Raw genomic sequence first — 42,776 nt, forward strand, 5'->3', positions numbered from 1 at the left:
CGAGCCACCGAGATACCATTGGTTCTCGGGATAATAATTGAGCCCGACCATATCGAGACAGTCCGGTGCTCCACCCAGCTCGGGCTCCTTCGCCCCGCAGAGGATGTCGAGCGCTTCGAACTGGGACTGCTGATAGACCTGCGCGCTTCTGGCGTGCTCGTCGTCTCCGAGGCCCGCTTCCACATTGATCAGCGGTTCCGCCGTGATGAAGCGCGCCCTCGGATCGACGGCGCGGATCGCCCCGATGGCGGCGATCGTCGCGCGCACGAGCTGGCGTTTGAGCTCGGCACCCCGGCCATGACCGCACGGGTTGAAGCGTCCGACCTCGCCCCCCGCCCACGCCCAGTAGGAAATTTCGTTGACGGGACAGTAGACCGGCACCTGCCGGCACTCCTCCTTGACCAGCCGGGCTGCCGCGGACGCGAAGCGCGCGAAGCGGTCGATGAAGGCCGGCGACCAGATGTCCAGATCATCGGGATAGCCGTAATGGCACAGATCCCAGATGATGCGCGTCCCGGTGCCTTCCGCGGCCCGCAGCATCGGCAGGAAGCTGCTCCAGTCGTCGCGGCCGGGCGCCGTTTCGATGAGGTGCCACCGCAATCCATCGCGCGCCGCATGAATGCCGTGCTCGGAGAGAAGTTCGTAATCCTGGGCCGCGAGCCGGTCATGATCAGTGCTGGCGAGAAGATCGAGTCGTCGACCGTCCCAGCGCCGGTGGCTTGAACACTCGAAACCGCCGAGAAAGAAGCTTCCAAATGGGGAAGCGTTATCAGGTGAGATCATACGGACGAACGCTCCAACCCTGCACAAGGAGGGGTTAGCCTGATCGGCTCGGACATTGAAAGAAGCTCGCCGGCTGAAGACAGCCGGACTGTTCCTGCTCACGCAAACAAGTTGACTGAGCTGCAACCCGGCTACCAACAATGGGCCTGGCAACTTGTTCCAGTTCCCGTGAGAGAAGAAACCCGGATGCTTCGAACAACTTCGGCAGACGGCGTGTTCCTTGCCGCATGCCGCAATCCGGAAAAGTGCTCGCGCGAAAAGCCAAGCTTCTCATACGTTAATGCGGCCCGTCCGGGGAGTTTCCATCCTGGCGAATGCCGGGCAGCCCGATCATCGAACGAGATGTGCGATCATGGCGGGAGACGACCGTGGTCGGGGCGAACCTCTTGATCGAGTCGATCGCCCTGCGGGACGCGCTACACTCGAAGCAGGAGGCTCGTTTGGGTGAGATGGTCTTGTCGAGCACGATCCTGGGCGTTGTCGGCGCGACCGCACGGATCCGCTATCGTCCTCGATCCGATGGCCCGACGAGCGCGCTCACGCAGCCGATCATCGAACGCCGTTCAAGGCGAGATAGGTGCGGATGACCTGACTGTCGTCCTCATGGCCGTCCCCGCGCCCGGACGCCGCCAGGAACATCTGATGGGCCGCTGCGGCCAGGGGCAGAGCCGCCCTGGTGTCCCGGCCGGCATCGAGCACGATGCCGAGATCCTTGACGAAGATGTCGACCGCGCTGGTGACCTCGGGCTGCTCTTGGAGCATGCGCGGCCCCCGGTCCTTGAGCATCCAGCTCGAGGCCGCGGACCCGCTCATGATCTGCAGCAGGATGTCGAGATCGACGCCGACCTTGGACGCAAGAGCGAACGCCTCGGCGACGACCGCGATGTGAACGCCGCACAGAAGCTGGTTGACGGTCTTGACCATGGCGCCCTGTCCCGGGCGCTCGCCCACATGGAAGACCTTGTCGCCCATGGCGTCGAAGACGGGCTTTGCGAGATCGAACGTGTCGCGGGGTCCGGCCGCCATGATGGTCAGCGTCGCTCCCTTGGCGCCAGCCACCCCGCCCGACACGGGAGCGTCGACCAGGCGCCTTCCGGCGCGCTGGACTCGTGCTTCGATGGCTTCCACGGCCGAAGGAGGGCAGGTCGCCATGAGGGCGACCACGCCGCCGTCGCGGAGCGACTCCAGGGCGCCGCCCTCGAACAGCACGGCCTCGGCCTGGGCGGCGTTCACCACCATCAGGATCAAGACATCCGCGTCATGGGCCGCGTCACGCGCGCTGCCCGCGCGCCGGCCTCCGGCCCCTTCGAGCGTCGCGAGGGCGTTGGCGTTCAGGTCGAACCCGGTGACGTCGAATCCCTTTCGCACGAGGTTCGAGGCCATCGGCAGTCCCATGGCGCCAAGGCCGACAAAAGCAATCCGAGTCATGTTCCTGATCCCTCGCTTCGTGCCTATCGGTACTGTGCCGGCCGGAGAGCTGACAAGGGGAGAGCGTCCCGCTCGTTCTAAAGTAGGACGCTCCGATGCTTCTTCTCTCATGAGAGCATCGTTGATTGCGCAAAACCGTGTCCAGTTTTCGCGCGATGCTCTGGCTTCAGTAGATCGTCAGGGCGGGAATGTAGCTGACGGCGAGAAGCACCAGCATGGCCACGCCGAAGAACGGCCACAGCTCTCGGGTCGTGTCCGCCAGGGACGATCGCGCGATCGACGAGGAGATGAACAGCGTCGTGCCGATCGGGGGCGTGTAGAGTCCAATGCCGAGATTGAGCACCATGATGATGCCGAGCTGCACCGGATCGAGTCCGATCGTCGCCGCCAGGGGCACGAAGATCGGCCCGAGGAGCAGGATCGCCGGCGGCAGGTCCAGCGGCATGCCGACGACCAGCAGCAGGATGTTCATGGCCAGGATCACCAGCAGGGGATTGCTGATCGTGGCCGTGACCCACTCGGCGAAGCGGATCGGAACCTCGTCGAAGGTCAGGATCCAGCCCACGATGGCGCTGCCCATGATCACCAGCATGACGACCCCGGTCGCGACGCCGGACTCGATCAGGCTGTGGTAGAAGCGCTTCCAGGTGAGGTCGCGGTAGAAGAGGGCGCTGAGGGCCAGCGCATAGACGACGGCCAGGACGGAGATCTCGGTCGGCGTGGCGATGCCGAAACGCAGACCGAGCAAGATGAGGATCGGCATCAGGAGGGCGGGACCGCTCAGCACCGCCAGCTTGAGAAGCTCCATCCGGCTGACGGCCGGGTCCTCCGAGTGGATGCCGCGCCGCCGCGCGATCCAGCTGCAGGTCAGGACGAAGCCGCCGGCCATCAGGATGCCCGGCAGAATGCCCGCCGTGAACAGATCCGCGATGCTGACGCCGCTGACGAGGGAGTAGAGGATCAGCGGGATCGACGGAGGAATGAGGATGTCGATCACCGCCGAGGTGGCATTGTTGGCCGCGCACAGCCCGGCCGGGTAGCCCTGCTTCTTCTGCCAGGGAATCAGCACCGAGCCCAGCGCGCTGGCATTGGCGACCGCGCTTCCGGAGACGCCGCCGAACACCACGGAGGCGACGACGGTTGTCGAGAGCGGACCGCCGCGCCAGCGCTGCATCGACTTGGTGGCGAAGGACAGAAGCTCGTGCCCCAGCTTGCCGCCGAGCATCAGGCTGCCGGCCATCATGAAGAAGGGCAGGGCCAGCATCGGGAAGGACTGCGTCTGCTGGTACATCTGCTGCGCGACGATCATCAGGGGCAGCTCGCCCTGCCAGGCAAGCGTCGCTCCGGCGGCGATCACCAGGGCGTGGCCCACGGGGATCGCCAGCAGCATGAGGATCGTGAAGACGATGATGAGAACGATGCTCATATGCCGGTCTCCTCCGGATCGGGGGTCGGCATGGCCTCGGGGCCGATTACGGCGACCCGCAGGGCAAGCGCGAAGGTGGTCAGGATGACGGCGATGCAGCCCAGCGCCAGAGCGTAATAGCTGTAGCTGCTCGACAGGCCGAGCACGGGGCTCGTCTCGATGGACACGATGTCGGCGACGCCGAGCGCTTCCCAGGCCAGGACGGCATAGGACGCCATGATGATGGCATGGCCGACAAGGAGCATGATGCGGGCACCGTTCCGGCTCAGGCGGGACAGGACGGACTCGACCGCCATGTGGCCGCCCTTCTGAACAGCGAGCGCCACGCCGGCCATGATGAACCACGGAAAGAGGCGCTCGGGCAGTTCCTGGGCGAAGCGGAAGCCGCCGCTCTCCAGGACGTAGCGGGCGACGACATTCGCCGTGAGGATCGCCAGCAGGGCGATTCCGGTGAGCAGGATCACCGCCTGGCAGGCGAAGGCCACCGCGCGGTCGATGATCCTGGCCAGGGCGAGCGCGCCGCTCCCCGTGGCCAGCTCACGCTCGTGGTGGGGGAGAGGGGCGACGCGCGTCATGGCGTCAGCTCCGGGCGGTTTTCGCGAGCCGGTCGACGAACTCGCCGAAGGGCTTCGCGCGCCAGGTGTCGACCACCTTGGCGGAGGCCTCGCGGAAGGCCGGCTTGTCGACCTCGTTGACGGCGAGCTTCGGATTGGCCCGGAACTCGCTGTTGAACTTGGCCTCGTTCTCGGCGAACAGCTTGCGCTGCAGGTCGCCCGCCTCCTTGGCGGCCGCCTTGATGATCTCCCGGTCGGCGGCGGGCAGCCGCGTCCAGGTGATCTGCGACATGAGGAACGGCGAGCTCTCCCATTTGTGGCCCGAGAGGCTGATGAACTTGTTCACCTCGAACAGCTTGGAGCTGGCGATATTCGTCAGCGGGTTCTCCTGCCCGTCCACGACGCCCTGCTGCAGGGCGACATAGAGCTCGCCGAAGCTGATCTGTTCGGTGCCGGCCCCGAGCGCCTGGAAGATGTCGATGGTCATCGGGTCGGGCGGCGTGCGGATCTTCAGGCCCTTCAGGTCGGCCGGCTTGGCGACGGGCCGCTTGCTGTTGGTGATGTGGCGGATGCCGTTGTCCCACCAGCCGAGGGGAACCATCTGGACCTTGGAGAAGCGCTGGGCGAGCTCCTCGCCGATCGGGCCTTCCAGCACCTTGAAGGCCGCGGCGCTGTCCTCGAACAGGAACGGCAGGCCGAGCGCGGCGAGCTCCGGCACGAGCGCCGAGGTGGAGCCCTGGCTGTTGACGGTCATGTCGACCGCGCCGGTGCGCAGGCTCGTGAGCAGGGACTGCTCGTTGCCGAGCTGCTCGGATCCGGCGACGCGCACGCTGATGCGTCCGCCGGTGCGCTCCTTGACCAGTTCGCCGAAGCGCTCGGTGGCGATGCTTCGCGGATTGCCGGGCGCCGCGTTGTGGCCGAGGGTCAGGTTGGTGGCCGCCTGGGCGCCGCGGGGCAGGGTCAGGACGGCCGGTGCCGCGAAGGCTCCGGCGATCAGCGTCCGGCGTGAAATCGTGCTCTTCATGTGCGTTCTCCTCTGAATGTCCCGCCCGTTGGCCGGGCTTGTCGACGATTGTGATGACGGCGGCGCGCGGAGAGGCGGCCGCACCCCGGAGCGGATCGTCCGCTCCGGGGACGATCGTCCTAGAGCCAGCCCTTGATGCTGCGCGTCATGGCGGCGACCGACAGGCCGTAGCGGTCGTGCAGGGTCGGCAGGGCACCGGCGTCCAGGAATTCATCCGGCAGGGCGATCTGGCGGAAGGCCGTCGGGAACACGCCCGAGCGCATCAGAAGGCCGGCCACCGCCTCGCCGAGGCCGCCGACGATCGTGTGGTTCTCCGCCACCACCACCATGCGGCCGGTGCGCGAGGCCTCCTTCAGGATCGTCGCCTCGTCCAGGGGCTTGATGGTCGGCACGTGCAGCACAGCGACGTCGACATTGTCGTTCGCGAGCGCCTCGGCGGCTTCGAGAGCCCGCATGGTCATCAGGCCGGACGAGACGATCAGCACGTCGTTGCCGTCGCGCAGGGTCTTGGCCTTGCCGAACTCGAACGTGTAGCCGTACTCGTCGAGGACGAGCGGGACGTTGCCGCGCAGGAGCCGCATGTAGACCGGGCCGTCATGGGCCGCCATGGCGGGCACGGCCTGCTCGATCTCGTGGGCGTCGCACGGATCGATGATGGCGATGTTCGGCATGCCGCGGAAGATCGCGATGTCCTCGGTGGCCTGATGGCTCGGCCCGTAGCCGGTGGTCAGGCCGGGGAGGGCGCAGACGATCTTCACGTTGAGGTTTTCCTCGGCGATCGCCATGCAGATGAAGTCGTAGGCCCGGCGCGCGGCGAACACCGCGTAGGTGGTGGCGAACGGCATGAAGCCTTCCCGGGCCATGCCGGCGGCCGCGCTGATCAGGAGCTGCTCGGCCATGCCCATCTGGTAGAAGCGCTCCGGATGCGCCTTGGCGAAGACGTGCAGGTCCGTGTACTTGGCGAGGTCCGCCGTCAGGCCGACGATCTCCGGCCGGGTCTCGGCGAGCGCCGCGAGGGCATGGCCGAACGGGGCGGGCTTGGTGCGCTGGTCGGGCCCGGCGAGCGACGCGATCATCGCCGAGGTGGTGAGCCGCGGGCTGTCCGCCGTGCCCTGTCCGCCTTCCGCCTGTTCGCCCAGCCAGGCGGGACGGGTGTATTTCGAGCGCCTCATGATGTCCTCCCGGCGTCCAAGAGTTCGATGGCCTGACGCCACTCGTTCGGCTCCACCCGCAGGAAGTGGTTGCGCTCGCGCTCCTCGAGGAACGGCACGCCCTTGGCCATCTTGGTGTCGCAGATGATGATGCGCGGCTTCTGCTCGGCCAGGTTCCTGGCCTCGTCGAAGGCCGCCACGAGGGCGTCGATGTCGTTGCCGTCGACGCGCTGCACATGCCAGCCGAAGGATGCGAAGCGCTCGGCCAGCGGCTCGAAGCCCGTGACCTGGGAGGCCGGGCCGTCCGCCTGCTGGTTGTTCACGTCGACGAGGCCGATCAGGTTGTCGAGCTTCCAGTGGCTCGCCGACCAGGCGCCCTCCCAGATCGATCCCTCGCCGAGCTCGCCGTCGGAGAACAGGCAATAGACGAAGGACTTCGACTGCTTGCGCTTCAGGCCCAGGCAGAAGCCCACCGCGAGGCCGAGGCCGTGCCCGAGCGACCCGCCGGTGATCTCCATTCCGGGCGTGTAGGCGGCCATGCCGGACATGGGCAGGCGGCTGTCGTCGGTGCCGTAGCTCTCGAGCTCGTCCTCCGGGATAATCCCGGCCTCGATCAGGGCCGCGTAGAGGGCGATCGCGTAGTGGCCGATGGAGAGCAGGAAGCGGTCGCGCTCCTCCCATTCCGGATCCTCGGGCCGGTAGCGCATGGCGTGGAAATACGACACCGCCAGCACGTCCGCGATGCCGAGCGCCTGGGCGATGTAGCCCTGGCCCTGGACCTCGCCCATGCGAAGCGCGTTGCGGCGGATGCGGTAGGCGCGGTCCGCCAGGGACACGTTGGACAGGGACGGCTGCGGAGCCCGTGGCGCCGCGTGGCTCGTGGTCATGAATCTCTCCCGTTGGCGGATCAGTGGATCAGCATGCCGCCGTTCACGTCGATGACGGCGCCGGTGACGTAGGCGGACAGGTCGGACGCGAGGAACAGGTAGGCTCCGGCCACGTCCTCGGCGTCGCCGAGGCGGTTGAGGGGAATGCCCTTCAGGATGTCCCGGCGCATCTCGTCGGTGAGCTTGCCGCCCGTGATGTCGGTCTGAATCAGCCCGGGCGTGACGCAGTTGACCCGGATGCCGTCCGGCCCCAGCTCCCGCGCCATCGCCTTCGCGAGGCCGAGCACGCCGGCCTTGGCGGCCGAGTAGTGCGGCCCGCCGAAGATTCCGCCGCCGCGCTGTGCCGAGACCGACGACATGCAGGCGATCGACCCGCGGCCGCGGGAGCGCATGTGCGGAATGAACGCCTGGCTCAGGTAGAGGACGCCGGTGAGGTTCACGTCGACGATGCGGCGCCAGCTCGCCCCGTCGATCTCCATGGTCTTCACCGGCTGGGTGACGCCGGCATTGTTGAGCAGGATGTCGACCTGCCCGAAGGCCGTGATGGCCTCGTCGGCGGCGCGCCGGCAATCGTCGAGGTCCGTGACGTTGCAGCCGAGCCCGACGTGCTGCGGCCCGAGGGCGGCAGCCGCCTCCCTGGCGCCCGACTGGTCGATGTCGAGAATCGCCACCCTGGCGCCGTGGCGCGCGAAGAGGCGGGCGGTGGCGAGGCCGATCCCGCGCGGGCTCGCCGCGCCGGAAATGACCGCGGTCTTTCCTTCGAGTAGCATCGTTTCCTCCAGGGGAAGGGTCGTTCTTGTTCGTGTTGGAGGAATTATTTTCCGCATTGCGCGGCAGGACAAACGCGCCGTTTACACCCTCTGGTGAATCTGATTCACTCATCCGATGCTTCAGCAGGTTCCGCTCTCCTTCCTCCGGATCTTCGAGGCGGCTGGCCGGACCGGGTCGTTCCGGGCGGCCTCCGCGGAGCTCAACCTGACCCCGAGCGCGGTCAGCCACGCGATCCGCAAGCTCGAGCAGGCGCTCGGCATCCCGCTGTTCGACCGCGAGACGCGCAACGTGCGGCTGAGCTACGAGGGCGAGGCGCTGATGCGCCATGTCGGCCGGGCCTTCGAGGAACTGCGGCGCGGCATGGAGGTCGTGTCCACCCGCGGTCCCATGCTGCTGCGCCTGCACTCGGCGCCGAGCTTCGCCGCGCAGTGGCTGACCCCGCGCCTGGCGGCGTTCCTGAAACAGCATCCGGGCGTGGACGTGCGGCTTGCCGCCGGAACCGACTACACGCGCTTCACGTCGGACGAGTTCGACGCCGACATCGTCTACGGGGCGCCGCGCACGGAAGGGCTGATCGTCGTGCCTCTCGGGGAGGAAACGATCACGCCGCTCTGCGCGCCGGAACTCGCCGCGACGATCGGCACGCCGGAGGACCTGTACCACCATGTCCTGATCCAGACCGACAGCAAGCAGATCCAATGGGCCGACTGGTTTTCCGCGAACGGGCTCTCCGGACCCTCGCCGAACGGGAGCCGGTTCGACCGCAGCTTCCTGGCCATCGCGGCGGCCGCGGAGGGGCTCGGCGTCGCGCTCGAATCCACCCGCCTGGCCGAGCGGGAACTCGCCTCGGGACGGCTGGTCATGCCCCTGGAGGGCCGGTCGAACGCGGTCCGGTATGTCGGCCACAACCTGGTGTTCCCGCGCTATGTCCGGCAGCGCCGCCCCTTAAGGGCCTTCACCGAATGGCTGGTGGCCGAGCTCGAGATCAAGTCCCCGATCCCGCTCGTCGGGACCTGAGCGGTGCTCGTGATACCGATGTTCGCGACAGCGCGAGCCGGTGACGGCGCCGACAAGGGTCAGGTTCATTGACCTATACGCATTGATGATCCATCGGCTGTGAAAGCCCGCGACTTCACTGCTTGATATGGAGGAGTTCTTCCTAGAATATTCATTCCAAGAACATTGCAAGCCCGCACCAGACGGGCATGACGAATGAACGGGGCCTGGAGGAAGCGCATGCTTGAAGGCGAGCGCGCGACGCGGACGTATCATCGGTCGGTGGCCGATCCGGATGGATCCATCCGGACGAACCATCCTGCCGACTCGCCGCCGTTCGGCCGGCTCATCGCGGATGTCCTATGAGACCTTGTCCCGCGAGTTCGTGCCCATGATCTCTCGCCCACGCCTTCCTGGAAGATCCGGCCCGGCGCCCTGGCAATGACGCGGACCGGTGCATGAATCCTCATCCCATTCGAAACGGCGCACGTCCATGCCGAGAGGAGGGCGGCGCCGGGGATCGATCAACCTCAAATGCGCGGCCCAACCGGGGCGGCTGCGCATGCCACCAGAGATCCCGGACTACGGAGGATACGAACGATGACCCTGTCTAGACGTGATCTGCTTCTTGGGACCGCCGGCCTTGCGGGCGCGGCGGGAACCGGGCTTCTGAATGCCGGGCCGGCCTTCGCGCAGGCGGCCGCCCCGCAATATAAGCCGGAGCAGGGCGCGACCCTGCGCGTGCTGCGCTGGACACCCTTCGTGAAGGGCGACGAGGATTCCTGGCTCGCCAACACGAAGAAGTTCACCGAGGCGACCGGCGTCGAGGTGCGCGTCGACAAGGAGAGCTGGGAGGACATCCGGCCGAAGGCGGCGGTCGCGGCGAATGTCGGCTCGGGGCCGGACGTGATGCTCGTCTGGTTCGACGATCCGTTCCAGTATCCGGACAAGCTCCTCGACGTCACGGACATCGGCAACAGCTTCGCCAGCAAGTACGGCGGCTATTATCCGGGTCCCGAGGGCTATGCCAAGCAGGGCGACAAGTTCATCGCGCTTCCGCTTGCGGCGATCGGCAACGGCATTCTCTACCGCGAGAGCATGGTCAAGCAGGCGGGCTTCTCGAAATTCCCCGAGAAGTCGGACGAGTTCCTTGAACTGTGCAAGGCGCTCAAGGCCAAGAGCAAGCCGGCCGGGTTCGCGCTCGGCAAGGCGGTCGGCGACGGCAACAACTTCGCCCATTGGATCGTCTGGAGCCACGGCGGCAAGATGGTCGACGAGAGCGGCAAGGTGGTCATCAACTCGCCCGAGACGATCAAGGCGCTGCAATATGCCCGCGAGCTCTACCAGACCTTCATTCCGGGCACGGAGAGCTGGCTCGACATCAACAACAACCGCGTCTTCCTGGCCGGCGACGTGTCCGTGACGGCGAACGGCGTCTCGCTCTACTACTCGGCCAAGAACGACCCGAAGATGGCCGAGATGGCGCAGGACATCCGCTCGACGACCCTGCCGGTCGGCCCGGTCGGCCAGCCCGTTGAGCTGCACCAGACCACCTCGGCGGTGATCTTCAAGTACACGAAGTTCCCGAACGCGGCGCGCGCCTATCTGCAGTTCATGCTCGACAAGCCGCAGATGGACGCGTGGATCACCGGTTCGAGCGCCTATTGCTGCCCGCCTCTGAAGGGCCTGATCGACAACCCGGTCTGGACCTCGGATCCGGTCCACGAGCCCTACAAGCGGGCGTCGTCGACCCTGCGGCCCAACGGCTACGCCGGTCCGCTCGGCTATGCCTCGGCGGCCACGATGGCGGATTACGTCATGGTGGACATGGTGGCCGAGGCCGCCACCGGGCAGCGTACGCCCGAGGAAGCGGCCAAGCGCGCCGAGCAGCGGGCGAACCGCTACTACCGCGTCTGACGAACCTGAAGGGACGGCGTGCGAGCGCCGTCCCTTTTTCCTGTTGATGATGTTGGAGGCGCACCATGGTCGATGCCGCCCTTACCCGCGCCGGCGCGACGACTGCGTCCGCCCGCACGCCGCTCATGCAGAACAAGGCTTTTCTCGGCCTGCTCTTCATGCTCCCGGCGGCGCTTTTTCTTGTCGTCTTCCTGTCGTACCCGCTGGGGCTCGGCGTCTGGCTCGGCTTCACCGACACGCGCATCGGTCGCTCGGGCGTCTTCGTCGGGCTGGAGAACTACCAGCTCCTCTGGGAAGACAGCATCTTCTGGCTCTCGGTGTTCAACACGATCCTGTACACCGTGGTGGCGTCGATCCTGAAGTTCATGCTGGGCCTCTGGCTTGCGCTTCTCCTCAACGAGCATCTGCCGTTCAAGGCCTTCATCCGCGCCATCGTGCTCCTGCCCTGGGTTGTGCCGACCGTGCTGTCGGCCATCGCCTTCTGGTGGATCTACGACGCCCAGTTCTCGATCATTTCCTGGGCCCTCATGAAGATCGGGTTGATCGATTCGCCGATCAACTTCCTCGGTTCTCCGAACAACGCCCGCGCAACGGTGATCTTCACCAATGTCTGGCGCGGCATCCCGTTCGTGGCGATCACGCTGCTGGCGGGCCTTCAGACGATCTCGCCCTCGCTCCATGAGGCGGCGACGCTGGACGGCGCCACCTCCTGGCAGCGGTTCCGATTCATCACCCTGCCCATGCTCTCGCCGCTGATCGCCGTGGTGATGACCTTCTCGGTGCTGTTCACCTTCACGGATTTCCAGCTCATCTACGTGCTGACCCGCGGTGGGCCGCTCAACGCGACGCATCTCATGGCGACCCTGAGCTTCCAGCGGGCCATTCCCGGCGGCCAGCTCGGCGAGGGCGCGGCCATCGCCGTGGCCATGGTGCCGTTCCTTCTCTCTGCCATTCTGTTCAGTTATTTCGGGCTGCAGCGCCGCCGCTGGCAGCAGGGAGGAACCGACGCATGACCTCGAGCGCCAGATCCGCCAACCCTGCCGCCGCCGACGATACCGTCGGCATGAGCTATCTGAATCGCACGCCACAAAGGCTGCTCACGGTTTACCTGCCCCTGGGCATCTTCGTGATCGTCCTCCTGTTCCCGTTCTACTGGATGACGATCACGGCCCTGAAGCCCAACGAGGAGCTGAACAACTTCCGCGACTACAATCCGTTCTGGCCGGCCAGCCCGACCCTGCAGAACATCAAGTATCTCCTGTTCGAGACCTCCTATCCGGGCTGGCTCGTCAACACGATGGTGGTGGCCATCGGGTCGACCATCCTGTCGCTCGCCGCGTCGGTGTTCGCCGCCTATGCGATCGAGCGCGTGCGCTTTCCCGGCTCGCGCTGGACCGGCCTTGCGATCTTCCTGGCCTATCTGGTGCCGCCCTCGATCCTGTTCATTCCGCTCGCCGTGATGATCTTCAAGTTCGGGATCTACGATTCGAAGCTCGCCCTGATCTTCACCTATCCGACCTTCCTGATCCCGTTCTGCACCTGGCTGCTGATGGGCTATTTCCGGTCGATTCCCTACGAGCTGGAGGAATGCGCGCTGGTCGACGGGGCCTCGCGCTGGCAGATCCTGACCCGGATCATGCTGCCGCTCGCGGTGCCGGGCCTCATCTCGGCCGGCATCTTCGCCTTCACGCTCTCCTGGAACGAGTTCATCTACGCACTCACCTTCATCCAGTCGTCGGAGAACAAGACCGTGCCGGTGGGCGTGCTGACCGAGCTCGTGCGCGGCGACGTCTACGAATGGGGAGCCCTCATGGCGGGGGCGCTTCTGGGCTCGCTCCCGGTCGTGCTGCTCTACTCGTTCTTCGTCGATTACTACGTGTCGTCGATGACGGGCGCCGTGAAGGAATAGGCGAGGGCGGCGCCTCTTGCGTCGGGATCACCCGTCAGGCATCGACTCTGCCACGTCATGGCCGGCCCTGTGCCGGCCATCTCGATTGGAAAGGCTCTGCACCTCAAACAATCGAGATCACCGGGACAAGCCCGGTGATGACGTAGGAGAGTGAGCAACCGGTTCGCGTGAACCTCTCCCGTCATGGCCGGCCTTGTGCCGGCCATCCCGATGCGTTGGGGCGGGACGTTTCAGACGATCGAGATTACCGGGACAAGCCCGGGGATGACGTGGAGGGTGAACGCCCTTTCCGGATGAGGCTCTACCCCGGCGGCAGGGGACGCGGGCGCGATCCGCTGTCGATCGCGACGAACGTGAAGATGGCCTCGGTGACCTTGATCTGCTCGTCGCCGTCGCGCGAGCGCCGCCAGGCCTCGACCTGGAACTTCATGGAGGTCCGCCCGGTGGAGATCAGGTCCGCATAGACCGAGACCTCGTCGCCCACATGGACGGGCGAATGGAACGCCATGCCGTCGACCGCCACGGTGACGCAGCGCCCCCGCGCCCGTCTGGCGGCCGCGTTGCCGGCGGCCAGATCCATCTGGGACATCAGCCAGCCGCCGAAGATGTCGCCGGCCGGGTTGGTGTCGGACGGCATGGCGATGGTGCGGATGACCGGCAGGCGTGCGTGCAACTCTTCCGGCGTCATGCTGCGTTCCCGTCGATGGGCCCTGCGGCGAGGAAAAGGGCCCCTTGCAGAAAAGGCTCCATGACGGTTCTCGCCATGGAGCCTTGCAGGATGCCGGAACCAGTGTGAACAGGCAATGCGGGCGGCCGCGCGGTCGCGGCCGCCGCTCAGGGTCTCGATCAGTTCATGGCGATGGACGACTTGCCGATGATCTCGGCCCAGCGGGCGGATTCGGCCTTCATCATGGCGGCGAACTCCTCCGGGCTGTTGCCGATCGGCTCCGCGCCTTCGTTCTCGAGCCGCTCGCGCACCACGCCGTTCTTGATCGTCTCGACGGTTGCGGTCCGGATCTTGTCGGCGATGTCCTTGGGCGTTCCCTTCGGCACCGCGAAGCCGTACCAGGCGGTGGCCTCGTAGGCCGGCCAGCCGCTCTCGGCCACGGAGGGCACGTCCGGGAACTTCTTGGCCCGGGTCTTCGACGTCACGGCGAGGACGCGGGCGTCCTGGCTCTCGATCAGGCCGAGGACGGACGGGACCGTGGTGACCATGAAGTCCATGCGGCCGCCGAGGAAGTCGTTCAGCGCCGGGCCGGCCCCCTTGTAGGGCACGTGGACCGCGTCGAACTTGGCCTCCTGGGCCAGGAGCACCGTGGCGAGGTGGCTCGCCGAACCGTTGCCGGCGGACCCGTAGGTCAGCTTGCCCGGGTTCTTCTGGCCGTACTCGATCAGCTCCTTGACCGTCTTGTATGGGGAGTTCTTCGGCACGACCACGACGAGCGGGGCGGCGGTGATCAGGGTCAGGGGGTCGAAGGCGGTGAGCGGATCGATCTTGACGCTCTTGAACAGGTGCGGGTTGACCACCATCGGGCCCTGGTTGGCCATCAGGACCGTGTAGCCGTCCGGGGCGGCGCTGGCGGCCTGCTGCGTGGCGATGTTGCCGCCGGCGGATCCGTTGTTCTCGACGGTCAGGTTCTGCCCCAGCTTCTCGCTCACTCCCTGGGCGACGAGGCGCGCGATGGCGTCCGTGCCGCCGCCGGCCGCATAGGGGACGACGAGCTTCATGGGACGGGTCGGGAAGGCGTCCTGCGCGAAGGCGCCGCTAAAGGGCAGCGTGATCGTGGCCAGCGTGGCCAGGGCGGCGGAGCAGACGAGGCGGCGTGTGGGTGTCATGAGCGTTTTCTCCTCTTTGTTGTAGACCTTCCGGGGGCGCAAGGACAGCGCTTGCCGGGACGATGATCCTGCCTTCGAAGATGCGGCGGGCGGTGCGGACGAGGCTCGCCCGCGCGATCCGGCCGGACGGGTCGATGCTCAGATCGACCTCGATGCGGCCGCTCGGGTGCTCGACCGTCACCAGGGACGAGAGGGCGGGCGCCGCAAGATCGTGCGCGACGCTGCCCGGCAGCCGGCAGGCGGCGGCGACGCAGAGGGCGCCCGTGACCGCGTGGCCCTTGTGGCAGCGGCTCGCGTTCATGAGGTAGCGCGACGTGATCGTGCCGCCGTGGCGGGCCCGGGACAGGATGCCGACCTTGGGCACGACGCTGCCGGACACGTCGCCGAGGCCCATGCGCAGGCCGGCCTCGCGGCGGATGGCTTCCAGGCGGGCGAGCAGGTCGGCGCTGGCCTCGATCGCGTCCGGCGTCTCGTCGCCGGAAAGGCCGAGATCGCCCGCCGACAGGAGCACCATGGGCATCGCATAATCGACGAGGGTCACCGGAGTCTTGTCGATGAACTCGCGCTCCTGCCCGGTCGGCAGGAGCGCGCCGGTCTTGGACCCGAGGGCGTCGAGGAAGGTGAGCCGGACCGGGGCGGCGGTGCCGGGCACGCCGTCGATCACCGTCTCGCCCTCGTATTCCACGGCCCCATGAGGTGTCTGGACCACGGCCTCGACGGTGGTGGCCGTGTTGCGGTTGAAGATCCTGACCAGGGTCTCGCCCGCCTGCGCCGGCACCAGGCCGGCCTCGATGGCGAAGGGGCCGACGGCGGACAGCATGTTGCCGCAGTTCGGGCTGAAATCGACGAGCTCCCGGTCGGTGGCCACCTGGGCGAACAGGTAATCCACGTCGGCGTCCGGCCGGGACCCCGGGGCGATGATCGCCACCTTGCTGGTCATCGGGTTGCCGCCGCCGATCCCGTTCACCTGGAGCCCATGGGGCGACCCCATGGCGGCGAGGAGGAAGCGGTCGCGCTCGGCCGGGTCGGCCGGGAGGTCCGCTTCCAGGAAGAACGGCCCCCGCGAGGTCCCGCCCCGCATGAGCACGCAGGGGACTTCGAGGGCGTTCTTCTTCGATGTGGCGAACGGGAGTGACACAGCGAGATCCGGGTGAAGAGGGTTGGTGATCCACACATCTCAAATCCGGTAACTGCTGTGAAATGCAAAGATCGGTGCTATTGATGCTCCATGAGCATCAATTTCGAAGCCCTGGATCTGCGGGCCTTCGTGGCGGTCGTCGATCTCGAAGGATTCCACCGCGCCGCCGAGGCGCTGAACCTGTCCCAGCCGGCGCTCAGCCGCCGGATCCAGCGGCTCGAGGCGGCCGTCGGGGCGGCGCTCCTCGAGCGCACCACGCGGCGGGTGGCGCTCACGAACGTCGGGAGGGAATTCCTGCCGCTGGTGCGGCGCATGCTCGACGAGTTCGATTCGAGCCTGTTCGCCATGCGGGAGATCGGCCAGCAGCGGGGCGGGCAGATCACGCTCGCCTGCGTGCCCACGGCGGCGTACTACTTCCTGCCCGGGGTCATCGCCCGCTTCAAGGAGCAGTACCCGAACATCCGGTTCCGGATCCTCGACCTGTCGGCCAACGAGGGGCTGGAGAGCGTGGCCCGCGGCGAGGTGGAGTTCGGCATCAACCTCCTGGGCGGGTCCGATCCGGAGCTGTCCTTCGAGCCCCTGCTGGAGGACCCCTTCGTGCTCGCCTGCCGGCGCGACCATCCCCTGGCGGCCAGGCAGACCCTGACCTGGTCCGACCTGGAAGGGCAGCCCCTCGTGGCGGTGAGCCGGAGCAGCGGCAACCGCATCCTGCTCGACGCCGCCCTGGTGCGGGCCGGCGTGCGCCTGAGCTGGTCCTACGAGGTGACCCACCTGTCCACGTCGCTCGGGCTGGTCGAGGCCGGGCTCGGCATCTCGGTGCTGCCGCGCCTCGCCACCCCGCAGGCCGAGCATCCGATCATCGTGACGCGGGCCATCGGGGACCCGGAGGTGTCGCGCACCATCGGGGTCGTGAGGCGCCGCGGCGCACGCCTGGCGCCCGCAGCCGAACGCTTTCTCGAAATGCTCCTCGGGACCTGGCGCAGCCCCGGCTAACGCGGCGGTCGGTTCAGCGCCCGATGGCCGCGCGGGCGGCCGTGAGAGCCCGCTCGCACGCGGCCCCGTCGCCGGCCTGATCGGCGGCGCGCGCCTGGGTCAGGGCCGCCAGGGCCTTCTCGTTCGAGGCCCCGTCTCCGAGCCGCGCCTCGGCCGTGGCGATGGAGCCCGGGGTGGGCTCGCGATGGTCCGTTGCGGCGGTGCTCTCAGCGCCCATCCGGCCGGCGCCCGCGGTGGCGTCGATGCGCGCGTCGACCGCCGCCTGAACCCGGTCGATCTCCGCCCCGCAGGGACCCGCTTGGGCGGCCGGGGCGGCAAAGGCCGCCGCGAGAATCAGGACGGACAGCAAGCCCGTGATCCTGGCGCTTCCGATCCACTTCGATGTGACCATGGGACAAGCTCCTCCCAGCAGCGGATGACGGTGTCGGCGTCAGGAACTCCTGGAAGGCCGGCCTGTGCGCCCAGGACACCGCGAGGGTATTCTGAGCTTCCAAAGCGGAACCGGCAACAGGGTGCTGGGGCAGGAGCGGCACCATCCGGTTCGTTCTGTAAAACGAACATCACCCAGAGAATCTGATGGGCCGAGACGCGTTAGCGGGCCCTTCGGGGCCTCGATTTCAGGACAAAAAGAACATTCCTTCCTGGATCAGCCCTGGAAGAGAAGATTTTACTCGTCCGGCCTGTTCTAAAAAAAGAACATTCCCGTTGATTTTCCGGACGTTCCGTCGCGATAATTCCTGCATCGATCGGCTCGACATCCAGCCGGGAAGGGGATTGACCGTGACACTGAATTCGCGCTTCGGAACCAAAGCGGGCCTTGCGGCCCTGGTGGGAGCCACGTTCCTGACCGGCGCGGCGCTCTGGAGCGCCGGCGCCCTCGCGGCGGGCGCCGAAGGTGCGCCCGCGAAGGGCGGCACGCTGGTCTATCTCGAGCAGCAGGCCCACACCAACCTGTATCCGCCGGCGGGCGGCTTCTATCCCAATGGCGGGATCCTCAACCAGATCACCGACAAGCTGACCTACCAGAACCCCAAGACCCTGGAGATCGAACCCTGGATCGCCGAATCGTGGACGGTGAACGCCGACGCGACGGAATACACCTTCAAGATCCGCCCGGGCGTGACCTTCTCAGACGGAACGCCGCTCGATGCGGCCGCCGTGGCCAAGAACTACGACACGTTCGGACGCGGCAACAAGGACCTCAAGCTGCCGGTCTCGGAGGTCATCAACAACTACGACCGTAGCGAGGTCATCGACCCGCAGACGGTGAAGTTCACGTTCAAGAGGCCGTCGCCCGGCTTCCTGCAGGGCACGTCCGTGATCGGCTCCGGCCTCGTATCCCTGAAGACTCTCGCGCTGCCTTATGAAGCGCTCGGCGACGCCACCAAGATCATCGGGTCGGGCCCGTTCGTGGTCGCGAGCGAAACGCTCGGACGCGAGCTCACCCTGAAGGTGCGCGCGGACTACAAATGGGGCCCGGCGAAGCTGGAGCACCAGGGCCGTGCCTATCTCGACGAGATCAAGTACATCGTCACCCCCGAGGACAGCGTGCGCATCGGCGCCCTTCTGGCCGGCCAGGCCGACGTGATCCGCCAGATCCAGGCCTATGACGAGAAGCAGGTCGAGGACGAGGGCTACCTGATCTACGCGCCCTCGACCCGCGGCGTGAACAACTCCGTCGTGTTCCGTCCCGACAACCCGCTCGTCGCCGACGTCCGGGTCCGCCGCGGGCTCCTGCACGCCACCAACACGGACGAGATCGTCTCGACCCTGTTCTCGGCCAATTACCCGAAGGCGACCTCGATCATCGCCAAGACGGCGTCGGGCTATGTCGATCTCTCACAGAGGCTGTCCTACGACCTCGAGAAAGCCAAGGCCCTGCTCGACGAGGCCGGCTGGAAGGTCGGGGCGAACGGACGGCGCCAGAAGGACGGACAGGTTCTCGAACTCTCCGCCTACGAGTCCCTGCCGCAGCCGCAGAACAAGGAGACGCTGCAGCTCGTCGCGCAGCAATGGGAGAAGATCGGCGTGAAGCTGAACGTGCTCACGGCCGACTCGGGCAGCGCGGTCGTGAACAATCTCGATCCCGCCAAGGCGCCGGTCTCGCCCGCCATGGTCGGCCGCGCCGATCCCGACGTGATCAAGAGCCAGTACTATCCGACCAACCGCAACGTGCTGCTGCAGAAGGGCGGCAACAGCGACAAGGTGCAGGCCTTCGTCGACGAGAAGCTGAACCAGCTCCTCGACCGGCTCGCCTCCGAGCCGGACCGCGCCAAGCGCCTCGCGGTGGCGGGCGACGTGCAGAACTACGTGGTCGATCAGGCCTACGCCATTCCGATCTTCGAGGAGCCGCAGGCCTTCGCGGCCGCCCCTTACGTGAAGGGCGTGTCCTTCGAGGCGGTTGGCCGCCCCAGCTTCTACAACACCTGGCTGGCGCCCCGCCGCTGACGAACCCGAGGTCCGGCCGGGCCGCGCAACCGAGCGCGACCCGGCGGGCCGATCTCATCCACCACCCAGACGGGATCTCTCATGTCGCGATACGTGATCGGAAGGATCGGGCAGGCGGCCCTCGTGCTGTGGGCTGCGTTCACCGTCTCCTTCATCCTGCTGCAGGCCCTGCCCGGCGACGCCATCCTGATCAAGTTCCTCAATCCCGAACTCGGCCTCGGGCCTGAGCAGATCGCCGACATCCGGGCCGCCTACGCGGCCGACAGTCCGCTGCCGGTGCAGTATCTCCACACGGTGGCGAATTTCCTCACCGGGAATTTCGGCTACTCGATCCATGCGGGCGTTCCCGTGGGCGATCTGATCCTCGCCAACCTGCCGCAGACCCTGTGGCTGGCGTCGCTCGGCTTTCTCCTGTCGGTCATCGTGGCGGTCGCGCTCGCGGCGCTCTCGGCCCTGGCGCCGTTCTCGTGGCTGCGCGCGTTCGTCCAGTCGATCCCGGCGCTCTTCATCTCCACGCCGGTGTTCTGGCTCGGGATCCTGCTGATCCAGATCTTCTCGTTCCAGCTCAGGCTCATCCCGGTCATCAATCCCGGGCCCTGGCAGGCGCTGGTCCTGCCCGTGCTGACGCTCGCCGTCCCGATCTCGGCGCCGCTCGCCCAGATCCTCATGCGCAACATCGACCACGTGCTCACGGAGCCCTTCGTGGCGGTCGCCCGCGCCAAGGGCGCGTCCCATCGCTGGGTCCTGTGGAAGCACGTGGCGAAGAACGCCGTCCTTCCGACGCTCACCATCGGGGGCATCCTGTTCGGGGAGCTTCTGGCCGGCGCGGTCGTCACCGAGGCGGTGTTCGGCCTCAACGGCCTCGGCGGGCTCACGCAGCGCTCCGTCAACGACCAGGACATCGCGGTGCTCCAGGCGATCGTGGTGTTCTCGGCGGCGGCCTTCGTGCTCATCAATCTCACGGTAGACCTGCTCTACCCCGTCTTCGATCCGCGCCTCAGGGTGAAACAGGGAGCCGTCGCATGACCGGCCTGAACACGATCGGACGCAGCCTCCTGCGCGACGAGGCGGATGTCCTCGACAGCCCTTCGACGGGCGCGTCTTCGGGCGCCGGTTGGCTGAAGGCCGTCCGGAGCATCCAGCCCGGCCTCGTCCTGGCCTGGTTCGTCATGGCGGTCGTCGTCCTGTGGGCTCTGTTCCCGCAATGGTTCACTGGCTACAACCCGACCGTCGGCGTGGCCCGCCAGCAGCTTCGCGCGCCGAGCGCCGAGCATTGGCTCGGCACCGACGCGCTGGGCCGCGATCTCCTCGCGCGCATCATCCACGGGGCCGGCAACTCGCTGTCTGGAGCGCTCGTGGCCGTGGGCGTCGGCCTTCTGGTGGGCACGACGCTCGGCATCGTGGCCGGATCGGCGCGCGGCCGGATCGACGGCGCCATCATGCGCGGCGTCGACGTGCTCCTGTCGATCCCGCAGCTGCTCCTGTCGCTCAGCATCGTCATCCTGCTCGGCTTCGGCATCGTCAACGCGGCCATCGCGGTCGGCATCACGTCCATCGCCAGCTTCGCGCGGCTCGCCCGCTCCGAGGTGGTGCGGGTGCGCGCCAGCGACTACGTCGAGGCGGCGTTCGGCAGCGGCGGAACCTTCGGCCGCGTGCTGCTGCGCCACATCCTGCCGAACTCGCTGACCTCGGTGATCGCCTTCGCGGCCCTGCAGCTCGGCTGGGCCATCCTGACCATCTCCACTCTGGGCTTCCTCGGCTACGGGGCGCCGCCGCCGACGCCGGAGTGGGGCCTGCTGATCGCCGAGGGGCGCAATTACCTGGCGCGCGCCTGGTGGCTGACGACCGTGCCGGGCATCGTGGTGATCCTCGTCGTCCTGTCGGCGAACCGCATCAGCCAGTCCTTCGGAAAGGCCCGCCCATGACGAGCGCCATCTCCATCAGGCCCACGGCCGCGGACGTCGCGAACGTGCCGGTTCTCGAGATCAGCGATCTCGCGGTCGGCTATCGCGGCCCCGAGGGCTTCCAGCGCGTCGTCCACGAGGTGTCGCTGCGCGTTCGTCCCGGCGAGGTCGTGGCGCTCGTCGGTGAATCGGGATCCGGCAAGACCACCACGGCGCAGGCGGTGATCGGGCTCCTGGCCGAGAACGGCCGCCTGGAAGGCGGCGCGATCCGGCTCAACGGAACCGACATCGCGGGCTGGTCGCAGAAGCGGCTCGACACCATCCGCGGCCAGAAGATCAGCCTGATCCCGCAGGATCCGACGAGCTCGCTCAATCCCGTCAAGACCATCGGGGCTCAGGTGGCCGAGGTGCTGCAGATCCACCGGCAGGGAAGCCGGCAGGGCACTCGGGCTCAGATCGACGCTCGGGTGATCGAGCTTCTGGCGCGGGTCGGCCTGTCCCAGCCCGAGCTGCGCGCGAAGCAGTATCCGCACGAACTCTCGGGCGGGATGCGCCAGCGCGTGCTGATCGCCATCGCGATTGCCCTGCGTCCGGCGCTCATCATCGCCGACGAGCCCACCAGCGCCCTCGACGTGACGGTGCAGAAGCGCATCCTCGACCTGATCGACGAGCTGCGCCGGGAATACGGCACGGCGGTCCTCCTGGTGACGCACGACCTGGGCGTGGCGGCCGACCGGGCGAACCACATCGTCGTGCTCAAGGGCGGGCGCATCCAGGAGCAGGGCCCGACCGCCGAAGTGCTCGCCGCGCCGCGCAGCGAGTATACGCGCAAGCTCCTGGCCGACGCGCCCTCGCTCGGCAAGGCGCGTTCGGTCGCCCGGTCGAAGCCCGTGCATATCGGGGCGCGCCGGGATGACATCGTGGTCGAGAACCTCGTGCAGGACTTCGCCATCGGCGGCCGAGAGGTTTTCCGTGCGCTGGCCGGCGTGTCCTTCAGGGTCAGGCGGGGCACGACGCACGCCATCGTGGGCGAGTCCGGCTCGGGCAAGACGACGACCGCGCGCAGCATCGTGGGCTTCCAGAAGCCGAGTGCGGGCCGCATCCTGGTGGACGGGATCGACGTGACGTCCCTGCGCGGGGAGAACCTGCGCCGCTTCCGCAAGACGATCCAGCTCGTCTACCAGAACCCGTTCGCGTCCCTCGATCCGCGGCAGACGATCTTCCAGATCGTCGAGGAGCCGCTCCTGAACTTCGACCCCGGGCCGCGCGAGGACAGGGCACGCAAGGTCGAGGCCATCCTCGAGCGCGTCGGCCTGCCGCCGTCGGTCCTGACGCGCCGGCCCCATGCGCTCTCGGGCGGGCAGCGGCAGCGCGTCGCCATCGCGCGCGCCCTGGTGCTCGACCCGCAGGTGCTGGTGCTCGACGAGGCGGTGTCGGCCCTCGACGTGACCGTGCAGGCGCAGATCCTGTCGCTCCTCGACGAGCTGCAGCAGGCGCTCGGGCTGACCTACCTTTTCATCTCCCACGATCTCGCGGTGGTCCGCCAGATCTCCGACACGGTCTCGGTCCTGCACAACGGCCGCCTGGTCGATGGCGGTGCGGTCGAGGACGTGTTCCAGCGCCCGGGCAGCGCCTACACGCGCGAGCTCATCGAGGCGATCCCCGGCCAGCGCAATCCCGGCCCGCACTCATTCTCTTAGGACAAGTGGAGCAAAGCCATGACAGCATCCTCGAAGCGCAAGAGGCTCGGGTTCTTCACCCGGCTTCTCGACGACGCGAGCGCCGGCGAGCGCTACCGCCTCGCGGCCGAGCAGATCATCCATGCGGAGCGCAACGGGTTCGATTCCGCCTGGGTGGCGCAGCACCATTTCCATGCCGCGGAGGGCGGGCTTCCGGCCCCGCTGGTGTTCCTGTCCCACGTGGCGGCGCGCACCTCGACCATCCGCCTCGGCACGGGCATCATCACCCTGCCGCTCGAGAACCCGATCCGGGTCGCCGAGGACGCGGTGGTGCTCGACCTCCTGTCCGGCGGACGCCTCGAAATCGGCGTCGGCACCGGCGGCACCCCGTCGTCCTTCACGGCCTTCGGGCTCGAGAGCGCGAGCCGGTCGGAGATCTACGACCGGCACCTCGCGGTGCTGCGCAACGCCTGGACGGGCGGGAGCCTCGAGGGCGGGGATTCGCTCTATCCGGTGGCGCCCGACCTCGACGACCGGGTCTGGCAGGCGACCTTCTCGGCCGGCGGCGGCATCCGGGCAGGCAAGGCCGGGGACGGGCTCATGCTGTCGCGCACGCAGCCCCGGCCGAAGGACGCGCCGCACGCCACGCTGCCCGATCTCCAGCATCCGATCATCGACGCCTATCTCGCGGCGCTGCCGGACGGCCGCGAGCCGCGCATCGTGGCGTCGCGCTCGCTCTTCGTGGCCGACAGCCGCGAGGAGGCCCTGCGCCTCGCCGAGAAGGGGCTGCGCCGCGTGGTGGCCGACTTCGCCGCCAAGGGGCACGTGATCCCGGGCGACAGCCTCGCCGACATCCTCACGGCGCTCGACACCCATGTGGGCACCCCCGAGGACGTGCTCGAATCGTTGAGCCGCGACACCACCCTGCCGCGGGTGACCGACCTGGTGTTCCAGGTCCATTCGGTCGATCCGCCGCACGAGGACATCCTGCGCTCGATCGAGCTGATCGCCAGCGACGTGGCGCCGGCGCTGGGCTGGCAGTCGCCTTTGTCGAAGCCCGAGAAGCGCGTCGCCCTGGTGCGCTGAACCCCGCGCTAGCGCATCGTGCGGCCCTCCGGGTCCGCGACGAACGATGCGCCAGCCAAGAGAAGAAGCATCGGATGGATCCCAAAAGTGGTTTCCACTTTTGGGTCCGATGCTCTCCCATCATCCATCCACCGGACCGTGAGACACCCATGAGCACCACCCCGACGGACGTCATCGATCACCTGGCCGGGATCCGGCCGGGATCCAGCCTCGACCGCTTGCGCGATCAGCGGCCGCAGGCGCGCGAGAACGCGCAGAAGAGCTATCTCGCCCTGTTCGAGCCGGAGGTTCCCGGCACCGTCACGGCGCTGGAGCGCTACGCGCTCGCCACCTTCGTGGCCGGGCTCCACCGCCAGCCCCATGTGGGTGATTTCTACGCCGCCTCCCTGCAGACGCTCGGGCATCCGCGGCTCTCCGAGATCATCGACGCGGAGATCGCCCGCGGGGCCGTGGAAGGTCCCTACGGGCGCTATCCGGAAGGCCCGCATTCGGTCGAGGACAAGGACGGGCCGGTCTACCGGGTTTCGGCCGACAACCGGGAGAGCCTGGGCGCGCGCCTGTCGGCCGGCCTGGAGCACGCGCATCTCCTCGTGTTCCACCCGCGCGACGCGAGTCCCGCCGCCCTGCAGGCGCTTCTCGATGCCGGCTGGTCGACCACCGACATCGTGACCCTGTCGCAGCTCGTCGCCTTCCTGTCGTTCCAGATCCGCGTCGTGGCGGGCCTGCGGGCGCTCGCGGGCGCGTCGGCGGTCGAGAGCACGGATACGGAATACACGCAGATCTTCACGGGCGTCCTGGCGTCCGGCGCCGTTTGAGAGGGGGCCATCCATGACCGAGACAACGCTGTCGCATCCCGACAACCGGGAGCCCGTCGCCTTCACCCAGGACGAGCTCGGCTGGCTGCCGTGGCTCGAGCCGTTCCCGGCCGACCAGCTCACCGAGCGGCACTGGGCCGGGCTCGTGGACGCCTCGCGGGCGAAGTCGCCGTACTTCCTCCTGCTCGCCCGCGATCCGGACGTGCTGCAGGCCCGCACCAAGACCGACAAGGACATCTTCTACAACACGCGCGACGGCCTGCCCCGCGCCGAGCGCGAGCTCGCCGCCACCGCGACCTCGCGGTCCAACGGCTGCATCTTCTGCGCGTCCGTGCATTCGCGCTTCGCCACCCAGTACTCGAAGCGCGGCGCCGACATCCAGCGCCTGCTCGACGAGGGCGTGGAGGCGGACATCGACCCGCGCTGGAACGCCATCGTCGAGGCGTCCGTGGCGTTGACCGATACGCCGATCGCGTTCGGCGAGCGGCAGATCGGGGCCCTGCGCAATGCCGGCCTCGACGACGGCGAGATCATCGACGTGATCAACGGCGCGGCCTTCTTCAACTGGGCCAACCGGCTCATGCTGTCGCTGGGCGAGCCGACCCCGCCGGCGGCGAAGCAATAGGGCGCGACACGGGTCTTGAACCTCACCACGTCATCACCGGGCTCGTCCCGGTGATCCCGTTTCCGTGAGGCGCGGAGCTTTTCGAATCGAGATGGCCGGGACAAGCCCGGCCATGACGTGGAAAGGTTGCCGCTTCTCTGAGCGCGCGCGTCGGCCCTAGCGCTCCGCCGACCGGCGGCTTCCGCCGTCGATCTGCTGGCCGATCAGCGCGATGGCCTGCTGGTACACGGAGGCGGCGTTCCAGGCCTGGATGGCCCGGAAGTTCGGCTCGCCCGGCTGGTAGCCCGCGCCCGCGCGCCAGCCATGGGCCTTGAGGAAGTTGGCGGTCGCTTCCAGGGCGTCGGCCGTTCGGTCGAGATTGCCGCCGTTGGCGTAGGCCAGGATGTTCTTGGGCATGAACTGGGTCTGGCCGATCTCTCCGTGCATGGAGCCGCGCGCATTGCTCGCGAGGATGCCGCGGTCGATCAGGGTGAGCGCCGCATAGAGCTGGTCGGTGAAGAACTCCGACCGGCGGCAATCGTACGCGAGCGTCGCCACGGCCGAGAGCGTGTGCTGGTTGCCGCGCTGGGTGCCGAAGGCGGTCTCCATGCCCCAGATGGCGATGAGCGGTCCCGGCGGCACGCCGTAGCGCTGCTCGAGGGACGCGAACAGGGCCGCGTTCGACTGCTTGAGCGAGCGCCCGCGCGACACGATCACGTTGGCGCCGCGCTTGGCCATGAACTGGTCGAGGGAGAGCCGGAAGCTCTTCTGGCCGCGGTCGGCCCGGATCGTGGCGGTCGCGTAGTCGGTGTCCATGAGGGCCGAGATGGCCGTCGGTCCGATGCCGCGGGCCCGGGCCTCCGGGGCGAAATCCTGCTTCCACTGCTCGAAGCCGGCTGCGGAATTGCCGCATTGCGCGGCATCGGCAGTGTGGGCGGTTCCGGCGAGTGTCACCAGGGCCGTGACGGCCGCGATCCCAAAGTGCCAGCCCCTTGTCATTCCGATCTCCTTACTGGTCGTCTGTCGTCATGGGTAACGGTGCCGGAGCAACCCGGCCAAGTTGAGGCATAACGGCCAAGCTGGATCATCGGATCCACAGACCTGTGCATTATCTAGGGTATCGGACCCGAAAGGGGACCCGCTTGTCGCCGACGCGGCCCTCACTCCACCTGGACGGCGCCGAGGCCGAAGCCGGTCTTGTCGTTCGTGATCCACACCGCGCCGTCGCCGAGCATCATGCCCTTGTCGCGCACGAACACGGTCTCGAACGTGGTTTTCGCCACCGCGTCGCGCACGGCCTGGTTCAGGACCGTCTCCCTCGCGGCGATCAGCTGCTCCCGGGTGCGGATCGTGCGCCGCACCTTGCCGGTCACCGTCACCGGGTAATGCGCCGTGCGGGCGAGAAGCTCCGGATCGTTCGACCGGAACGCCGCCTTCACGCGCCGGAAGCCGATATAGGCCGCGTAGGGGTCGAAGTCCTGGGCCCGGAAGCTCGCCTCGATCTCCGGGGTCAGCTTCGGCCGGGAGAAGCCCGAATCCGGCGTGCGGACCGGCAGGTCGAGGGAGCGCCGCAATTCCCGCACCAGGAGATTGAGGGCCCGGTGGCGGTCGTAGAGCGTCTGGAGTTCCGGCGAGCGGCCCTGGCCGTTGCCCTCGGCCAGCGACCCGGTGATCTCCTGCCGGGCCGTCTTCGGGTCCGAAGCCCCGTTGCGCCCGCCGGCGGCGGCGTCGAGCTTGGTGTCGAGCTGGTTCCGGGCGATCCAGACCCGCTCCTCCACCTCGGCCAGAACCTCCTCGTGCGACGGCCTGAAGCCCGGCCCCTTGCCGAGGTCGGAGGGCAGGGCCTTCATGGCGTCCTGGGGCTTGGGGCCCTTGGGCTCCTCGGACGGATAGCGGGGATCGATCTTGTAGGTGCGGCCATAGACCCGGACGAAGAAGGGATCGGCCTTCGCCGGAAGCGCGACCGACAGGGCCAGCCAGCACCCGAGCAGCCCGAGGCATCTGACGGTAAACCCGGTCATGGCCGTGTCGCTCCCTGAGGACGCCGCCGACCTGTGGCGCGGTCAGGCGGCGAGAGGTGAAACGCTAGAGCGACATATGGCCAAACTTGCGGCGGCGGTGATCACACACTCCCCACGTCATGGCCGGGCTTGTCCCGGCCATGACGTGGGGAGGGTGTCATGCCCGGCCCGCACCACCCTCGACGTCATCACCGGCCTTGTGCCGGTGATCCCAATTGCGTGGAGCGCCGCGCCCCATCGGATCGGGATGGCCGGCACAAGGCCGGCCATGACGTGGAGAGTGTAGAACCCTGCTGCCAGCCTCACCCTCCACGTCATCACCGGGCTTGTCCCGGTGATCTCGATGGTCCGAGGCGTCGCGCCTTTCAGGATCGGGATGGCCGGCACAAGGCCGGCCATGACGTGAGTGGGTTGTCGTCGGGTGCGCCGTTGCGCACCGTCGCCTACCGCCCCCGCCGCCGCGTGGTCCGGGACGGGGCCTTCAGGCGGTAGCGCTGGGTGTCGGTGCGTTCGCGGTTGGCGATGGTGTCCTGCCGCTCGCCGGCGAGGACCGCCACGATGTCGTCGCGCACGGCCGGGAAGAGCCGGTAATATTGATGGCTCTGGAAATCGTGGCCCGGATCGATGGCGTCGCTCACGTCCACGGCCGTGACCTTGTCGCTGATCATCGCCATGTTGTCCGGCCCGTCCACGCCCAGGCGCGGCCCGTTGAACTTGGTCACGGAGCTGAGGGTCGAGAGGATCCAGTCCTTCTGCGTGTGATAGACCGTCACGCGGCTGCCGAGCCGGGGCAGGTAGCGCAGCTCCTTGGGATCGTCGAACGCGTCCTCGTCCTCGTCGGCCGCCGCCAAGACGATCTGGTCGAAGGTCCGGCGCAGGCGGTTGGGATCGGGCGCTTCCGTCGGGAGCGCCACCAGGGCTGGAAGCGGGCGCTCCTCGATGTCCGTCGCCGGCGCATCGACCGTGCGCACGTATTCGCGCGGCTCGCCCTGAGGCACCAGCATCAGGGCCTGCACCGCATAGCGGAACGCGTAATTGCCCATGCTGTGGCAGATGAGGTGCAGCGGCTGGCGGCACAGGTCCCGGCGCGGCAGGGAATCGATGAAGTCGTAGAGGATGCGCATGGTGCGCGCGATGGCGACCCCCGAGGCCCGGGCGGTGCCGCGGTCGTGGAAGTAGTCGGTATAGGGCAGGGGCGTCGGCAGGAGCGTCCCGATGGACGGCCACGAGAACGCGAACACGTTGGCGTCGATGCCGTAGAAGGTCAGGATCGACGCGGCGCGCTCGATGGCTTCCTGGAAGGTGTTCGAGAAGCCGTGGATCACCACCAGGGTCGGCCGTCCGCCCTCCTGCATGTCCTGCCGCAGCTTCTCGAAGATGTCGCGGCTGCCGCGCCGGATCACCGGCCCGATGAGCTGCTCCGGCGCCACGTAGAGCGACCCCGGCACGAAGCGCGATCCCGCCGCCGTGACGCTCGCCTGCGCGCTGCCGAACCGCACCGCCGTGCCGTCGATGGGCCCGAGCTCCGAGCCGAAACCGACGATGTTGTCGGGGCTCCCCTCGGTGAGCGGCATGCGGTTGGTCGCGAAATACACCGTCACGGTCTGCGCCATCGGACGTGTCTCCACCCGCCGTCAGTGTGCCACGGTCGGGCGTCGGTGTCAGCCGAGGGTGGCCCTGGACCCCGCCACGTGGTCACCGGCCTCGACCACCCGCGACGTCATCACCGGGCTTGTCCCGGTGATCTCGACTCCTTGAAGCGTTGTGCCTCACCGTATCGGGATGACCGGCACAAGGCCGGTCATGACGGAGAAGTGTCGTGCCAACCGGATGTTCACCCTCCACGTCGTCACCGGGCTTGTCCCGGTGATCTCGATCGCCAGAAGCGCCGTGCCTTTCCGGATCGGGATGACCGGCACAAGGCCGGTCATGACGTGGTGGGACGTTAGGCGTTCAGCTCCTCATAGAGATCGCGCCAGGTGGGATTCATCCCGAGGATGAGGTTCGTCTTCCAGGCGCGGGGCCAGCGCTTGATCGAGGTCTCGCGCTGGATGGCGTCGACGACGCTCGGAGAGCTTTCGTAGTAGACGAGCCTGTCGATCCGGTAGCGTCGTGAATGACTGCTCCCGCGACCGCTCCTGTGCTCAAAGACTCGACGCGCCAGATCGTTCGTGACTCCCACATAAAGAGCGCCACCGGGGCGGCTTGCAAGGATATAGACGTAATAGAGTTTCACAAGACGAGACTGGCGCATTTCTCTGGGATGCACAAGCCGTACTGCTCCCACCACGTCATGGCCGGCCCTGTGCCGGCCATCCCGATCCGAAGGGCGTTGCGCCTCACAGAAGCGGGATCACCGGGACAAGCCCGGTGATGACGTGGAGGGTGAGGTGAGCCCGGTGCGAACACCCTCCCCACGTCATGGCCGAGCCTGTCCCGGCCATCCCGGTTCGAAGAGCGCCGCGTCGCAGACAAGCGGGATCACCGGCACGAGGCCGGTGATGATTTGGGGTGGCTCGGACGTTGGACGCCTCAGTTCACCTTGCGCAGCACGGCGTTGCCGTCCTCGACGATGCGCTGGGCCGCGTCCGCGATCGACATCTGGCCGAAGGCCACCTGGTCGGCGACCTTGCGCATGACGTTGTTGTCGAACTCCACGGCGCCGATCGGGACGGGCGGCGGGTAGTCGCTCACCTTGTCGGCCAGGAGGTTGACGTAGTCGACGGTGGCGCGCTCGACCTCGTTCAGGCTCGGCAGGATCGCCTCGCGCACCTTCGGCGACATGGGCACGCCGCGCTCGACGCCGAGAATCTTGCCGGCCTCGACATCGTTGACGAAGAAGCTGATGAAGGCCGCTGCCTTGTCGGCCTGCTTGGTCGTCGAGCCGATGCTCCAGATCAGCGCCGGCCGGTAGTAGTGGCCGGATTTCGCGCCTCCGCCCGCCTGCGGCACCATGGTGATCCCGAGCTTGTTCTTGGTCAGGAGCTGGTAGCCGATGAGCTGGTTCGAATAGGTGAGGCCCATGGCCGACTTGCCGAGCGCCAGCGAGTTGCGCTCGATCTGGTTCTGGTCGAGGGTCTGCACGTCGGCCGGCACGCAGCCGTTGCGCTTGCGCAGGTCCTCCCAGTAGGCGAACCACTCCTTCGCGTCGTCGACCGTGCAACCGAGCTTGGCGTCTTCCGTGTAGAGGCGCTTGCCGCGCTGGCGCAGCCACACGTCGAACACGTAGTGATAGCGGGCCCCGTAGGGCGCGCCCCAATAGTCCGGCCGGCCCACCGCCTTGGTGACGTCGACCGCCATGTCGGCGAATTCCTTCCAGGTGGTCTCGTGGGTCGGCGGCTTGATGCCGGCCTTCTCGAACACCGTCTGGTCGTAGAAGAGCGAGAACGAATTGAGGCCGAGCGCCACGCCGTAGATCTTGCCGTTGGCCCGGCACAGATCGACCATCTTGTCGCCGAAGCTCGAGATGTCGAGCTGCTTGCCGACGAACTCGTCCATGGGCTTGGCGGCGCCGCGCCCGGCATAGTCGGCGAGGCTGCTCGGCTCGAGCTGGAACACGTCCGCGATGTTGCGGCCCGCCATCTGGGTGCCGATCTTGGCCCAGTAATCGGCGCCGACGGGCTCGCCGGCGATCTCGATGCCGGTGCGCTCCTGGAACAGCTTGCCCACATCGGTGGTGCGCCGCGCGCGGTCCGGCGATCCCCACCAGGTGCAGCGCAGCCGGCCGCCTTCGCCTTGCGCCCAGCTCAGGCCCGGCGCGCCGACGGCAGCAGCGCCGCCGAGCGCGAGGGCGGATTTCAGCAACGTACGACGATTGACATCTTTCTTCATGGTTTCCTCCCGGTCGCTTCTGGATCTGTTCTTCGCGAGGTGGCGAGAAGCGCGCCCCCCGGAGTGTCGTTATAGAAGTCAGGCGGCGCCAGGCGGGCGCGCCTTGTCTTCTTCCGACAATTGCACTTCTTCCAACACTTGACGGAACACGGCCGCATCGGCCCGGAACTGTTCGGGGCTGTCGTCCCGGACGAATTCCAGCATGGCGAAACGCTCGCCCGGCCAGCGTGTGGCGGGAGCGTTGGTCAGAATCTCGGTCCAGTAGGCGCTCTGGTCCGCCAGCGGATAGCGCGTCTTCTCGCGGTCCCAGGCGAAGACATGGACATGCGACGTGTCGGGGCCGACCGCGCGGAATTCGTCGAGCGCCTCGTCGAGGGGAAGGCCCGGGCGCGGCTGCCAGTAGAGAAACACGTTCGGATCGTCGATCTCCGCCATGAGCCTTTGCGCCGAGGCGCGTTCATCGGTGAGCGAATTGGGATGGTACTCGAGCCCGAGGGTCACGGACACCGCGTCGGCGAGCCGCGCCATGCGCCGGATCAGCGCGGCCGCGTGGGCGCGCTCGTCCGGGGAATAGGTGGCGGAATCGCGGTTGCGCGATCCGGGCCAGATGCGGATGTTGGGAGCGCCGAGCGCCTGCGCGGTTTCGAGCACGGTCGCGAAGGCCTGCTCGTCGTCGCTCGGCGGCGCGATGTAGGATCCGTAGGAGATCACCGAGAGGCCGGCATCTTCCGTCAGGCGCCGGACGTGGCGCGCGAAGTCGGGTTGCCCGGGAGGAACATGCACGTCGCCGCCCCATTCGATCCCCGCGATGCCGCATTCGGCCGCGAGCCTGACGACGGTCCTCGGCGCAAGCGTGCGGAACGTGACCGAGCACAGGCCGGGCCGGAACCTCGTCATGCCATCGTCTCCAGGGCGGCCGGGGTAATGGCGGAGAGCAGGGGACGTCCCTCGACGAAGCGCTCGATCTCCTCGACGGTGAATTCGCCGAGCATCTCGCGCTCGTTGCCGATGGCGCCCGCGATGTGCGGCGTGAGAAAGACGTTCGGCAGATCGTAGAGCGGAGACGATTCCTCCGGCACCTCCGGATAGGTCACGTCGATGATCGCGTCGATGCGGCCGGTGCTGAGCTCGTCGATGAGATCGTCCTGATCGACGATGATGCCGCGCGCCGTGTTGATGAGCGTGGTCCCGTCGCGCATGAGCGCCAGGTGCCGGCGCGCGATCATGCCCTGGGTCGAGGGCAGGGCGGGCGCGTGGATCGACACCACATCCGAGAGCCGCATGAGATCGTCGAGCGACACGCTCTCGGCGCCGAGAGCGGCCGCGTCGCGCGCGCTCACATAGGGATCGTGCAGAAGGACCCGGAAGCTGAAGGGCTCGAGATAGCCGATGACACGGCGGCCGATCCGCGACGCCCCGATGATGCCGATGGTGCGCCGGAAATTCCCGACCGGCTGCGCGGTCAGCGGGAACGTCCGCGAGCGGTTCCGATCCGCCCGGTAGAGGTCGCGGAAGCGGAACACCTGCTTGTTGGCGAACAGGATCGCCGCGAGGGTGAACTCGGCCACCGGAATCGCATTCGCCTCGGCCGCATGGGTGACCGTGATCCCGGCCTCGAGCACGTCCGGCGACAGGAAGCCTTTGACCGTGCCGGCCGCATGGGCGATGAGTCTGAGGTTCGGCGCCAGCTCGAGGATGTCGCGCCCGATGGCCGGGCAGCCCCAGCCGGTCACGAGGATCTCCGCCTGCCGGAGCAGAGCCGGGGCCTGCCCTTCGGTAAAGGATTGGAGCGGGCTCGGGTCGAGGATCGTGCAGGACCGGGCCAGTCGGTCCAGCAAAGGTGACGTAAGGACACCTTCCGTACGGACAGGATCCATGGCGAAGGCGACGCGCGAGCGGCCGTTCATGGCGTCGTCCTCCAGGCGATGGCGCCGACCCGGCGGCCGTCCCGGGCGATGAGAGCTTCCAGTTCCGCGATTGTCGGTGCGGTTGGTATCCCGTCCCAAAATCGGCCGGCATCGAACCGATCGGTCAATGCCAGGGCGGCGGTCGCCAGAATCGTTTCCCCGCTTGGGATTTCGCCGCGCAACTGGGGCACGAAGGTCTTCGGGTGGAGCAGATTGGTGTTGGGAGGCGCTTTCAGCGCGACCCCTCGTCTCTCAATCGATGATCCAAGATCCGCGATGCCGCTCATATCGGCCGCCCCGACCACCCGCGCGGCGCCCGTGCGCTCCTCGATCGTCTCCAGCTTCCGGTAGGCGTCGGCCCGGGGGATCGCGAATCCGCCCTCGGCGGTGGCGAGCGGATGCGGCGTCCGGATCCGGTGGACCCGGATGTGCCATGGAGCGGCCGGCAGGAGCCAGGTCTCGACCTCAACGTCGGCCCAGGGCCGCCAGCGGGCATAGAGGATCGTCCCGGCGATCAGGGCCTCCTCGTTGGTCTCGCGCACGCGGAAATGCCGGCCATCGTCGCTGAAGCCGAGCATCCCGTCGAGCGCCGCGCCCTCGAAGATCCGCTCGTCGCTCTCGACGCTGAAGGCATAGCGGGACGAATAGGCGAACTTGGCGTATTTCTCGCTGCCGAACCGCATCTGCAGGTTTTCCTGGCCGGCCGACAGGGCGACCACATTGCCGGGCGTGTGCATCATCACCATGCCGGGCTCCGGCTGCGGCGAGGGCTCCGAAAAGGCGGGAGCGGGCGCCTCCTCGGCGGTCCAGAACGGGTGCGAGGCGGGCAGGGCCAGCGGCAGGAAGGCCTTGAAGGCCCAGTAGGGGGAGCCGGCCGAATTGTAGTTCTCCGACATCAGCAGATTGGCATAGCCGAACCCGACCGTGAGCACGCCGCTCCGGTCCGTGATCGGGTACTGGCCCCACCAGCGCAGATGACGGAGGTAGTAGCCCTTCACCTCGCCCCAGGGCAGGGCCTCCTCGTCGGCGAAGGCCAGGGCGGCCCAGAACCCCGCGCAGGCGAAGCGATAGGTCATGCTGCGGCCGAAGACGAGCGTGCCGCCATCGTCCGCGAACCAGTGCCGGATATTCGGCGCGAACAGGCGCGCCCAGTCGCGGAACCGCTGCTTGCGCTCCCCGTCGGTGGTCGCCAGAGCCGCGTAGATCAGCCCGTAGAAATGCATCGCGAAGGGGATGTAATGGTCGACCCTGGGGACGTTGCCGTCCCGGTACCAGCCGTCGCCGAGATAGAAGGCCTCAAGCTCCTGGAGGTATTGCTCGGTCAGGCTCCGGTCGAAATCGACCCCGACGCGCTCGAGACCGAGGTCGATCATCACCCGGAAGAACTTCCAGTTATTGTCGGCGAAAAGGAGAGGACGCGCCTCGAGCAGGTAGGTCGCCACGTTTCTCCGCGCCCGCTCGTCCAGGGGATCCCACAGGTGCTGGGGGATAAGCCGGAGCGCGAATCCGAGCGCCGCCAGCTCGACCATCCTCTGGTCGCGGTCGGTGACCTTGCCCCAGTATTCGGGATGCTCTGGATCCGTCCCGTTGGCGAGGCCTTTCGCGAAGAGGGGCCAATGCGGGAAGGCTCCGCCGCCGGCGGCATAGGGAGCCAGGCCCCAGAGCGGCCGGGCAAAGCCTTCCAGATCGGCGGCCGCCTGGTCGAAATGGGCCGCCGTGGCGCTCGGGCTCACCCGGGCGCCGCCTTCCGAAAACGCAGGGAGAAGCGGGTCGAAGAGGTCCAGGAGCGCCTGCTCGACATCGGCTCTCGTCCTGAGAGGGTTGGCCGCCAGAGGATTGGCACAGGCGGGCGTATAGGTCATGCGGGAAGCTCCCCGTCCGCGGACGTCTTGGAAAGTGCCTGCACCGTCGCGCCCTCCACGAGCCGGACAGCCAGCTCGACCTTGCGCGGATCGGCTCCCGGATCAGCGATGCGCCGCTGCATGAGGTAATAGGCCTCCTGGCCGATCGCCTCCCGGTCCACCTGCATGGTGGTCAGGCGCGGGGTGGTCATGGACGCGCAGGGCAGGTCGTCAAATCCCATCACGGCGAAATCCTGAGGGATCGAGAGATGGTGATTGGTGACAGCTTCCATGATGCCGACCGCCATCATGTCGTTCATGCAGAAAGCGGCGGTAAATCCTTCATCTTCCAGGAGAATCGCCTCCATGGCCTCGCACGCCGCCGTGCTGGTCCGCGGGGCGGTCGCCGGCAGCTGGACGATCCGCGTGGCCACGCCGGCCTTCGCGGCGGCCGCCTCGAAGCCACGGACGCGCTCCCGGATCGTATGCCGGTGCGACATGGTGAAATGAAGGATACGCCGGTGCCCGGCGGCGATGAGGTGCTGGGTCGCAAGCCGCGCCCCGTAGAAATTGGCCGGCGACACGCAATCGAACTGCAGGCTGGGATCGTTGCCGTTGACCCACACGGTCGGAAGCCCGGAATCCGAAAGCCAGTCGCACAGGTCGTCCGGCGGATCGATTCCGACCAGGAAGACACCCGCCGCCTCGGTCTCGGACAGGGTCTGCTTCAACTCGGAAACCTTTAAAGATGCGGAACGGACGAGCCGCGGCAGGAGGGTGCCGCCGGAACGGGCTGCGGCTCCCCGAAGGCCGCTGAGAATTCCCTCATAGAACACGCCCAGACCGCCCGTCGCCTGGTCGACCGGGATGAGGGCGACCGAGCGCTGGTTCTGCGGCTGAGGGCTCGGTACCGGACGGACGTTGTAGCCGAGTTCGGACGCGATCCGGATCACCTGGTCCCGCACGTTCGTGCTGATCCCGGGCTCGTTCGCGAGAACGCGCGATACGGTGCTGACCGAGACACCGGCAAAACGGGCGATGTCCGTCTGGCGTGGTCGACGGCTGAGGCTCGCTCTCGTCATGTCCTCTCACCACTTGTTCGTTGCAAGGATTTTTTGCGCAACGCAGTGGAACTTGCAATCCTGGTGCAAATGCAAATTTTTGCGCTATCTGGAGGCGACATGGTCGGGCTTCCACCAACAAACAAGCGAGACCTCGCGAAAGCGCGGCGGCGGTTCAGCGCCGCGATCCGCCAACCTGCGTGCCGGCGAGAGCGGCTGCGATGATCACAGTGCCGCCAATCACAAGAGGCAACGTCGGGACGATGCCGAAATACAGATAATCGGCCATGGCGGAGAAGACGATCACCACATAGCTCAGCGGAGCCAGGATGCTCGCCTGGGCCAGTTGATGGGAGCGCAGGAAGCAGAATTGACCTACTTGGGCAAGCAAGCCGATCACGAGGAACCCGGGGAGGTCGCTCAGCCGCGGAGTGACCCAGACGAGAGCAGCCGGAACAGCCGTCAGAACGGCGAGACCGATGGTGTAGAACACCATCAGGACCACCGCATGCTCACCGGTCAGGCGGCGCGTCTGGATGACGCTCAGAGAGCCGAACAGAACCATGCCCAAAGCTGCCACAAGCCCCCAGTCCCAGCTCATTGAGCCGGGTTTCAGGATGAACAGCACACTGACGAAGCAGATGAGGGACGAGATCCAGTGCCGCGGCAGTATCCTCTCACCGAGCATGGCGGCGGCAAGTCCCATGATCACGAAGGGGCGCGTGAAGCCGATCACGTTCACGAGAGTCAGAGGAAGGGCAGTGGTGGCCGCGTAGTTGCAGGTCAGCGCGAGCGTGCTGCACAGAACGCGCCCGAAATGCCCCCTCAATTGCCGGCTGTTGAAGATGTCGGCTCGGTACCGCCAGATAAGGGGCGCAATGAGTAGGAGCCCAATGACGGCGCGGAAGAAGACGAGCTGGATGGCGGGAAACGTGGCGCCGGCCTGCTTGATGACGCCCATCGATGTGACGACGAGCACCATATCGGCCAAGGCGAAGACGGCACCTTGCCGGTTGGCAAGGTGCCGGTCTTTGACGTCGGTTGGGGGCTTCATGATGGGCGAGAACCGGAATGATCAGGACTGACGCGGGGTCAGTCCGCCCGAGAACTGTCGCCACGTGTCCTTAACATCCGCTTATCGCCGTACAGTCTCGGACGGCTAATCCGAGTTACCTACCCGGGCGTCGTCCTGAACCAAGTCCCCGACCCGGGATCAAGCCGATTATCGGAGGCTATCACCGGTCGATGATCGTGTACTCTGCGTCGATGATGCCGTCCGCAGGACGGCCTCGATTCTGACGGGCGCGACGGCGAAGATACAGATACAACGCTGTCCCGCCAGCGAGCAGAAGCGGGAGGAGGACGAACAGACCGATCAGCATTATTGTCAAAAGGGCGAAAACGGCTGCCGCTGCAGCCAATGCGCGCACCAGAACGGAGAGGACGCCGCCGTTGCGGAGCCCAGGCGTTCCTGTGCGAAAATATGTGTTGTCCAAGATGGATCCTCCAATTGCGGGAGCGCTCGTTGGCTCAGTAGCAAGAGAGGCGTCCGACATCGCGAGCGGCGACCCGCTCGCCAGAGGGTCCCGGAGCCCTAGGCTTAGGCAATGTGGGGGCAGAATCTGGCAGATGCAAGACCCCGGGGCAATAGTCCGAGGCGAGAGCAATCAGCCTGCTTGCGTTCAGAACAGGCCGAGTGTGCCTCGTCATTCCCGGCGGGCAGGCTCATCGTCGGTGGATAAGGAACCGTGGCCGAGGACCTATACAGGATCCCGTCTCAATCGAGACTGACACCTTGTCTTCCATCGACGCGCGACAAGAAGCAATCGATTGAAAACGCAATTGTAACAACAAAGCATAAAGACGCCCTTGGTTGAGTGTTATGGCGCTCGCTGAAGGTACCTTGTCCTAACACGCAGCTTGCATTGTTGCCGGCACATCCCGTTAAATGATGAGGTGCTTCCGTCAGTGATCGGTGCAAGCTGAGGCCGTAATGATTTGTCCACGTTGCGCGCAATCCAGTCCGGACAACTCCCGGTTTTGTAGCCAATGCGGCGCACCACTCGTCCCGACCATGGCAGCCAGGGATGTTGGGCCGCCAGAGCTTGGAAGCACGGAGGAATTCAAGCCGGTCACCATCCTGTTCGTGGATATTGTTGCATCGACCGAACTTGTTTCGACTTTGGACCCGGAACAGGCGATGAGGCGTCTCGCGCCGCCGGTGTCGCTGATGCGGCAGGCTGTGGAGCGCTTCGGCGGGACGCTTATTCACACGCTGGGCGACGGAATCATGGCACTCTTCGGTGCGCCACAGGTTCAGGAAGGCCATGCACTTCTGGCATGTCATGCAGCTTTGGCCATTCATTCGGATATCAATCAGGCGCTCGGTACGACGGCCGTCCGAATCGGCCTGCACTCTGGCCTGATCGTTTCTGAGACGAAGTTTGCAGGTGCGATCAACGAACGGGAGGCTTACGGAGTCGCCATCCATATCGCCAACCGGGTGCAATCGTTGGCCGAGCCCGGAGCCATCTACCTCAGCGAAGACTGTTATCACCTCGTTGAGCGAGATTGCTCCGCAAGGCTGGTTGGGCGCAGGAGTATCCGCGGTCTGCCCTACGACATCACCGTTTACGAACTCCTCGGTCTTCAGCAAGCCTCGTCCGGAGAGCTCTTCAAGAATTCCAACCTCACCTTGTTCCAAGCCCGCGAGAGGGAAATGGCTGCACTGGAATTCTCCTTACAGGCAGCCCTCCGCGGTCAAAGTCATGTCGTCGGGATATGCGGTTCTGCCGGAAGTGGCAAATCGAGGCTTTGCTTCGAGTTTGCGAGCCGATGCCGGGGAGAACAGATTCCAGTCGTTGAAGTAAGGGTTCAGCCATATGGGAAGGCTGCGCCAATGCAGCCCGTCCTCGAAGTTGTCAGGCTGCTGCTCGGAGTTTCTGCGAGCGACGATCCGGCCCGGATGCGCCACCATGTCATGGATCAGTTAGGGCGGTTGGGCACTCCACCGGAGAACGCGCTGTCCTCTCTCTTCGAGTTTCTCGGCATCGCCCAAAGCACTCCCATGCCAGCAGTGACTCCGAAGATGCGTCACGCTGCACTTCTGGATTCGATCTCGTGGATAGTAGCCAGGTATGCCTCCAAACCGCATGTCATCATTCTTGAAGATCTACATTGGCTTGACGAAGCGAGTGAGGCCATTCTGGAAACCTTGATGGGCTCTATTGCCAATTCTCATGCGTTGATGGTCGTCAACTTTCGGCCCTCGTACCGGGCATCCTGGGTCGACCAGGACAGATTCCAGATCCTGGAGTTGAAGGATCTTGACCGCACGCAGATCGACGGGCTGATCACCTCCGTAATTGGCTCGCATGTGGACTTGGCAGACGTTCGGGAGCGAATCGCTGAACGTTCGGACGGCAATCCGTTCTTCGCCGAAGAGATCATCCACTCGCTTATTGAAAGCCAAGTCCTCATCGGAAAGCCTGGCGATTACCGGCTTGGCGGGGACATCAGCGATAATCCACTTCCCGTGACACTTCAGGCTGTCATTGGCGAGCGCATAGATAGGTTGCCCTCCTTCGATCGGACGATTCTGCAGATGGCGTCAGTCATCGGAAAGGAATTCCCGTATGAGGTATTGAAGGCCGTGAGTGCGCAGGAATCGGATACCGGGATTGAGGCTGCACTCCTCCGGCTATGTGTCGCCGAACTTCTTCAGGAGCGGAACAGACCAGATAGTCGCTACTACTCCTTTCGTCACCCGCTCATCCAGGAAGTCGCCTATTCAAGCCAACTGAAAGCCCGCAGGAGCAGACTTCATGCATTCGTCGCTCCCGCCTTGGCCAGCCACTATGCCGAACGTCAGGAGGAGGTCGCCGGACTTATCAGCTTCCACTACGAAATGGCTGGGATTCTCTCCAAAGCCGCCGAGTACGCTTGCAGAGCGGCGGAGTGGATCGGATCGATGCACCCCGCCCAAGCCATCAGACAGTGGCAGGTCGTACACCGCCTTGTCCATTCACAAAGTCCGTCCATAAGGGACAATGCCTTGCTCATCCTGTCGAGCGCCCAGATCGCATGGCTCGGATGGCGCGAGGGGATGGGCGCCAAGGATGCTGCCCCCTTTATCCAGGAGGCGTTGGCTGTTGCCAAGGAGACGGACGATTCGATGATCCCCCTGCTTCTGTTCGTGGAGGCACGGATCAGCGGAGCAAGTGGTGGAGCCGCCGACCATTACGTGACCCGTGTCAGGGACGCATTAGCTATACTGGATGGAGCATCAGATCAGAGCCGGGCTGCTACTCTCTATGCGTCCCTGAGCCAAGCCTATGGCTGGGCAGGCCTCTTCAACGAGGCTCTCGAAGCCAACGACCGTGCCTTGTCGTTACTCCAGCATGTGCAGGCGTTCGAAAACCGCTTTCTCGGCTACAGCGTCGAGCATTGGACGCTCAGCCTCAGAGCGCGAGTCCTGATCCATCTCAACCGCATCGACGAGGGAAGGGCTTGGCTCGACCATATGCTTGGGATCGAGGACGGGCTGATCGATCCGACAGTCCAGTTCATCAGCCATCTTGGCTATGTTGACTTGGCTTGGCTGTCAGGAAATCCGACATTGGCGAGACAGCACGCGTTACGAGTCAGTCAGCTCGCTGAGCGTCATGGTACGCCCTACCTCAAGGTCTTTGCGTACGCATGCACGGCCATGGCTCACGAACTGGAAGGAAACACTCGGTCAGCAATCCAAGGCTTCGAAGACGGGCTGAACTTCATGCATTCGGCGCGGGCGGCGCTGGATTATGAGCCCGATATGATGGCCAGCTTGGCTGAATGCCAAGCCAATGCGCAGTATTACGGAGAAGCACTTCTGACGGCGGAGAGGACGATCAGCCTATCCCGAGACCGCGCAACCCGACTGACCGAATGCCGAGCACTGATCGTTGCCAGTACCGCATTGATAGAGCAGTTCGGAAGTGAGCGCTGTCAGGATGCCTTAAGGATGTTGGCGGAGGCTGAAATGTTGATTAAGACCACAGGCGCCACAGTCCTCAAGCCGCGTTTGAGGGCCGCTCGAAAAAAGCTTTTGGCCAGATGCCCGTAGCCCCGCCTGAGCGATCGAACTTTGACCACCCGCCGGCCATAGTCTCCAACACGCAGTGCAGCCTAGGTCATAAGTTCGAGGCGGAACCCTTGGGTGAAACGAGAAGGGTGAACTCACTCATTCCATAGCCTTCGATGAGAGACACCTCTGCACCGAGGCGCACCTCACAGAAATCAATCCATTGGGCAGGACTTGCGCAGTAAAGACCGGGCGTTGCTTCCCGCCCCTGCTCAGGTTCGTGCACAAAGTTGACTGCAAAGGCTTTGCGGCTCGTCGCACCGAGATGAACCAATGTCCTTTCGATGAAGTTCTCCCATCTTGGGCGCGGCTGATCGAGCATCACGTTGAAAATCCCGCTCGCGATGCTGTAGTCTGCTGAACGAGGGCTTTCCCACCCGTGATAGAACCGGATCATACCTCCGGACCAGAGCTTTCTTGCCCTGCGAACCATCGCAAGAGACACGTCGACGCCAAGGTAGTCGACGGTACCGCCGGAATGGTAGAGCGCCATGTAACCGAGAAGAGCCCCGTAACCGCAGCCGACGTCATTGATTGAGATCGGCCTGTCGAAATCACAGATCTTGAGAAGTTTCCGAAAGCGCAGGGCCTGAGTGGGAACGCAGCTCCAGTCGACACCGAAAGGCGTCGGCCCGAAGCGACGAAGTCTCCGCGAGTAATACTCTGCGATCTGTCGGTAAGTCTTCTCAAGCTCCGTGGGTGCCGTGGCTGTCATGCAGCGCGGGCTCCTACTTCCGCCGGGGCGTCGTACGGCTAGTCTTGGCCGCTCCCTTGGACGACGCCTTGCTTGATTTGGTGGCTACCTTCCGCGCGGCTGCCGTGCTTTGCCGTGCGATTCGGGGAGCTGTCTTTGGAAGCATCGGGATCGACACGATGATATAGTTCTGCTCGATATAGAAGCGACCCGTCGGAGCATTCCTCACAATGACTCTCCGTCCGTCCTCGCTGCGGGAATCATGCGCTTGAAAGAGGACAGGGAGTGGCCTGCGCGACGCCAAGTTCTCGACCATCATATCCATGATGCGGTCGTTGCCGTTGACACCGGGCAGATCCGATTCGTATGCCCCGAGATCACCGATCAACTGCAGCCATCTGTTCCGCGCCCGGGGATTCCAAAACCCACCGAGGTTGAGAACTGCAACGCAGTCCCGGAGCGAGCGGCCGCGCTGGAAAATTTGGAATTCTCTCTGCAGTTCGGCCATTTCCTCAATACCGCCAAAGGCTTCTTTTGGACCCTGCGATGGTCCAAATCGAAGGTTCATGAGGTCGAATAATCCCGAGATGAAGATGTCATCCTCTTTCATGATGCGGCCCATGGGTCCCTCCGATTCCGCAGTGAAGACTTGGCGTGAATGTCTACGCGACGGGGTATGGCAACAGTCGACAAAAGAAGTGTCAAGATTAAATAGTCGGTTACTCTAAGGAATAGGAGTATTTAGATACAATCGGTTTCGAAGCTGTGTCTTTCATGTCGCATCCGACGGACGAGTGCAGAAGATCCTTGCCAATAATCCGTAACAGGAAAGCGCCAGGTGCACGTGAACCAAGCCGAACCGGTCAGCACGATGCTAAGCGGCACCTAGGGCGTGTTGTCGCTTGAACTGATTGGATCGACTTGCGTTTTGCTCCTCCGCGATGAGGAGG

Annotated in this window: 38 protein-coding genes and 1 pseudogene; 13 read left to right on the forward strand and 26 right to left on the reverse strand. The window is 66.1% G+C overall.

Annotated features, from left to right (window positions below):
• The 8 genes and pseudogenes from KBI52_RS14315 to KBI52_RS14350 all read right to left on the reverse strand — a co-directional run.
• Positions 1 to 783: pseudogene (locus KBI52_RS14315) on the reverse strand (beta-glucosidase); the annotation flags it as partial.
• Between the two features lie 549 nt (positions 784 to 1,332).
• Entirely contained in the window at positions 1,333 to 2,220 is an 888-nt protein-coding gene (locus tag KBI52_RS14320; RefSeq protein ID WP_210808332.1) for an NAD(P)-dependent oxidoreductase, read from the reverse strand.
• A gap of 157 nt (positions 2,221 to 2,377) precedes the next feature.
• The gene (locus KBI52_RS14325) at positions 2,378 to 3,637 is read right to left on the reverse strand and encodes a TRAP transporter large permease (RefSeq protein WP_210808277.1); all 1,260 of its coding nucleotides are present in this window, start codon (positions 3,635 to 3,637) and stop codon (positions 2,378 to 2,380) included.
• The gene (locus tag KBI52_RS14330) at positions 3,634 to 4,212 is read right to left on the reverse strand and encodes a TRAP transporter small permease (RefSeq protein WP_210808280.1); all 579 of its coding nucleotides are present in this window, start codon (positions 4,210 to 4,212) and stop codon (positions 3,634 to 3,636) included. Before KBI52_RS14330 ends, KBI52_RS14325 begins: the two co-directional genes overlap by 4 nt.
• 4 nt (positions 4,213 to 4,216) lie before the next feature.
• Positions 4,217 to 5,215 (reverse strand): TRAP transporter substrate-binding protein, encoded by a 999-nt coding sequence (locus tag KBI52_RS14335; RefSeq protein WP_173950249.1) that lies wholly within the window; start codon positions 5,213 to 5,215, stop codon positions 4,217 to 4,219.
• Positions 5,216 to 5,334: 119 nt separating this feature from the next.
• Positions 5,335 to 6,387, reverse strand: coding sequence for a transketolase family protein (locus tag KBI52_RS14340; protein WP_210808282.1), 1,053 nt, complete (start codon positions 6,385 to 6,387; stop codon positions 5,335 to 5,337).
• A complete protein-coding gene (locus KBI52_RS14345; protein ID WP_210808284.1) occupies positions 6,384 to 7,253 on the reverse strand; it encodes a transketolase in 870 nt (289 codons plus the stop codon). Before KBI52_RS14345 ends, KBI52_RS14340 begins: the two co-directional genes overlap by 4 nt.
• Before the next feature lie 20 nt (positions 7,254 to 7,273).
• The gene (locus KBI52_RS14350) at positions 7,274 to 8,023 is read right to left on the reverse strand and encodes an SDR family NAD(P)-dependent oxidoreductase (protein ID WP_210808286.1); all 750 of its coding nucleotides are present in this window, start codon (positions 8,021 to 8,023) and stop codon (positions 7,274 to 7,276) included.
• Positions 8,024 to 8,138: 115 nt separating this feature from the next.
• Here KBI52_RS14350 and KBI52_RS14355 point away from each other — a divergent pair, with 115 nt between their 5' ends.
• The 4 genes from KBI52_RS14355 to KBI52_RS14370 all read left to right on the forward strand — a co-directional run bounded on the left by KBI52_RS14355 (position 8,139) and on the right by KBI52_RS14370 (position 12,846).
• Positions 8,139 to 9,041 carry a LysR substrate-binding domain-containing protein gene (locus KBI52_RS14355; RefSeq protein WP_210808288.1) on the forward strand — a complete coding sequence of 301 codons (903 nt, stop codon included), beginning with the start codon at positions 8,139 to 8,141 and terminating at the stop codon, positions 9,039 to 9,041.
• A gap of 579 nt (positions 9,042 to 9,620) precedes the next feature.
• Complete coding sequence (locus KBI52_RS14360; RefSeq protein WP_210808290.1) at positions 9,621 to 10,937, forward strand: ABC transporter substrate-binding protein; 1,317 nt, start codon at positions 9,621 to 9,623, stop codon at positions 10,935 to 10,937.
• 65 nt (positions 10,938 to 11,002) lie between these two features.
• Positions 11,003 to 11,950 (forward strand): carbohydrate ABC transporter permease, encoded by a 948-nt coding sequence (locus tag KBI52_RS14365; RefSeq protein WP_173950255.1) that lies wholly within the window; start codon positions 11,003 to 11,005, stop codon positions 11,948 to 11,950.
• Positions 11,947 to 12,846 carry a carbohydrate ABC transporter permease gene (locus tag KBI52_RS14370; protein ID WP_210808292.1) on the forward strand — a complete coding sequence of 300 codons (900 nt, stop codon included), beginning with the start codon at positions 11,947 to 11,949 and terminating at the stop codon, positions 12,844 to 12,846. The genes KBI52_RS14365 and KBI52_RS14370 overlap by 4 nt, the downstream gene beginning before the upstream one ends.
• A 301-nt stretch (positions 12,847 to 13,147) precedes the next feature.
• On the opposite strand, the gene KBI52_RS14375 is transcribed toward KBI52_RS14370, so the two are convergent.
• The 3 genes from KBI52_RS14375 to KBI52_RS14385 form a co-directional block, all read right to left on the reverse strand.
• Positions 13,148 to 13,534, reverse strand: a complete 387-nt coding sequence (locus tag KBI52_RS14375; RefSeq protein ID WP_173950257.1) for an acyl-CoA thioesterase — start codon at positions 13,532 to 13,534, stop codon at positions 13,148 to 13,150.
• 158 nt (positions 13,535 to 13,692) lie between these two features.
• Positions 13,693 to 14,682, reverse strand: a complete 990-nt coding sequence (locus tag KBI52_RS14380) for a tripartite tricarboxylate transporter substrate binding protein (protein WP_210808294.1) — start codon at positions 14,680 to 14,682, stop codon at positions 13,693 to 13,695.
• Positions 14,612 to 15,820, reverse strand: a complete 1,209-nt coding sequence (locus tag KBI52_RS14385; protein ID WP_262266139.1) for a 4-oxalomesaconate tautomerase — start codon at positions 15,818 to 15,820, stop codon at positions 14,612 to 14,614. The genes KBI52_RS14380 and KBI52_RS14385 overlap by 71 nt, the downstream gene beginning before the upstream one ends.
• A 90-nt stretch (positions 15,821 to 15,910) precedes the next feature.
• Between KBI52_RS14385 and KBI52_RS14390 the strand changes: the two genes are divergently transcribed.
• Complete coding sequence (locus KBI52_RS14390) at positions 15,911 to 16,813, forward strand: LysR family transcriptional regulator (RefSeq protein WP_210808296.1); 903 nt, start codon at positions 15,911 to 15,913, stop codon at positions 16,811 to 16,813.
• 13 nt (positions 16,814 to 16,826) lie between these two features.
• On the opposite strand, the gene KBI52_RS14395 is transcribed toward KBI52_RS14390, so the two are convergent.
• Positions 16,827 to 17,204, reverse strand: a complete 378-nt coding sequence (locus tag KBI52_RS14395) for a hypothetical protein (RefSeq protein WP_247654393.1) — start codon at positions 17,202 to 17,204, stop codon at positions 16,827 to 16,829.
• 389 nt (positions 17,205 to 17,593) lie between these two features.
• Here KBI52_RS14395 and KBI52_RS14400 point away from each other — a divergent pair, with 389 nt between their 5' ends.
• The 7 genes from KBI52_RS14400 (at position 17,594) to KBI52_RS14430 (ending at position 25,370) form a co-directional block, all read left to right on the forward strand.
• Positions 17,594 to 19,261 (forward strand): TIGR04028 family ABC transporter substrate-binding protein, encoded by a 1,668-nt coding sequence (locus KBI52_RS14400; protein ID WP_210808298.1) that lies wholly within the window; start codon positions 17,594 to 17,596, stop codon positions 19,259 to 19,261.
• Between the two features lie 81 nt (positions 19,262 to 19,342).
• The gene (locus tag KBI52_RS14405; protein ID WP_173950261.1) at positions 19,343 to 20,287 is read left to right on the forward strand and encodes an ABC transporter permease; all 945 of its coding nucleotides are present in this window, start codon (positions 19,343 to 19,345) and stop codon (positions 20,285 to 20,287) included.
• Positions 20,284 to 21,186, forward strand: coding sequence for an ABC transporter permease (locus KBI52_RS14410; RefSeq protein ID WP_173950262.1), 903 nt, complete (start codon positions 20,284 to 20,286; stop codon positions 21,184 to 21,186). The genes KBI52_RS14405 and KBI52_RS14410 overlap by 4 nt, the downstream gene beginning before the upstream one ends.
• Positions 21,183 to 22,865 (forward strand): ABC transporter ATP-binding protein, encoded by a 1,683-nt coding sequence (locus KBI52_RS14415; protein WP_210808300.1) that lies wholly within the window; start codon positions 21,183 to 21,185, stop codon positions 22,863 to 22,865. The genes KBI52_RS14410 and KBI52_RS14415 overlap by 4 nt, the downstream gene beginning before the upstream one ends.
• Before the next feature lie 18 nt (positions 22,866 to 22,883).
• Complete coding sequence (locus KBI52_RS14420) at positions 22,884 to 23,930, forward strand: putative FMN-dependent luciferase-like monooxygenase (RefSeq protein ID WP_210808302.1); 1,047 nt, start codon at positions 22,884 to 22,886, stop codon at positions 23,928 to 23,930.
• Positions 23,931 to 24,079: 149 nt separating this feature from the next.
• Positions 24,080 to 24,745, forward strand: coding sequence for a CMD domain protein (locus KBI52_RS14425; RefSeq protein ID WP_210808304.1), 666 nt, complete (start codon positions 24,080 to 24,082; stop codon positions 24,743 to 24,745).
• A gap of 13 nt (positions 24,746 to 24,758) precedes the next feature.
• Positions 24,759 to 25,370, forward strand: a complete 612-nt coding sequence (locus KBI52_RS14430) for an alkylhydroperoxidase domain protein (RefSeq protein ID WP_173950266.1) — start codon at positions 24,759 to 24,761, stop codon at positions 25,368 to 25,370.
• A gap of 156 nt (positions 25,371 to 25,526) precedes the next feature.
• Here KBI52_RS14430 and KBI52_RS14435 read toward each other — a convergent pair whose 3' ends face one another.
• The 12 genes from KBI52_RS14435 to KBI52_RS14490 all read right to left on the reverse strand — a co-directional run bounded on the left by KBI52_RS14435 (position 25,527) and on the right by KBI52_RS14490 (position 37,506).
• The gene (locus tag KBI52_RS14435; RefSeq protein WP_210808306.1) at positions 25,527 to 26,348 is read right to left on the reverse strand and encodes a lytic transglycosylase domain-containing protein; all 822 of its coding nucleotides are present in this window, start codon (positions 26,346 to 26,348) and stop codon (positions 25,527 to 25,529) included.
• Positions 26,349 to 26,509: 161 nt separating this feature from the next.
• A complete protein-coding gene (locus KBI52_RS14440; RefSeq protein WP_210808308.1) occupies positions 26,510 to 27,370 on the reverse strand; it encodes a hypothetical protein in 861 nt (286 codons plus the stop codon).
• Between the two features lie 443 nt (positions 27,371 to 27,813).
• The gene (locus KBI52_RS14445) at positions 27,814 to 28,983 is read right to left on the reverse strand and encodes an alpha/beta hydrolase (RefSeq protein WP_210808310.1); all 1,170 of its coding nucleotides are present in this window, start codon (positions 28,981 to 28,983) and stop codon (positions 27,814 to 27,816) included.
• A gap of 156 nt (positions 28,984 to 29,139) precedes the next feature.
• Positions 29,140 to 29,301 (reverse strand): hypothetical protein, encoded by a 162-nt coding sequence (locus tag KBI52_RS14450; RefSeq protein WP_210808312.1) that lies wholly within the window; start codon positions 29,299 to 29,301, stop codon positions 29,140 to 29,142.
• Between the two features lie 14 nt (positions 29,302 to 29,315).
• Entirely contained in the window at positions 29,316 to 29,624 is a 309-nt protein-coding gene (locus KBI52_RS14455; protein WP_210808314.1) for a GIY-YIG nuclease family protein, read from the reverse strand.
• A gap of 278 nt (positions 29,625 to 29,902) precedes the next feature.
• Complete coding sequence (locus tag KBI52_RS14460) at positions 29,903 to 31,201, reverse strand: ABC transporter substrate-binding protein (RefSeq protein ID WP_210808316.1); 1,299 nt, start codon at positions 31,199 to 31,201, stop codon at positions 29,903 to 29,905.
• A gap of 78 nt (positions 31,202 to 31,279) precedes the next feature.
• Positions 31,280 to 32,098 carry a sugar phosphate isomerase/epimerase gene (locus tag KBI52_RS14465; protein ID WP_210808318.1) on the reverse strand — a complete coding sequence of 273 codons (819 nt, stop codon included), beginning with the start codon at positions 32,096 to 32,098 and terminating at the stop codon, positions 31,280 to 31,282.
• On the reverse strand, positions 32,095 to 33,108 hold the full coding sequence (locus KBI52_RS14470; protein WP_210808320.1) for a hydroxyacid dehydrogenase: 1,014 nt from the start codon (positions 33,106 to 33,108) through the stop codon (positions 32,095 to 32,097). The genes KBI52_RS14465 and KBI52_RS14470 overlap by 4 nt, the downstream gene beginning before the upstream one ends.
• Complete coding sequence (locus KBI52_RS14475) at positions 33,105 to 34,970, reverse strand: DUF2264 domain-containing protein (protein ID WP_210808322.1); 1,866 nt, start codon at positions 34,968 to 34,970, stop codon at positions 33,105 to 33,107. The genes KBI52_RS14470 and KBI52_RS14475 overlap by 4 nt, the downstream gene beginning before the upstream one ends.
• Positions 34,967 to 36,031, reverse strand: coding sequence for a LacI family DNA-binding transcriptional regulator (locus KBI52_RS14480; RefSeq protein ID WP_210808324.1), 1,065 nt, complete (start codon positions 36,029 to 36,031; stop codon positions 34,967 to 34,969). The genes KBI52_RS14475 and KBI52_RS14480 overlap by 4 nt, the downstream gene beginning before the upstream one ends.
• Positions 36,032 to 36,185: 154 nt before the next feature.
• The gene (locus tag KBI52_RS14485; protein WP_210808326.1) at positions 36,186 to 37,064 is read right to left on the reverse strand and encodes a DMT family transporter; all 879 of its coding nucleotides are present in this window, start codon (positions 37,062 to 37,064) and stop codon (positions 36,186 to 36,188) included.
• 181 nt (positions 37,065 to 37,245) lie between these two features.
• Complete coding sequence (locus KBI52_RS14490; protein ID WP_173950276.1) at positions 37,246 to 37,506, reverse strand: hypothetical protein; 261 nt, start codon at positions 37,504 to 37,506, stop codon at positions 37,246 to 37,248.
• Positions 37,507 to 38,084: 578 nt separating this feature from the next.
• Between KBI52_RS14490 and KBI52_RS14495 the strand changes: the two genes are divergently transcribed.
• Positions 38,085 to 41,114 (forward strand): adenylate/guanylate cyclase domain-containing protein, encoded by a 3,030-nt coding sequence (locus KBI52_RS14495; RefSeq protein WP_210808328.1) that lies wholly within the window; start codon positions 38,085 to 38,087, stop codon positions 41,112 to 41,114.
• A 67-nt stretch (positions 41,115 to 41,181) separates the two neighbouring features.
• Here KBI52_RS14495 and KBI52_RS14500 read toward each other — a convergent pair whose 3' ends face one another.
• Positions 41,182 to 41,847, reverse strand: coding sequence for a trans-aconitate 2-methyltransferase (locus KBI52_RS14500; RefSeq protein ID WP_173950278.1), 666 nt, complete (start codon positions 41,845 to 41,847; stop codon positions 41,182 to 41,184).
• A 13-nt stretch (positions 41,848 to 41,860) separates the two neighbouring features.
• The gene (locus tag KBI52_RS14505; RefSeq protein WP_210808330.1) at positions 41,861 to 42,448 is read right to left on the reverse strand and encodes a hypothetical protein; all 588 of its coding nucleotides are present in this window, start codon (positions 42,446 to 42,448) and stop codon (positions 41,861 to 41,863) included.
• Between the last annotated feature and the right edge of the window lie 328 nt (positions 42,449 to 42,776).

It is taken from the genome of Microvirga sp. HBU67558 (assembly GCF_018069605.1).
GTDB lineage: Bacteria > Pseudomonadota > Alphaproteobacteria > Rhizobiales > Beijerinckiaceae > Microvirga > Microvirga terrae.

What these genes read in the sequence shown, in the direction of transcription:
- KBI52_RS14500 (WP_173950278.1), bottom strand. Translation starts at nt 41,847, where the DNA reads ATGACAGCCACGGCACCCACGGAGCTTGAGAAGACTTACCGACAGATC.
- KBI52_RS14485 (WP_210808326.1), bottom strand. Translation starts at nt 37,064, where the DNA reads ATGAAGCCCCCAACCGACGTCAAAGACCGGCACCTTGCCAACCGGCAA.
- KBI52_RS14405 (WP_173950261.1), top strand. Translation starts at nt 19,343, where the DNA reads ATGTCGCGATACGTGATCGGAAGGATCGGGCAGGCGGCCCTCGTGCTG.
- KBI52_RS14340 (WP_210808282.1), bottom strand. Translation starts at nt 6,387, where the DNA reads ATGAGGCGCTCGAAATACACCCGTCCCGCCTGGCTGGGCGAACAGGCG.
- KBI52_RS14495 (WP_210808328.1), top strand. Translation starts at nt 38,085, where the DNA reads ATGGCAGCCAGGGATGTTGGGCCGCCAGAGCTTGGAAGCACGGAGGAA.
- KBI52_RS14470 (WP_210808320.1), bottom strand. Translation starts at nt 33,108, where the DNA reads ATGAACGGCCGCTCGCGCGTCGCCTTCGCCATGGATCCTGTCCGTACG.
- KBI52_RS14335 (WP_173950249.1), bottom strand. Translation starts at nt 5,215, where the DNA reads ATGAAGAGCACGATTTCACGCCGGACGCTGATCGCCGGAGCCTTCGCG.
- KBI52_RS14355 (WP_210808288.1), top strand. Translation starts at nt 8,139, where the DNA reads ATGCTTCAGCAGGTTCCGCTCTCCTTCCTCCGGATCTTCGAGGCGGCT.
- KBI52_RS14410 (WP_173950262.1), top strand. Translation starts at nt 20,284, where the DNA reads ATGACCGGCCTGAACACGATCGGACGCAGCCTCCTGCGCGACGAGGCG.
- KBI52_RS14450 (WP_210808312.1), bottom strand. Translation starts at nt 29,301, where the DNA reads ATGACCGGCCTTGTGCCGGTCATCCCGATCCGGAAAGGCACGGCGCTT.
- KBI52_RS14395 (WP_247654393.1), bottom strand. Translation starts at nt 17,204, where the DNA reads ATGGTCACATCGAAGTGGATCGGAAGCGCCAGGATCACGGGCTTGCTG.
- KBI52_RS14420 (WP_210808302.1), top strand. Translation starts at nt 22,884, where the DNA reads ATGACAGCATCCTCGAAGCGCAAGAGGCTCGGGTTCTTCACCCGGCTT.
- KBI52_RS14440 (WP_210808308.1), bottom strand. Translation starts at nt 27,370, where the DNA reads ATGACCGGGTTTACCGTCAGATGCCTCGGGCTGCTCGGGTGCTGGCTG.
- KBI52_RS14325 (WP_210808277.1), bottom strand. Translation starts at nt 3,637, where the DNA reads ATGAGCATCGTTCTCATCATCGTCTTCACGATCCTCATGCTGCTGGCG.
- KBI52_RS14345 (WP_210808284.1), bottom strand. Translation starts at nt 7,253, where the DNA reads ATGACCACGAGCCACGCGGCGCCACGGGCTCCGCAGCCGTCCCTGTCC.
- KBI52_RS14430 (WP_173950266.1), top strand. Translation starts at nt 24,759, where the DNA reads ATGACCGAGACAACGCTGTCGCATCCCGACAACCGGGAGCCCGTCGCC.
- KBI52_RS14460 (WP_210808316.1), bottom strand. Translation starts at nt 31,201, where the DNA reads ATGAAGAAAGATGTCAATCGTCGTACGTTGCTGAAATCCGCCCTCGCG.
- KBI52_RS14505 (WP_210808330.1), bottom strand. Translation starts at nt 42,448, where the DNA reads ATGGGCCGCATCATGAAAGAGGATGACATCTTCATCTCGGGATTATTC.
- KBI52_RS14375 (WP_173950257.1), bottom strand. Translation starts at nt 13,534, where the DNA reads ATGACGCCGGAAGAGTTGCACGCACGCCTGCCGGTCATCCGCACCATC.
- KBI52_RS14425 (WP_210808304.1), top strand. Translation starts at nt 24,080, where the DNA reads ATGAGCACCACCCCGACGGACGTCATCGATCACCTGGCCGGGATCCGG.
- KBI52_RS14330 (WP_210808280.1), bottom strand. Translation starts at nt 4,212, where the DNA reads ATGACGCGCGTCGCCCCTCTCCCCCACCACGAGCGTGAGCTGGCCACG.
- KBI52_RS14415 (WP_210808300.1), top strand. Translation starts at nt 21,183, where the DNA reads ATGACGAGCGCCATCTCCATCAGGCCCACGGCCGCGGACGTCGCGAAC.
- KBI52_RS14435 (WP_210808306.1), bottom strand. Translation starts at nt 26,348, where the DNA reads ATGACAAGGGGCTGGCACTTTGGGATCGCGGCCGTCACGGCCCTGGTG.
- KBI52_RS14475 (WP_210808322.1), bottom strand. Translation starts at nt 34,970, where the DNA reads ATGACCTATACGCCCGCCTGTGCCAATCCTCTGGCGGCCAACCCTCTC.
- KBI52_RS14480 (WP_210808324.1), bottom strand. Translation starts at nt 36,031, where the DNA reads ATGACGAGAGCGAGCCTCAGCCGTCGACCACGCCAGACGGACATCGCC.
- KBI52_RS14370 (WP_210808292.1), top strand. Translation starts at nt 11,947, where the DNA reads ATGACCTCGAGCGCCAGATCCGCCAACCCTGCCGCCGCCGACGATACC.
- KBI52_RS14350 (WP_210808286.1), bottom strand. Translation starts at nt 8,023, where the DNA reads ATGCTACTCGAAGGAAAGACCGCGGTCATTTCCGGCGCGGCGAGCCCG.
- KBI52_RS14360 (WP_210808290.1), top strand. Translation starts at nt 9,621, where the DNA reads ATGACCCTGTCTAGACGTGATCTGCTTCTTGGGACCGCCGGCCTTGCG.
- KBI52_RS14380 (WP_210808294.1), bottom strand. Translation starts at nt 14,682, where the DNA reads ATGACACCCACACGCCGCCTCGTCTGCTCCGCCGCCCTGGCCACGCTG.
- KBI52_RS14465 (WP_210808318.1), bottom strand. Translation starts at nt 32,098, where the DNA reads ATGACGAGGTTCCGGCCCGGCCTGTGCTCGGTCACGTTCCGCACGCTT.
- KBI52_RS14390 (WP_210808296.1), top strand. Translation starts at nt 15,911, where the DNA reads ATGAGCATCAATTTCGAAGCCCTGGATCTGCGGGCCTTCGTGGCGGTC.
- KBI52_RS14365 (WP_173950255.1), top strand. Translation starts at nt 11,003, where the DNA reads ATGGTCGATGCCGCCCTTACCCGCGCCGGCGCGACGACTGCGTCCGCC.
- KBI52_RS14445 (WP_210808310.1), bottom strand. Translation starts at nt 28,983, where the DNA reads ATGGCGCAGACCGTGACGGTGTATTTCGCGACCAACCGCATGCCGCTC.
- KBI52_RS14455 (WP_210808314.1), bottom strand. Translation starts at nt 29,624, where the DNA reads ATGCGCCAGTCTCGTCTTGTGAAACTCTATTACGTCTATATCCTTGCA.